Source organism: Parabacteroides distasonis (genome assembly GCF_004793765.1).
Taxonomy (GTDB): domain Bacteria; phylum Bacteroidota; class Bacteroidia; order Bacteroidales; family Tannerellaceae; genus Parabacteroides; species Parabacteroides distasonis_A.
Window position 1 is genome coordinate 1 of the sequence record NZ_SRYM01000013.1, and the last position, 57,671, is coordinate 57,671.

Genomic DNA, 57,671 nt, shown 5'->3' on the forward strand with positions numbered 1-57,671 from the left:
TGTATCTTGTACGTTTGCTTGGTGAGGATGTGGAATATCGAAATGCTGTGATAGAGCGGATGGCTGAATGTGGGATCGCTTGTAACGTACATTATAAACCTTTACCGATGATGACGGCCTATAAAAATTTAGGTTTTGATATCGTAGATTATCCGAATGCTTACAACCAATACCATAACGAGATTACTCTTCCTTTGCATACCAGTCTTACGGATGAGGACGTAGAGTATGTGATCTCTAATTTTGTTGATATTATTTCCAAATAAAATAATTAACCATTACGGTGGGAGGACGTGACCCACGGATTATACGGTCTGGTTATTATATCCGTAGGTGTTCGTAATTTGAAAGAGGTGGGAGAGTTGGTGTAAGAACCGGCTCTCCCTTTTTTTATTTCTATCGAACGCTTGCGCTTAGAAGGCGATCGCCACCTCCGCACCGATTTGGAAGGGTTTACCCAGTTGGATAAACGGATTCCCGAACGACTCGAAATAGAATGCCGAGTAATGGGTGTTCGTTATATTACGGCTCCATAGGTTTACGTTGACGATACCTTTGCGTACGCCTACCTTTGCGTTCACCGTTCCGTAGAATTTCTGGTAGATGTCGTTTCGCTCGGTCCAGAAGATCTTTCCGACACCGCTGAATTGGGCGGAGGAGGAGAATTGGTCTATCCATTCGTTACGGAACAGGCGGGTGTATTGCAGTCCTACGTTGAAGGTATGACGTGGGGTATATGGGATGAAGTTGTTCTTGAAATCCTCTTTCCCATTGTTGTAATCCCGGAATGTAGCATGTGTGAAACCGTAATTAACGTCGGCGGTTAGCCCATCGATGATGCGGGCACGCAAGGAGGCCTCAATACCGTAGCTTTTGGCTTTCCCTGCGTTGGTGAGGATACGGCCGTTGCCGCTATTTACGAATTTGGTCAGTTGCACGTCTTGAATGTCCATATAGAAACCTGTTAATTCTGCGCTTAGGCGTTGGAATAGTAACTCGCTACGGATACCGATCTCGTAGTTCCAGCTTTTTTCCGGTTTGTAGGAGGCTACTTCCTCGATGGGGGTGGGTTCTTTGACCTCGATCGGCATCATGTCCTTGAAAGCGTTCATCATATCGTATTGCATCTGGCTTTGCATCACGTCTGCCGACATTTGTACGTTGTAGCCCCCGGTCTTATAACCTTTCGCTACCGACACATAGGTGAACGTGTTTGACGAGCATTCGTACTTTAAAGAGACTTTCGGAAGTACTTGCCAGAAGTCTTGGGAGACACTGGCGTCCATCACGGTGGTTGGGATCGGGAAAAGTTTCTCGATGTCGATAACCGGTCCGTTTTCTACGAAGCCGAAACCCATTCTCATCTTAGCCTCAGAATTGTAATCCATCTTTTGCTTCTCGTAATCCAAGCGGATACCGGCGGTAATTGACAGGCCTTCCGTGAACAGGTTGTTATAAGTGGATTGGTGATACAATGCAAGGCCGTAAGAAGGGGTGTCGAAAGAACCCGGAATATAAAGATGATCGTCCAGTATTTTTAGATATGGCATTTTAGGGTGATCTTTCTTCAATTGATCGAATACGGGCTGGAGGACGGTCTTGATCCCGTCTTCCTTGAAATCGACCGGGCCGTCTGTATGTAGATCATCGTAGAAACCGTAGAGTCCGAAGGACCATTGGTAATTATTTCTCGTGTTGCTCTTGATCGCCAATTCCTCGCTGAAAGCGTTTTGCTTTTGCTTTTGGTTGAGGGTGAAGATCGAGAGAGGGGAGAAGTCTTGATCCATCTTCATGTCATCCTTGAAATATTGATGACCGGTGATGCTGCTCAGTATCACGTGCTCATTCCGGTATTCGAGGGACAGATTATTGGCGATGACCGTCCGTTTATAAGAGCTGGGATCGTTGATATTGATAGGATTTACATACTTGTGATCGGTATTTCCGGTTCCGATGAACATACCATATGGAAACGCTCCTTGATCCGTATAATCTACGGAAAGGGAGTAGGAGGCACGGAAGTTCGGATTGAAGCGACCTTCTAACTTGAATCGGCCGCCTACATTGTCTTCCTTATCGATCTTTTTCCCATCGTAGGCATTGGTGTAGAAGCCGTCGCTATGGTCATAGTAAGCGGCGGCGGTGAATCCGATGGTCTCGCTCAACTTAGCATAATGGGAGGCCTTGACTTTATATTGCCCGTAGCTTCCGGCCGATAGGGAGAGTTTCTTTCCTTGGTAATCGAACGGGGAGATGGTATAGATATTTACGATGCCCCCCATAGCGTTACGACCATACAAGGTTCCTTGCGGCCCTCGTAATACCTCGATGCGTTGGATATCGGTCAGCTCGAAATCGAAGGTGCTTTTATCCAGATAAGGCACGTTGTCTACGTATAAGCCCACGGATTGTCCACTACTTCTCGCTCCGATACCGCGGATATAGATGGCCGAGGTTAGTTTTGCCCCATAATCCGGCATGTATAGGTTCGGGACGAAAGAACTTATATCCTTTAGTGCGTCGATCTGTCTGCCGGAGATCATTTGTGGCGAAAGGATCGATACGGAACCGGGTAACGTACGGAGGTTATTTGTCTCTTTCGTAGATGAGGTCACGATTACCTCACCCATGTTGTAGGTTTTTATCGTGTCGTTCTCGTTTGCCTTGATATTCTCGGCGTATACATTTTGCAGCCCCAACGCACCTAGGGCGATGATACCTAAGTAGTGTCTCTTCATCGAATTTCTTTTGTTAGTATATTTTTTCAATCGCAAAGAAACGGTAAAGAAACTAGATGGTCAATCACTAGATGTAGTGATTTTGAAAGCCGGTTTGTTCGTTTCGCTATAGTTCGATATCGTCGCCGGAGATGATCCCGTTCATGATGGCGTAGAAGGTGAGGCCGGATACGGTCTTGATGCCTAGCTTGGCGGTGATGTTCTTACGATGGGTAAGGACGGTGTTCAAGCTGATGTTCAGCTTATCGGCGATCTCTTTATTCGTGATGCCTTTTACGATCAGTTGAAGTACGTCTACCTCACGGCTGGATAGATCCTTGTTGTTTTCGGTAGTGGTGCTGTTGGAACTGTCGCTCGTAAATAATTGTTGCAATTGCTCGATAATGGTCTCTTGGGAGGAACGTAACGTGATACGGTTCGTAGACGAGAGTGCCCCGTGTTCTTCGGTGCTGTCGATGAGGAGGGCGGTCTTGTTTCTTCTCGGGAGGAAGAAATCCGCGTTGAGCACAAGGGTATCTGAATCGGTGAAATAGTAATCGTAGGTGTCGCTTCCTGTGGAGGAAAGCATCTCGAAATTTGGAAAATAGCAAACCTCTACCGGGGGGAAGTAGTCGGTCAGCAAACTTTGCAGCCCGATACTTCTTAGGGTATCAGACAGTATGATCGCTATTTGTTTGTTTCGATACATTTCAGATCGTTAGATACATAATTTTTCCATGGCCGAGACCATGGGGGTAAGGATTCGATACCGGATCCGGTTGTGTTGCTTGATATCTTTCTCCAGACTACAGATGGAGAAGAGGACGGCATAACATAAATTCTCGTCATAATCTCCCGAAAGATGCTTGACCATGATACTTTTTAAGTCGGCTAAAAGGGCTTCGATGGTATCTTCCATACGTTGCTCGGAGGTGATTTGCAATCCATCGATCGTTCCCGCTGGTTCTTTTCCCAGCTTTTTACTTAACGACATGCAGTAGGGAAACCAAGTCTCATCATCTTTCTCAATGCGTGCGATAAGTTCTTCCTTGAACGAGGAGAAGAAGCGTCCTATCAATCCAAGAGTAGGATTGCCGGGCGTACTCATCAAGATGAAGGAACCTAGATGGCGTTCTATATTGGGAAGCTGATAACGTAAATAGTATTGGTTCGTTTTTGTCAGGTAATCGATGATCTGTGATGTATGGAAAGTTTGTAACTTTTTCTCTGGAAAATACTCCTCGTTGAGAAAGGTATTGATTACCGTCAATAAGAAGTCCGTATCCAGCGAATGTTCTTCACAGAGCATCTTCACCGATTTGTCTCCAAGCCCTAAGCGAATCCCAAACCGGTTGATAACGGGAATGAGTGAGGGGTGTTCTTCCACCACCTCACTCAATTGCATATTTGGGTATACTAAAGGCATCTTATCAAGCTTGTTCCCATTGTTCACGTAATAACTTGACGGCGGCGGGGACTACCACGTTACGGTCTCCCTGACATCCGCACTCGAAGCTTACGTAGTTGTTATAACCAATCATTTTCAATCCCTTGAAACCATTGATATAGTTATCGGCATCTCCATCCTCACCCGGCATGCTGCGACGTTTGCGGCTGGCCACGTGTACGTGTTGGAGATACTCTCCACCGGAGATAAAGGCTCCCATATCAGAGGTCTCTTCCCATGTCATATGCCAGAAGTCGCCCATGCAACGTACACCCGGATTATTGATATCCCGGCATAAAGAGGCGGCGTCGGCTACTTGACGTAGATAAAAACACTCTTTTCGGTTCAAAGGTTCAAAGATGACGCTAGTCCCATGCTGGGCGGCGAAAGTTCCCATCTCGTTGAATTGCTCGCAAAGAAAATCCCGTGTCTCCATCGTATGAGGCAAGGCGGGGACTTGACCATTAAAGGCAGGAACGATAATCACGCCCGTAGAACCTAATTCACCGGCTGCGGCGATGATCTCTTTCATCGTATCCATGCATTCCTTGCGGATGGCTGGATCGGTAGAAAGAATAAAGCCTTTGAAGCCGGCGCAAATGGCACTCACTTTGATATTACGTCCGTTTAAGGCCTGCTTGATCTCGTTTACCCGGCTGGCTAATCCTCCGCCACCCGGCTCAAAACCTACAACGCCCAACTTCTCCATAAAATCAAGTTTCTCGTTCAAACTTTCACCCGGGGCGATTCCCTCTTGGAAAGAAAGCTTTAATTCAAGGTCCTTGCCGGGCTTGTCGCTCCCTTTTTCTCCTTTGGCAGTGTTTGCCGGCTTGGAAGAGCAGGAGGCCAAGGCCGTACTTCCTACCGCTAAAGCAGCACCGGATAAGGAGGTTCTTAAAAAGTTTCTTCTATTTAATGTCATAAACAGTCCGGATTATTTCTTGTCGATTAGTTTGCCCGGAACAGGAACGACGAAGCCGCTCATATCCATCTTTCCTAAGTTCAAATCTTTCGGAGTGTAATCCAATGCAGAGGCAGTCATGGCATCCCAAGTGGTCTCGGCACCCGTGTAAGCGGACTCACGACCCATGATTGCGGCCATATTGGAGATAGCAGTCTCAGAAGCTTGCTCGATTTGCTTACCGCCACGGATGCAGTTGATCCAGTTTACATGTTCTAATGTATACGGGTCAGTTTGCTTGAAGTTCGCTTTTTCGGCCTCGCTATCATATTTCCAGATAACGTTTCCTGCCAAATCCTTGATCTCCATCGTGTCACTGCTCCATGATCCCTTGGTTCCTTGGATGAATTCGCTTACATTATTTGCACAACCATCTATCTGGCGGCACATACTATGCATATGGATACCATTTTCCATTGTGAAATCAACGCTGAAGTTATCATATTGGTCGCCAGTGATACGACGGTGGCGAGAACCGAAACCTACAGCCTTGACTGGTTTTAAGCCGCTGAACCAAGTGAATACATCTATATTATGTACGTGTTGCTCTACGATATGGTCGCCGGAAAGCCATTTCCAGTTTACCCAGTCCTTGATCATATATTCGCAATCGTTCCATCCCGGTTGACGGTCGCGATACCAAAGCATATTTTGGTTCCAGTAAACCGTACCGCCCGTGATCTCACCGATCAATCCTTCCATGATCTTCTTGTAAGACTCAACATAACTACGTTGGTGATGGCGTTGAGTACCAGTTACGACACATAAGTTCTTTGCCGCAGCTTGTTTTGCGGTAGCCATAATGGTACGGTAACCAACCGGATCAACACAGATAGGTTTCTCTAAGAAGGAATGTTTGCCCTTTTCTGTGGCGTATTGGAAATGAACTGGACGGAATACGGGAGGAGTGGCGACGATCACTACATCTACGCCGCTATCGATCACTTGCTTGTACGCATCTAAGCCAACGAAACGTTTGTCAGCTGGTACATCAATACCTTTCTCGTCTTTTAATTTCTTTGCCAAATCGTCAACACGTTCTTGGAACGTATCGCCTAAAGCCACGATCGTAACGCCGTTCGCAGCGTTCAAGAAGTTAAAAGCAGCTCCGGAACCACGTCCGCCACAACCGATTACACCTGCTTTTAGTTCTTTTCCATCAGTTGCCAGATCTGGTAATTCGGGTACGTAATAAGTACCAGGCTCTTTCAAAGGCTTTGTTGCGTTTGCGCTTTCACCTCCACCACAAGAAGTTAATACACCAACTGTACTACCTGTTCCAATTGCTCCAAGCGCACCCGCTAGGGCTGAACTTTTCAGAAATGATCTTCTGCTAATGCTGTTCTCTTTTTTCATGATATTATTTTTTTAGACACTATTTATTAGGTTCACATACAACACGGAAACCGATTCCTCTGATATCGGAGTACCACCAGATACTCTTCGGCTGTTGCGGATCGGTTTTTAACCAAGCTTCATGTTTGGTATAATCACGGGAAGCGCAGCGAAGATCTGCCGCATCGGAAGTGTAATTACCGCCTCTCACTACCCATTCTGTACCTTCAGTAACCAATGGATCTGTGGCGCTACTTCCGCTTTTAGCGTAAGCTTCAGGATCATACTTGTCGGCACAATATTCCATTACATTACCCAACATATTCTTTAACCCAAAAGGGTTGGCTTTTACCAAATCCGGTTCTTGCGTCTTATTTTTGCTGTTCTTGCTATAAATCACATAAGAACCTATACTATCAGTCTTTGCGTCGAAAAATTTACGCCAGAAGCCTTGATCGGAGAAGTCTTTTGGATTACCCGTAAAAAAATAAGGTGTTTCCGTGCCGCCACGTGCCGCATATTCCCATTCCGCCTCGGTCGGTAAACGATAAGTCTTTCCTGTTTTCTTGGATAACCATTGGCAGAAAGTCTCGGCCGCATAATGAGTCATTGTAATAGCCGGGCGATCTCCGCCACCCCAGCCTTGATCCGGGAAACCGAACGGAGGCGTCGGACCGGAGATGGCATCGACATTCGGATTACTGTTATTTGCGTACACGGTCTCTGGAGGGGTACGGCCTTCACTCATCGTATTCCCATAGAAAGCCCAGTATTGATCCCAAGTCACCTCGACCTCAGCCATGAAGAATGGACTAACGGTTACGTTGTGTACAGGCGACTCATCTGCTTTATGAAACGCTTCTTTTTCCTCACTACCCATTTTGAATGAACCTCCGGGAATGGCAATCATCTTGAATGAGACCATTGTTCCGGGAATTTGTTCTACATAATCGGTGAAAGAGGTTACCGTAGTTGGTTCCTTAAAAAACAGGCTTGTATCTATCGAGGTTGCCCCGGATGTGTTTTGTCCCGGTATGCCAACCATCTTGGAGTGATTGTAGTTCGGATTGTAATGTCCTGCATCCAAATGGCAACTAATACATTGTAGATCTAGCTTTTTCTCATTCTCGTCATAATATAAATGCGCTGTTACACCATCATCGGTAATTCCTTCGGGAAATAAGTTCTGATGGCACTCCTTACAAGATTCATTGGGGATATATTTAACGGCGTGTTCCAACTCGGACTTAGTTTCCCAATTGAAATCCGCATTGTCTTTAGTCAAGTATGACCAAACATCTTTCATACCCAATTTAGCCTTTGCGCTATAATGTTTCCAAGTATTTGTTTGAGGTGGGAGGTGACAAGCTACGCAATGTGTCTTAACACCACTTCCATTATTTACATGCTTGGAAAGTTTCCAACTGTTTTCTACGTGAGGATGCACGTGGCACATCATACAAGATTCATCTGTTGAGAAATATACAGATGTCTTATAAAGGGCGACCATAATCCCTGCTCCCAAAAATAATCCGAGGAACAGGATAAACGCCTTACTTTTGAAAAAATACTTTTTCCTCTCAGACGAGTATCGGTTTGAAAATTTGTTAGTTGTCATATGTTTCTATGGTATACTATTTACACTAAGTCACAATTAGATTTAAAATCGGCAATAAAAGTAGTATATTCCTTTATATATTGAAAGAAAAAATAGTCTCTTTAACGAAAAATGTTGTCTTATTTACGCTTTTTTATCGCAATGGGAAGAGGGGAAGAATAATAAGAAAGCGGCAATACAAATTCATTGTGTTGCCACTCACGCACGGAAGGAGAGGCTCGAACTCCCGACACCTGGTTTTGGAGACCAGTGCTCTACCGACTGAGCTACTTCCGTATTGCGGGTGCAAAAGTAGTTTAATAATTTGAATATGCAAGTGAAATATGAGAAAAAATAGTCGCATAGACAAAAAAAAGAGCAACGACTATTTTTAATTAAATTAAAAAAGGAGATGTGCCTTGGCACACCCCCTCATGTGAAATCATAAAAAGAATTATCAGCCACAGTGGAAATAAGTATTGACTAGTTTCAACATCTCTTCCGGATTATTCTCCAGATCCTTGCGCAAAGAAACGTCATCATAAGATTCCAGTTTGCGGATGATACCGTCTATCATACTCGAACTAAAAACGTTATATTTTTCAAAAACAGCACGTTGTTGTTTTAGGCAAGCAGCTGAGGCTATACAACTGTCAGGGAGTTGATCCAATGCCTTTAGGCGATCTTGATTTTCTTCCTTATGAATATTCACGTTTACATAAGTCTTCTCAGCGATCTCCAAAGCATCATCGATTTCAAAACCATGGCGGCACGCAACTGCCAATCCAGCCAATAATTGGTATAAATCAGCGGAGCCATCCGGCGAGCGCATCTCGACCGTCTGCTTTTGGCTCGTATCATAATGGCTGGCAGGTTCCAATGGGTTCGCTAAAGCACACATGTCCGTTTTTGCGGCCCAACCTAGCGGAACACGAACTAAAACTGAACGATTCCGGTCTCCCCAACAAATATTCGTAGGTGCTTCCTGGTGTGGAACCAAGCGGAAATATGAGGTGGGGTTCGTATTTCCGAAAGCCGTAATAGAGGGAGCTAAACACATCATTCCAGCGATAGCCTTACGGGCAGTTTCGGATAAGGTACCATTCGCTAACATCTGATTTTTGCCATCTTTCATGATACGCATATGAACATGCAGACCGGAGCCGGCTTTCCCCACCGTGATTTTCGGAGCGAAGGTGATGTTATAACCGTATTCATGAGCTAGATTGCGGATCGCCCATTTTGCGATCATCAATTGATCCGCTGCATTTTCCGCAGGACATGGTAAGAACTCGATCTCATTTTGCTCGTAGATCAAACCATTTAACGTAAAGTTTCCAACTTCCGAATGACCATATTTAATTTGTCCTCCGGCTTGCGCTATGCAGTGCATGCACTCCGTCCGGAACTCATTGAACTTAGCGTAAGGAGCGGATTCATGATAACCTTTTTGGTCGGTAGCAGGGAAAACGCCTTCATCCGGTGCGATTACGTAATATTCTAATTCACCCATTGCCTCAAATTCCATTCCCGTCACCTCATGAAAAGCCTTACAAGCTTTATGCAAGGTATATTCCGGGGAACTTTCTAAGGGTTTTCCATCCTTGTTGAAGAATGAGCAAAGCATGGTAAGCGTAGGTAATTCCGCGAATGGATCCTCGAAAGCCGTACGGAAACGGGGCACCACATACAGGTCACTACTTCCCGCCTCGATAAACGAGAAAAGACTAGAGCCATCTACACGCTCACCGCAAGTCAAGATCGCATCCAGATAAGCGGCATTATTGATTACGAAGTTTAGTGTTTTCAAACGTCCGTCGCCTGCAGGATACATGAAATTAACCATCTGGATATCTTTCTCATAGATATAACGGATAATGTCCTCTTTCGTAAACTCGGACGCTGGCTTTTGCAAAAACTCCACTAATACGTTGGGAGTCATTTCTAGTTCTTTGTTCATGTCTTATATTAATTATGTTTATAGTGTAGAGAAAAAGCAGGTGTATAAGAGAGGGTATTCAAGCCCCTCCTTTGGCGTGTTCAATACGCAAGAACCGCAAAGTAGGGCCAGCATTAAAAATCTGGCGGATAAATTGAGTTTCATTTTACAATCGTATTTTAGGTGAATGATTCTTTCTATCCGCCAAACTTACACAAAATAAATGATTTTACAGAGTTCGCTCCTTAATATTCGTCAACTTTCTGGTCTACACGGAACTTATTCAAACGTGCTTGCAGGCGAGTTTGGATATCGGCATATTCCGGATTATCGTATAAATTATTCAACTCATTCGGATCACTTTGCAAATCGTAAAGCTCATTACAATTAATTGCGTCATTATGTTCATTCTTCTCTCCATAGAAATGGATCAATTTATAACGACTGTCACGTACGCCATCGTGACGGCGTACCATATGGATCGCAGGATAATCATAATAATGATAATACAGATACGCGCGCCAATCTTTTGGTGTCTCGCCTCCAAACAAGGGAACTAAAGAAGTTCCTACCATATAATCAGGTTTCTCGATACCGGCTATATCCAGATAAGTCGGGGCATAGTCGATGTTCTGTACTAAGGCTGTACATTCACTTCCCGCCTTGATTTTAGCAGGGTAACGGATAATCAACGGCGTACGGAAAGATTCCTCATACATGAAACGTTTGTCGAACCAGCCATGCTCACCCATGTAAAAACCTTGATCCGAGGTATAAACGATCACCGTATTATCCATAAGTCCTTCTTTTTCCAGATAGGCGATCAAACGCCCTACCTCATCGTCAATCGATTTGATGCAACGTACGTAATCCTTGATATAACGTTGATATTTCCATTTGACCAAATCCTCACCTTTCAGGTTCTCGTTAATGAATTTTTCGTTACGTGGCTTATAAGAAGCGATCCAAGCCTCCCGTTGTTCCGGGGTCATACGATCCAAAGAGGCCTCCCAACCACCAATATTCCATTCCTTTTTATAAGCCTCCTTATCTTTAAGCTCATCCACCTTCAAGTCATAAACCAAAGTCATATTTTTGTCTATACTCATCTCTTGTGTACGCGCGGCATCGCAACGAGTGGCATAATTATCATTGAAAGTATCTGGATATGGGAACTCTACATCCTCATATAAATCCATATATTTCGTATCCGGCATCCAGTTACGGTGGGGAGCCTTATGATGGACCAGCAGGCAGAAAGGCTTATCCTTGTCCCTCTGTTCCAAAAAATCGATAGCGTGATCGGTCGTAAGGGTCGTCGCATATCCCTCTTCTTTTACATATTTGCCATTCGATTCTTTGCTTTTGAACTCCGGATTATAATAATCTCCTTGATCCCATAACACATGATAATAGTCAAAACCTTTCGGCTCGCATTGCATATGCCATTTACCGACAACACCTGTTTGATAACCGTGCTGTTGCAAGATTTCAGAGAAGAATACTTTTGTCGTATCAATACCTTTTCCTAACTGTCTTTGCCCGTTTTGATGGCTATAAAGGCCGGTCATCAAACAAGCACGGCTAGGAGTAGACAGCGAATTCTCTACGAAAGCTTGCCGGAACAACATTCCTTCTGCGGCCAAACGATCTAAATTTGGCGTTGGAGCCGATTTGCCCAGCGCATGTCCATAAGCGCTAATAGTCTGATACGAATGATCATCCGTCATGATATGGATGATATTGAGCGGCTTCTCTGCCACTTCTTTTTGCCCGGTTCCGCATGCAGAGAATAAAAGGGCAGGGAGCAAGAAGGCCCCATGGTTAATCGCTTTCTTCATATGGTTGATATAATCGTTGGACATACATCAAATCTCATCGGGCGACTCGGAATCGCTGCCGTCCGGAGCGGGTTGCTCTTCCTCGCCCTCACCATCGCCGGATGTCGTTGACGGGGCTTTCTGGCCCAGCACCTCACGTTTGTAATGCGTGATCTCCGTGTTCACATAGTCGATAAATGCGGCGTAATTGGTCTCGCCCTCCACCAAGGCTAAGGCGTTGACCATCTTCACCAGCATGCGGTAAGCGTTGTCCGATGCCTTGCGCGATGCCTTCAGCGCACCTACCGTGATGCTTGTCCGTTCGTCAGTTCGGCTGGCGGTCAGCGTGCGGACACGTTCGTTTGCCGACTTCAGGCTGGTTACAAAGGGGGTCAATGCCAATTTTTCGACTTCCGCTTGATATTTTTCTTCCAGGTCGGCAATGAAATTTATCAGTAAGCCTGTCTCGCGGTCGAGTTGCATTTTGGGATCGATCGCGTAATCCTTGATATGCTGGTTGAGCACCTTGGCGGCTTGTGCGATATCCTCGGCGGGGAAGTTTAGGTAACCTTGCGCCACTTTTTTGTAACTTGCATAAAGCGAGTCGCGTTCGGTATCTGCCCGGGCGATGTCATCGGTCAGTAGGCTTTTCTGCGAAATTTTCAAATTTGCGTCTTCCTGTTTCACGGCATTGCTCAAGTTGGCAACCAGTGTGGCGGCTTTCTCCTTCACCTTTGCGTCGGATTCGGCACGTTGGGAAATATTGCTCATAAAAAGGAAATGTGCGCCGTTGTTCATGCGCCCCAAATAGATTTCACCGATTTCTTTCATAACTCATATTTTTTAGGTTGATAATATTTGTTTTACCTGCAAAATTCCTTGTAGACGATGTGAATGTAGGTATTTTTCGTGAAATATTCCTTGTTCCTGTCCGGAAAGTTCCCGGATCGCGGAGAAAAACCTCCAAGCAGGTTTGCGCGGCCCCGGATTGCCGCCATATTGTCCCAATCGGTGTAGCGGGAAGCAAGATTGCTGCAATCCGGGGCTATCCCATCAGGAATCTATGCTCATACACTTTCGGCTTCATCTTCCGGGCGAGCCGCTTCAAGCTTAAATCGCTCTTAAAAACGTGCGGCGATGGAGGCGGATTCCCGCAAGATCCGTATCTTTGTACGAAACAATCCCGCAAAATATGGACGAGAAAGTGCTCGAGAAATTGAAAATCTTGGCCGAGTCGGCAAAATATGACGTATCCTGCGCCTCCAGCGGAACCTCCCGTTCGCATAAGAGCGGGTCTATAGGAAGTGCCGCTGGATGGGGTATTTGCCATAGTTTCGCTGAGGACGGACGGTGTATCTCACTTTTAAAGATCATGCTGACGAATTATTGTATGTACGATTGCGCCTACTGCATCAACCGCCGGAGTAATGATTTACCGAGAGCTACGCTTTCCGTTACCGAGTTGGTGAACCTCACGATCGAGTTTTACCGGCGTAATTACATTGAAGGATTGTTTTTAAGCTCCGGCGTAGTTCGAAACCCGGATTACACGATGGAACGGTTGGTGAGAGCCATCAAGGATTTGCGCCTCGTGCATCACTTCAATGGATACATACATATGAAGAGTATCCCCGGAGCCAGCCAAGAATTGGTAAATGAGGCTGGGCTTTACGCCGATCGTTTAAGTGTGAATATAGAGATCCCGAATGAGGCGAGCTTGCGGACTCTAGCTCCGGAAAAGGATTTTAAAAGCGTATTTGCCCCTATGCGTTATATCCAACAAGGTGTATTACAAAGCGTCGAGGAACGCAAGCGTTTCCGGTATGCCCCGCGATTCGCTCCCGCCGGGCAAAGCACGCAGATGATCGTTGGTGCTACGGCGGATACCGACAAGGATATACTTCGTCTATCATCCGCCTTATATCAGCGGCCTACGATGAAGCGTGTTTACTATTCGGGATTCATTCCGGTAAATGCGTATGATAACCGTCTTCCGGCACTTACCACGCCTCCGCTGGTCCGTGAGAATCGTTTATATCAAGCGGATTGGCTGTTGCGTTTTTATCAATTCAAGGTAGACGAGATTGTCAATGACGCATATCCGGATCTGGATCTAGACGTGGACCCGAAGTTGGCTTGGGCCTTGCGGCACCCGGAAGTCTTCCCGGTAGATATCAATAAAGCGGATTACGAGATGCTTCTTCGGGTTCCGGGAATTGGCGTGAAATCGGCAAAGATCATAATCGTTTCCCGGCGTTACGCTAATCTCGGTTCAGAGCAGTTGAAGAAAATAGGAGTGGTCATGAAAAAGGCTAGCTATTTTATTACTTGCCGGGAACTCCCGACGCAGACCGTGAATGAGGTCAGCCCTGAAACCGTCCGGCAACTATTGACGAGAAGGAGCGGAAAGAAAGTAGACGACCGGCAGCTTATACTGCCTTTTATAGATTAACGCCTGTTTTATAAGAAGGATTGATAATGATTATATTTGTTTACGACAAGACTTTTGAGGGATTGCTTACCGCTGTATTCGATGCTTATTCCCGTCGAACTTTTCCGGATTTGTTATTAGCCGAGGGCGAGCCATTTCCATTGTTCTATGACGAGGCGATCCGGATTTATACGGACGACCGGAAAGCAGGACGGGTATGGAAAGGTCTTGAGAAGAAGATCTCCCAGTCTTCTCTTTCCGGGCTGACGGTAACTTGGTTGTCGGAATTACCGGAAGTAGGCCTGTTGTTATTCAGATATATCCGTAAAGCGATCGACGCTCCAGCCACGATCGAGTTCAATCTAGGTGATCCGGACATATTGGAAACTGCCAAGATCTGGAAGAAAGTGAACAATGAACGCTTGCGAGTGATGCAATTCTTTCGTTTCCAAAAAGCGGCGGATGGAACTTACTTTGCTGCCATCAAGCCTATATATAATGTATTGCCTTTGGTATTACCTTATGCGCAAGACCGTTTCGCTGATCAGCAATGGCTCATTTACGACTTAAAAAGAGAGTATGGATATTATTATGATCTTAATGATACGATAGAAGTCCGTTTCGAAGAGAAAGATTCACACCTATTGACCGGATTGCTCAGTGAGGATATCATGGATAAGGACGAGAAACTTTTTCAAAGTATGTGGAAGGAGTATTTTAAGTCTATCGCTATTAAAGAACGTTTAAACCCACGGCTTCATCGCCAACATATGCCGGCTCGTTTCTGGAAATATATGCCAGAGAAGAGATAATAGTATAATTGCTGTAAATAAAACAATTATAGTTCTTTAACTCCTATAAAGAAACAACTGTTTCCGTATTCGCCTCTTTCTTGTCACTTTTTGTAGTCCCTTTTTTATCCTTCCATCTCGACGGCCCGGTCTATGGCCTGCCGCAACGCCTCGAGTGTGGTTGAGGCACGCAAACATCCTATATCAGCATAAGATGCGCTGTTTAATGAAAAAGGGATGAACTTAAGATCAAGTCCATCTCCTTTTTATTACGATCAACACGTTTCTCTTATAGCTCGCGAATCCAGATATTGCGGAAGCTGATCGGCTCGCTAGGATCGCCATGGCTCTGCAAGATGATAGGGCCTGCGCCATGTTTCTTCACTTGCGGGAAACCGATCCACTCTGTCGTACCTAATATCGTCGTATGGTTCTGCAAAACCACACCGTTCTGGATAACCGTTACGGTTGGATGCGTACGATAGGAACCATCTTCCTTGAAAGTGGGGGCGGTATAAATGATATCGTATACGTTCCATTCGCCCGGTTTACGCATGGCGTTGGCCAAAGGAATGGATTGCTTGTAGATACTACCAGCTTGGCCATTCACGTAAGTGGGGTTATTATAGCAATCTAACACTTGAACCTCATACATCCCTTGCAGGAAAATACCGCTGTTACCTCTCGACTGGCTCTCTCCTGTGATATTCGTTGGGACTTGCCACTCGATGTGCATCTGGAAATCGTTGAATTTCTGTTTGGTCTGGATATCACCCTTCTTTTTGTTTACAGTAAATACGCCATCATGCACATCCCATTCGGCAGCACCGCCCTTTACGCTCTCCCAAGCAGAAAGATCCTTGCCGTCAAATAAAACGATAGCGTCGGAAGGAGCCGTGAAACCTCCACCTTTTAAGTCTGTGCCCGGAGTGACTACCGGTGGGACAGGTTCGTAAAACTCAGACATCTCATGCGTGATACCTGCATAACCTGTAGGCATCTTAAACTCTTTTTTCTTGTTTTGAGCGACAACAGTAACGCAGCCCGCTAAAGTGAAAGCTGCAATTGTAAGCAATGTTTTGTTCATGGTCTAAAATGATTTATTAGTTAGTTAACATTTATTGCTGCAAATATACCGTTTTTTGCCGAAACAGATAACGATTTGTCAGAAATCTTATTGATTATGATCAAATAGTCTTTTCTCAGCCAACAGCTCAAACTTGGTATTCGGACGACCGTAATTGCAATACGGATAAATACTTATACCGCCTCTCGGAGTGAATATACCGGTAACTTCGATATATTTCGGATCCATTAATCTTATCAAGTCCTTCATGATAATATTCACGCAATCCTCATGAAATGCCCCATGATTGCGGAAGCTGAATAAGTAAAGCTTCAAGCTCTTGCTCTCTACCATTTTCACGTCGGGGATATAATCGATATGAATCGTAGCGAAATCCGGTTGTCCGGTAATTGGACAGAGGCTGGTGAATTCTGGGCAATTAAACCGTACCCAATAATCATTTTCTTGATGCTTGTTCGTAAATGCCTCCAATACCTCCGGAGCGTAATCCTGTTTATATACGGTAGAGCCACCTAATAAGTGCAACTCTCCTTCTTGTTTTCTTTCGTCCATTTCTTTAATTTACTTTTGATTCATCTCTTTCCTTTTTAAATATGTCTCCAATCCGTCCTTGCGAAGTTTGCAAGCGGGGCAATGCCCACATCCCTCAGCCATAACACCGTTATAGCAAGTCAGCGTCTGCGTACGTACCAGATCAAATACACCCAGCTCGTCGGACAATTCCCAGACTTCGCTCTTATTCCGGTCCATAAGCGGGGTATGAATTGTGAATTTCTCATCCATCGCTAGGTTTAACGTTATGTTAAGAGAACGCACGAACGTATCCCGGCAATCCGGATAACCACTATAATCGGCCTCGGAGACACCCGTTACCAAATGATAAATCCCTTTACTGCGAGCTAATATTGCCGCTAAAGTTAGGAATACCATATTACGGCCAGGAACAAATGTGTTCGGATAACTATCCTCCGGCTTCTCTTGATCCATCTCTATGCTCGCATTCGTAAGTGAACAGTTGGGATCTAACTGGCTGATAAGCGATACATCCAATAACTGAAAAGGTACGTCTGCGTCTGCGGCGATCTTTTGGGCGACCTTTATTTCCAAGGAATGTTTCTGTCCGTAAGTGAAGCATACGGCCTCTACATGTGAAAAATGCTTCTTCGCCCAAAAAAGGCAAGTCGTGGAATCTTGTCCACCCGAGAAGCATACCAAAGCGGCATCTTGTTGTTTCATTATCTTTCTTGTTTTTAATACGTGGTTTGGCAAACACACGGAAAAGACTTCTTTTCACTTGCAAAGGTACTACAAAAAAATGAGAATAGGAGAAAAAAGGTGAATGAACGTTGAAATAAAGCGTTTTAGCGATTCCATGAGGACTTTACCAAAGCCACTGAATGCCGCAAAAAGCTGTTTGAAGCAAGAGTCACGTTACTATTCCGTTACTCTTTCTCGCAAAAGAACGGCTTGCTGAGGACACCGGCATATCCGCTGATTCATATGCCTGGAAATTTTAAAGTCGATTGCCCCACTATTATACTCCCCCCATTGACCCTTCAAAAACATTGGATTTATATGGATAAAAAGCATTTTAACCCGGGTTGATTTTAATTAAAATAAGTCAGAATAAAACTACTTCCTTAAATCCGCAACTATAAAATCCGATTTGTTTTAATGTGTTAAAATAGAAACAGTTGGGATGTTTTTATGAAAGAAAAGTATTCACTCATGTGGGGGATTCCATTTTTGACAACCGCTTTTTAGGAAGAAGAAGGCAAAATTGGCCTATACACGGAAAATTATGCATATCTTTGTTCTTGCAAACAAGGGTTCTTTGAGATGGCAGAGGCGAAATCAGGTGGTTTCACGTTTCTTTTTCGATGTCGTTCGACCTAAAAAGCAACGGATAGGTAGCAAAATTACCTCATAACTCCTCGATATCCCGCTTTTTTGGAAAAAAGGAAGAATACAGTCATTCAACACCCAATTCCTTTAGTCTCCAACCACTTACTTTATTCCGCCAAAATCTGCCAAAATCTCACGAATTCTTTATATTTTTGTCGCATAGAGAATATGATGGCATTATATAGGTAGGTTAAAACGATATTAAAGATGAAGAGAACTATCTTTCTATTAACATTTGTAGTCACGGTGAGTTGTGTGCACGCTCAGCGAATGTTGACATTGGAAGAGTGCCGGAATTTGGCGATCCAGAACAATAAGGAGCTACAAATCTCTGGCGAAAAGATTAAGATGGCGGATAATGAGAAAAAAGCCGCTTTTACCAAGTATTTTCCTCAATTATCGGCAAACGGAGCCTATATGTGGAATCAGAAGGATGTAAACTTACTGGACATGGGTGCTTTATCCTCATCCTTGAGTTCTTCTTTAGGTGGCTTGGCTCAATTACCGATAATCCAACATTTGATGAGTGGGGTGAACGATATGCAACATTTGGATGTGCAGAATCTCTGGGTAGGTAATGTATCGTTGGTGCAGCCTGTATTCATGGGTGGGAAGATCGTTAATTATAACCAGATCACTAAGTTTGCCAAGCAATTAGCGGAGTCAATGAATAATTCGCAGTTGCAGGACTTGATTTATAAGACTGATGAGATCTATTGGCAAGTCATATCTTTGGTGAATAAGAAGAAATTGGCAGTTGCTTATGTGGATTTGCTCCGTAAGATGGACGGTGATGTGACCGCTATGATCCATGAGGGAATAGCTACTGAGGCTGATGGCCTTTCTGTTAAGGTGAAACTGAATGAGGCTGAGATGACTCAGACGAAGGTTGAGAATGGTCTGGCTTTAACCCGAATGCTTTTAGCCCAAATTTGTGGTTTGTCTTTAGAGGAGGATTTATCGCTTGCGGACGAGAAGCTGGATAATTTTCCAGTAGAGACTACACAAGCTTCGGCCGATCTGAATGAGGCTTTCATGAATCGTAATGAACTGAGAAGTCTGGATTTGGCAATGAAAATCTATAAGCGAAAAGAACGTATCGCTTTGGCGGAAATGTTGCCTAATGTCGCTTTAGCTGCGAATTATTTCGTCACGAATCCGAATGTCTTTAATGGTTTTAAAAATGATTTCGCAGGTATGTTTAATGTGGGAGTTATGGTAAAAGTCCCCTTATCCGGTTGGTGGGAAGGTACTTATAAGCGTAACTCGGCGAAGGCGGAAACCCGCATAAAAGCATTGGAATGGCAGGATGCCCGTGAGAAGATTGAGTTGCAGGTAAATCAATCTGTTTATAAAGTGAATGAGGCGGGTAAAAAATTGATCGCTTCTTCTCGTAATATGGAAAATGCGGAAGAGAACTTGCGGCGTGCGAATTTAGGTTTTGAGGAAGGGGTTATTCCGGCTTTGAACTTGATGGAGGCACAAACTGCGTGGGTTTCTGCTCGCTCTAGTTTGATTGATGCTCAGATCGAAGTGAAACTAACAGAGGTTTACCTGAGTAAGGCTTTGGGTAAACTGTCCGTGAATGAAAAAGAGTAATAACAAAATAAAAATATACACAGAGATGAACGAGAATAAGAAGTTTTCTATCAGTAACATGATGTTAGCTTTTATCACGGTATTGGTCGTGATCGGATTGGTAGCCTTGGCGGGTTTCTTCCTGCTTACACTGCCTGATGATATTATAATGGGGCAGGCCGAGGCCACCCAAGTTCGTATCTCCGGCAAAGTTCCCGGACGTATCGCTTCTTATCGTTTTGGCGAAGGTGATCAGGTAAAAGCCGGAGATACTTTAGTCTTTTTAGATATGCCCGAGGTTATGGCGAAGCTGAAACAAGCGGAGGCGGCTCGTGCGGCAGCGGAAGCACAGAATGCCAAAGCGATTAAAGGTGCTCGTGAGCAGGAAATCACGGCCGCTTATGAGATGTGGCAAAAGGCGCAAGCCGGATTGACTATCGCTAAGAAATCTTTCGATCGTATTCAGAATTTATATGAGAAAGGGGTGATGTCCGCTCAAAAAAGAGACGAGGTGGAGGCTAACTATAACGCTATGGTAGCGACAGAGAAGGCTGCCCATTCTCAATATGAGATGGCGAAGGAAGGTGCCCGTAAGGAAGATAAGGCCGCCGCCGCCGCCATGGTTCAACGTGCGGAAGGTGCTATCGCTGAAGTGGAGTCGTATGTGGGTGAGAGCGCTTTGGTGGCTCCGATTGACGGGGAGGTTTCGGAACGATTCCCGGAAGTCGGCGAGTTGGTTGGCACAGGTGCTCCGATCATGAATATCTCTGATTTAAATGATGTATGGGTAACTTTCAGTATCCGTGAGGATCTGTTGAAAGACATCAAGATTGGCTCGGAAATAAATGCTTTCATTCCGGCGTTGGGGGATCAATCGGTGAAGTTGAAAGTCTATTATATGAAGGATATGGGCTCGTATGCCGCATGGAAAGCGACAAAGACGAATGGACAGTATGACTCGAAGACTTTCGAGGTGCGTGCCCGTCCGTTAGAGAAAGTCGCAGATCTTCGTCCGGGAATGTCCGTGATCTTAAAGAAAAAAGGAAAAGATATCGTATGACCTATAAAGAAAGTTTGCATAGAATCTGGCTTATCGCGAAGCGTGAGGTGCATCGGCTGATGGCTCAACCGATTTACTTCTTTTGTATGCTGATCGCTCCGGCAATCTGTGCCATTTTCTTTGTATCGTTGATGCATGAGGGATTGCCGACCGATCTGCCGATAGCGGTGGTAGATATGGATAACTCTGCTACCTCGCGCAATTTGATTCGCCAGTTGGATGCCTTTGAGCAGACGGAGGTATATATGAAAACCATGTCGTTTACCGAGGCTCGTCAAGAAATGCAGAAAGGGAATGTATATGGAATCTTTTACATTCCATCCGATTTCGCTGCAGACGCTACATCTGGAAAGCAGCCTCGGTTGTCTTTCTATACGAATGGTACCTATTTGATCGCCGCCTCCTTACTGTTCCGGGATATGAAAACGATGTCGGTATTAGCGGGGGCCGCTGTGGGTTTACAGACCGGACGAGCTAAAGGATATACCGAGGCGCAGATCATGGGACAGTTACAACCGATCGTGATCGATACGCATCCGATCGGCAACCCGTGGTTGAATTATTCGGTATATTTGAATAATACGGTTTTGCCGGGTATCATCCAGTTGATGGTATTTCTGGTGACAGTATTCAGTATCGGTACGGAAATTAAATATTCCACATCCCGTCAATGGTTGGATATGGGAGGGAACTCCATGGTTGTTAGTTTGTTGGGAAAGTTATTGCCGCAGACGGCTATTTTTACGGTCGTAGGCTTTATGTATTGTGCTGTGTTGTATGGAATTAATTCTTTCCCGTTAAATAGCGGTTGGTTTCCGATGCTTTTGGCGATGTTTTTGTTGATTATTTCCTCTCAGGCGGTAGGCGTATTTATGATTGGCGTATTACCGACTCTCCGTCTAGGGCTTAGCTTTGCCAGCCTGTTCGGAATGATCTCGTTTTCCATTGTAGGATTCTCGTTTCCGGTACAAGGTATGGACCCTACGTTGCAAGCGTTGGCTCGTTTGTTCCCTCTGCGGCATTATTTTTTGATTTATGTCGATCAAGCCTTGAATGGGCGAGCGCTATTCTATACGTTGGGCGAGTACGCTTGGTTGTTAGGATTTTTGATCTTGCCGTTCCTTATTGGGCGGAACTTGAAGAGGGCGTTGTTGGATTTCAAATATCTGCCGTAAAAACTGTATGTGATGAAAAGAGAACATCGTTTACGATATATCATAAAGGAAGGTCATCTGGATGTGTTTTATATTTGGAAGGATGAGTTGAGAAACGTGTTTAAAGATGTGGGGGTCATGATTTTCTTTTTCTTGGTGCCTTTTGTGTATCCGCTGCTTTATTCATTTATATATAATAATGAGGTAGTACATGAGGCGAAGATGGTGGTGGTAGACCAAAGTGATTCCTATTTGAGCCGTGAGTTTACCAGACGGGTTAACGCCACACCGGATGTGGAGGTAGTGGGTGTTTGTCCGGATATGGCAGAAGCCAAGAAGATGTTGGATGAGAAGAAGGCCTATGGAATTTTGCTCTTTCCCTCGGATTATAGTAAGGACTTGCATGAAGGGCGACAGACAACCGTCTCTTTGTATTGCGATATGAGTGCCTTATTGTTTTATAAGGCTTTCCTTTTGGCGGCGACAGAGGTATCGTTGGATATGGGTAAGGAACTTCGGATGCATAATGATCCGTCGTCCACGGATAAAATGGATCGGATCACGGTAGACCCGATCCCATATGAATCAGTAGCGTTGTTTAATTCCCAGAATGGCTTTGCCAGTTTCTTGGTACCGGCTATCTTGATCTTGGTATTGCAACAGACTTTGATCTTGGGTATCGGAATGTTGGGAGGAACGGCACGGGAAAAGAATCGTTTCCATAGTTTAGTACCTGTTTGCCGGCATTTTAATGGGACTTTGCGTATCGTGTTCGGCAAGTCATTGACTTATTTTTTGCTGTATGTGGTGGTTTGCATCTGGGTATTGGCGATTGTCCCTAAGTTATTCTCCTTGCCTCAGGTTGGTGAGCCACTGATAATTTTATTATTCTTACTGCCTTATCTGTTTGCCTGTATTTTTATGTCTATGACGCTATCGGGATTTATGACTAGTCGTGAATCGCCTATGTTGGTGTTCGTTTTCACGTCTGTCATCTTGCTGTTTATCTCGGGTGTATCTTGGCCGGAGGCGGCTATTCCTCCGTTTTGGAAAGCGGTGGGTTATTTGTTTCCTTCTACTCCGGGTATCCAAGGATTTATCCGTATCAACACGGCTGGCGCTTCCTTGCATGAGGTGGCGCGTGAATATCGGGTGTTATGGATTCAGGCGGGCGTATATTTCATCTTGGCTTGTATCATTTACCGTTACCAGATTATACGTAGCCGGAAGATGATCATTAAGCGATACCGGTATATGAAGATGCGACGGATATGGCGAGAAAAAGGGTGACCCCTGCTTCCGGGTGTCGGAACCCCTCGCTTCCGGGTGTCGGAACCTCTCGCTTCCGGGTGTCGGAAACGGGAGGTTCCGGAGAGGGCAAATGTGTGATTAGATTTTAACTTTCGGTTTATACATATCCTCAGCGGTCAGGCCACATTCTTTCATCATGCGGATACTGTAAGACAGATCGCTGACGTTTGGTGTCACGTTGTTACTTCCAAACGTGAATTTAACGCCGGCGGCTTTCGCCTTCATAATGATCGCTTTATTTGGGATGTTGTATAGCTCGTTGATCTCTAAAGCTTTTCCGCTTTTTGCCAATGCCTCGACGAAACGGTTCATGCGGGCCTCCGTCCAGAACTCGTCAAAACGCTTATCCATCGGAGATGGCAAGAAACAAGGATTTACGTAGATATCTACCGGCTCTTCCAATACGGAGCAGATACGATCTACGATCATGTCCATATATTGCTCCTCATTCTCGATCCAAGTCTCTTCCGGAATCCATAGGCGGGTACGGCGACCTTTATTGTCCTTGAACGTCAAAGCGTCCGTAAACACATAGTCGAACTCTTTAAGAGTCTCGGGAGAGAATGTACTTATCCATTCGCGTCCTTCTGCTTGCATGCCAAGAATGAAAGGCTGTGAGCGCATCTCATTTAGATAATCCATAACTTGTTGGTCGTTCGTGATCGGGAAACCGATGCCGCAGTTAGGTGCGATCGTATAATTGATACCGGTCTTGCGGGATTGCTTAGCGGCAACTTCCTTGGTTAACCCACCTTTTAAGTGCACGTGATAATCCAATACAGGGAAATCCGATTGGTGCAATTTAATGATCTCGTCATTTTGCTCATCGTTAGTTTCTGCCAATTGTGCGTTGATATCGATCGTGGATCCATCAATTACGTTCACGGCGATATTCTTGATTTGGATCTCACCACTACCATCACTCTCTATGCCAAATGTTCCTTCCGATAATAAGGTGTAGGCATTAGCGTCCGTACGATACGGTGCGGTCGGTTGGATGTACTCTACAACCGGTTCGCCATTTATATTTACATCGATCTCTCGTCCGGCTACCCGGATATCCATCTTGAACCATTGATCTTCTTTTACGAAGCTTTTGGTCAAATTCCGCACGGAAATAAGACTGCCTGTCATTTTCCACCAAATCTTATCAGATCGGTCATTATTGATAGCGATACGATATCCTTTCTTCAAAGTCGGGTCCGTATGGAACCAAACAGCACCTTTGCCTCCCGGAGTAGTACGTAGCTCAAGGGTCAGGTCGAAGTTTTTGTATTTACCGTTTTTCAGAACGGCCAGTGCATCTGTACCTTTCAAGGTCATTATGCCGTCTTGAACGGAGACATCGCCTGTCGTTTTCCATTTGTTACTATCTTTGCCATCGAATAAAGTGCCACTGCTGGAAACACTACAAGCTGTGGCCAGGACAAAGAGAAAGCCCATCGCTAGAATTGATAATTTTTTCATGATATAAATGATTTAAGTAATAATATCTTCCCCAAAGATAACGAAAATTAAAATACAATGTTATTTTTGAAGATTTTAACTTCCATAAAGATATAAACCTAAGAATATAGTCTTACTTTTGTAAAAATTCTCAATCAAACTTAATTAATAGTACTATGCAGAACAGACGTGATTTTTTGAAGCAAGCCTCTTTGATGCTTGCGGGTGGGTTGGTAGCCCCGCAGTTATTATCTTCTTGTGGCGGTAAATCAGGACAAGCTGCCGCAGGTACTGAAGCGGCTAAGAAACATATCGGACTTCAGTTATATTCCTTGCGCGATGATATCAATGATTTGGGTATCCAAAAGGTATTGGAGATTGTATCAAAGATGGGATATGTCAACTTGGAGACTGCGGGTTATAGTGATGACGGAAAGATTTACGGCGTTGATCCTTCTGAGTTCAAAAAGATGTGTAACGACTTGGGTATGAAACCGACAAGTGCTCACCTTTCTCATTTCATCAGCGATGATATGAACAAAGACTTGTCTTGGTGGAATACAGCCATAGAAGCTCATAAGAAAGCTGGTATGAAATATATGGTTATGCCGGTATCTCCGATTAACGAGAAAGCTTCCTTGGATGATTTGAAGAGATACTTTGGTGATTATTTCTATCAGATTGGCTTGGCGGCAGCTGGAGCTGGTATTAAGTTTGGTTATCATAACCATGACTATGAGTTCAAGCAAATTGAGGGACAGACTATTTATGACTTGATGTTGGAAAACTCCAGCCCGGATCATGTGATGTTCGAGATGGACGTATATTGGGTAATGCGTGGAGGTCAGAATCCTGTTGATTACTTGAAAAAATATCCGAACCGTTTCCCGATTCTTCATATCAAGGACGAGAAAGCCATCGGTGCAAGTGGCCAAATGGATTTCAAGCCTATCTTCGAGCAGGCTTATGCAAATGGAATGAAAGACTGGTACGTGGAGGTTGAGCGTTATGATGGCACTCCTCAGGAAGATGTCCAAAAGAGCTACGATTTCTTGAATAAAGCGGATTATGTAAAATAATTTTTTCAGAAAAAAGGATAGAAAGAAGGTGTCCGAAAAGGATGCCTTCTTTTTTAGTTATGCCGTGCGTTTATTGTCCATTTTTATTTTCAAACCATTTTTGTTCATCTCAATTCTCTTTCTTGGGAAAGTAATCCTACAGAAATAAGTAAAAAATAAAGGAGAACTGACTTTTTTAGCCAGTTTCCTTAGATTATGTGCAATAGCAATCAAGGTAAACTCTGTTTTTACCTTCTCCAACCCTCTTAATCTAAACCGGTTCCACGCTGAATTATGCTTTATCTGTGCAAAGACCGCTTTCGGTTCTATACATCCTCTGCCCCTATGATGAATCCCCTCCTCACTCAGGAGCTTTTCCCGTGCTTTTTGTTTGTATCTGTTAAGGTTATGGTTCACTTCTATGATCTGGTTGGTCTTTGATTTATGACATTTAGATTTTAGCGGGCAACCCTCACAGTTACGTGCCTGATAACGTTTCTGTATGGATACATATCCCAGATCGGATCTACTTTTCCTTTGACCTATGTATTCCATATGTTGTCCCATCGGACATACGTAATAATCCCGGTCCTGGTTGTAGTAAAGATTATGTACGGCAAAAGCATCCTTTTTCCAGGCACGCTTCTGCTCTTTGTGGAAATAATTGTACTTGACAAAAGCCTCTATACCCGCATTCCTCATAAACTCATAGTTTTATTCACTTCCATAACCGGCATCAGCCACTACTATAGAAGACTGCCTGTGATAAGTTTCCCGAAAATCTTTCAAAAAAGGAATTAAAGTTCACGAATCTTCGGCCTGCCTGTAAATCCCCTGATTGATAACAAACTGATTCTTTGTGGCAACCTGTATGTTATAGACGGGTTTCAATTGGCGGTTTTTCATATGGTCCTCTTTCATGCGCATGAAGGTCACATCCCCATCTGCCTTACTGAAAGAATTACGATCCTCTAATGTTTCTAATTGCGATTCGTATTTGGCAAGGCAGGGCAGATATTCGTCCTGTAGCTTTTTGACTTGCTTTTGCTCGGCTTTGTTCATCTCGGAGAGCCGTTTGTTTAAAGCACTCACTTTTTCCCGCAAACCACAGGAATCCATATCCGGTAAAACGTCCGGCGTCCTTTCCCGTTTGTCCTGTTCGATATGCTTGTCTGCCTCACTAAAGATTGACTGTATTTTCGACTCCAGTTTTGCCTTGTTTTTTTCCACGCTGCCACGCCAGACAAAAGTGTAGCGGTTGGATGCCGATTCCACTTTGGTGCCATCGATATACTGTACATCCAAACTGGCATAGCCGAATTCCTGTAACAGCAGAACAATGGCTGAAAACAACGATTTTATGTGTTCTTTTAAACGTTTGCCACGGAAATCATTGATCGTGCGGAAATCGAGAGTACTATTACCGGACAACCACATGAAATGAATATTCTCCTGCAAGGCCTTTTCTATTTTGCGACAGGAATAGAGATTGTTCAGGTAGGCATAAAATAAGACCTTGAGCATCATACGGGGATGGTAGCTGCTGGTACCTCCTCCTTTATATGCCGAGAGCAGACAACTAATATCCAAAGCCTCTACAACACTGTTTACTATACGTACGGGATGACTGGAAGCTATCTTTTTCCGATAAACAGACCGAAAAAAGTATATTTTGGTTGGATGTCAACTCTTTAAATACTATCTTAGCCATTGTTATAATGTTTGTTTTTTGCAGCGGTAAGATAATAATTTTTACCGAAATAAACAATAGCAAAAGAGGCTGTCACACTTTTTGGACAGCCTCCTTCTTTATTATTTGTTTTGCTTGTTGCCGATTATAATTGAATCCAACGTACATAAGCGAAGTCCATGCGGTGAGGCAATTCCTTGTTTACAGGGTATACACGGAAGCCCATTTTTTGGTTGCCCGCCTCGGAAGGAGTAGTTGTCAGCTTGAAGTATAGCTTAGATCCCTCTTCTTTCATCAGCTCGAACTGAGCTGTACTAACCAAGTTCAAGACATGTTTCTCTGGATCTTCTTTCGTGAGAACCATCTCGGCACCTAACATACCTTGCAACTCATGACGGTCGATCACCAAATTGAAGTTGTATTCTTTTCCTACTACCGGTCCGTTCAAGGTGAATTCTTGGTCGCACGTGAAAGATTCAACCTGGAAGCTATCCCAATGTTGAGCCACTTCCTCTTTCCATGCGGCGATTTCCTTAGCCACCTTATAGTTGTCCGCACCGATATGAGCGGAACGGGTAGCCAACTTGTGGTAGAAACGATCCTCGTAATCGTCCAACATACGCTTCATCGTATAGTCCGGAGCGATCTTGGCAATAGAGTTCTTGATATATTGGATCCAGTCAGGAGAGTATCCCTTGCTGTTCTTAGCGTAATAAGTCGGGATGATCTCTGTTTCCAACATGTGATAGATCGTAGCGGCGTCTAATTGATCTTGATATTGTTGGTTCTCGTACGTACGTTTGTCAGTCAATGCCCAACCTGCGCCTTCTACGTAACCTTCATACCACCAACCGTCAAGAACGGAGAAGTTCAATACACCATTCATCTCGGCTTTCTCGCCGGAAGTACCGGAAGCCTCTAAAGGACGAGTCGGGGTGTTCAACCATACGTCTACACCAGAGATCAAACGGCGAGCCAAACGCATATCGTAGTTCTCCAAGAAGATAATCTTTCCTAAGAACTCCGGACGGCGAGAGATCTCGACGATGTGCTTGATCAAACCTTGACCACCACCATCAGCCGGGTGAGCCTTTCCGGTGAATACGAACTGGATCGGGAACTTCTCATTGTTAACGATCTTAGCCAAACGGTCTAAGTCCGTGAACAACAGATGCGCACGCTTGTAAGTAGCGAAACGACGACCGAAACCGATCAACAAGGCATTCGGGTTGATCTTTTCAAGTATAGAAACTACCTTAGAAGGATCACCTTGGTTTTTCAACCAGCTATCTTTATATTGAACACGGATATAATCGATCAATTTATTCTTTAAGGTCATACGGAGATTCCAGATTTCCTCGTCGGAGACATTCTGGATTCCTTCCCAACATTTGCGATTTGATTGATCCTCGAAAAGCTTCGTGCCTAATTTATCCGCATAGAATTTCTTCATCTCCGTAGCGGCCCAAGTCGGCATGTGTACACCGTTCGTTACATAACCAACGTGCAGTTCATCCGGGAAGTAACCTTTCCAAACCGGGGCGAACATGCGCTGAGAAACCTTACCGTGCAACCAGCTTACGCCGTTAGCCTCTTGGCAAGTGTTCAAGGCGAATACGCTCATGGAGAATTTCTCGTTAGAACCTGGGTTCTCACGTCCCATGTCGATGAAATCTTGCCAGCTAATACCTAACTTGCCGGGGAACTCACCCATGTAACGTCCGAACAAACCCTCGTCAAAGTAATCGTGACCTGCAGGAACCGGAGTGTGTACCGTATAGAGAGCGGAAGCACGAACTACCTCCAACGCTTGGTTGAATGAAAGACCATCGTTCTGGATATAATCAACCAGACGCTGAGCGTTGATCAAAGCGGCGTGTCCCTCGTTGCAGTGATAAATTTGTTTCTTGATACCCAATTTGTTCAGCATCATGATACCACCGATACCCAACAAATACTCTTGTTTCATACGGTTTTCCCAATCGCCACCATATAATTGGTGCGTGATGGAACGATCCCATTCGCTGTTCTGAGGAATATCCGTATCCATTAAATACAAAGGTACACGACCTACGCTAACTTTCCAGATATGAGCGTAAACGGTTCTGCCCGGATAAGGAACTTCCAATACCATTGGCTCTCCGTTCGACTGCAATACCTGAGTCAACGGCAGGGCGTTGAAATTTTGCGGCTCGTAATTGGCGATCTGCTGACCGTCCATGGACAAAGTCTGTGTGAAATATCCGTAACGATACAAGAAACCTACGGCACATAAATCGATATTGCTATCGCTGGCCTCTTTCAGGTAGTCTCCGGCTAATACTCCCAGACCTCCAGAGTAAATCTTTAATACATTGGTCAAACCGTACTCCATGCTGAAGTAAGCTACAGAAGGTTGTGTCTTGTCGGGTTTTACATTGATATAAGCTTTGAAATCAGCGTATACCTTTTGGATCTCAGCCATTAACTCCTTGTCTGCTAAGATCTCTTCCATACGTTTGTGTGAAAGGCTTTGCAATAGCTGTACAGGGTTACCTTCTGTGGATTTCCAAAGTTGTTTGTCGATCTTGCCAAATAGTTTAGCGCCTTCATGATTCCATACCCACCAAAGATTCGTAGCGATCTCATTAAGTGGTTCCAACTGTTGTGGAAGCTTGGAATGTGAGTAGACGTCCTTCCAAATAGGACTGTTTGCGTTATTCGCCTTAATTTTCATTATCGTGAAGTTTAAAGTGTTTGTCTAAAAACGAGTGCAAAGATAGCATTATCTTATTAATTATGAGCAATATTTAACTATTTCTTTCCTCGGCATGCCTCATGGCGATATCGAATGCGGTCAGATAATAATCGATAAACTTGTTCCATTCTGCTTTTCGAGCGAGATCGAAACAACGCTGTTTGATTTCCTCGACGTCCGTAGCATCCTTTTGGCTGAGAGCCAGGATGGAGTTCATGATAGCGTCCGCTACCTCAAAATAATTGAAATCCGTACGATTAATAACCTCTACGCCTTCGCTAAGGTTATCTCCGGATACCGTTTTCTTCGCCCACATACCGAAACCAGCTAAATTGGTCGTGATCGTCGGTATACCGAAAGCGATACTTTCCAGCGGGGTATATCCCCACGGCTCGTAGTAGGATGGATATACGGTAGCGTCCATTCCTATCAGCATATCATAGTAGGTCTTATTGAAAATACCTCCTTTTCCGTCTAAATAACAAGGAACGAATATGATCTTTAGTTTTTCGGATGCCGCATTCGTGAAACCGGCGTGGTTGATATAATTCAAGACCTTATCTTCTGGCATATTATGCAACCAGTGCGTAATGAATGGGATTTGAAGCAGGGAGGTCGTCTTTATGTCCTGTTTGATCGCTTCTTTTAAATCTGCACGAGGGGCACGTACCCAAGCTGGTACCATGATGAAAGCGACTACTTCACGTTGCAAGCGTCCGGACGTTCGTACACGGTTCATCGCCTCGATGAAGACATCGATACCTTTATTCCTGTATTCATAACGGCCACTGGTGGAGACCAGCAAAGCGCTCGGGTCGATGGGGTAACCTAATAATTTCTCCGCTACATTAATTAATGTGCGACGTGCCTCCTTTCGCTTCTTGTCGTATTCCTTGCCCTCGGGCACGAAGTTGGGCTCGAAGCCGTTCGGGGTAACGATATCCGGTGCCTTATCCAATAACTGTTTACATTCCCGGGCGGTGATATCGCTTACGGTCGTGAAGCAATCCACGTAATGGGCGGCCTGCTTCTCTACGGAATGCTTGGCCTCCATGTTGAGCTCCTTGGCCATTTGGTCGCCGTTGTAACCGTCCATATAAGCGTACAGCGCTTTGTTGTTGCCGGCGATGGAACGTCCGATCGATGTGGCGTGTGTCGTGAAAAGTGTTGCTATGGCAGGGATTTGCTTTTGGATATAAAGCGCTCCCATCGCCAACATCCATTCGTTAAATAGGGCAGCTACCTTCTTATTTCCCAGTTTGTAGAAGTGATAGAAACTTTCTATCACCTTGCCTACCGCATACGCAAAGATGCAAGACTCATCGTAATCGCCATAGGCATGGATGGAATCCACTCGGAAATTTTCCCACATAGAATAGAAAAAGGCGTCTCGTTCACTGAAGTAGGATTTGAAATCTACCAGTATAACAGGGGGAGTACCCGGTACGTTCCAACGGCCCACCTTAACTTTCAAATGATCCGATGCCTCGGCGTGCATTTTCCAATCTTCAAACAAAGATGCGTCTTCCGTAAAATCAGGAGCGGTTGTATTTGCCCACACATCCGGACCAATGAATATTACTTTGTCGTTAAAAATTTGTTGAAGCGTATGGGCTTTTGTTGATAATACGGTATAAATACCTCCCACCTTATTACAGACCTCCCAGCTGCTTTCAAAGAGAAACTCTGGCGTCTTTATCATTTCGTTCATATTTGATTTGTTTATAATCAATGATTTCACGCCGCGAAGATAATTCTTTTTGTGCTTTTTTTCAGCCTTTCCTCGGTATTTAATAACATATGTTTTATATTTGTGGATAATTAAATATGAAATAATTATGGCTAAAAGAAGAATTTTAAAGAAAGAGATCAGTTACGTGGCAGGTGAATTGTTCACGGAAGCGCTGGTTTGCAAATTGTATATACCCGGAGTAAATCAAGAGAAAGCGGATGCTTTGATGACTCGTATCCTAGATATGCAAGATGGTTATACCCTCCGTGCCGGACATCCGGATGGCAAGGATAACAAGGCCTTAGTACGGAATTATTATCGCAAATTAAGAGCGGACTTGCAAAATGAGGTTAACGCTATCGCCGATGAGATAGGAGAGTTGAGCAAGGACAAGTAGGCATGAAGAAAGCGATTAGTAAGGCGATACTTCGTATGGCGGGGTGGAAGCTGGGCTCGGTAGATGGCGTAGATTTGCCGAAATGTATCGTATGTGTGGCGCCGCATACCAGTAACTGGGATTTTATCGTAGGGAAACTTTTTTATACCTCGATCGGGTGTAACGCCGGTTTCCTGATTAAGAAAGAGTGGTTTTTCTTCCCTTTCAATTTGTTGTTTAACTGGCTGGGAGGTGTTCCGGTGGATCGTGGCAAACGTACGTCGGTGACCGATCTGATGGTGGAACGTTTCAAGGCCAGCGAGCGGTTTCAATTGGCCGTAACACCGGAAGGTACCCGGAAGCGGGCCAAGGAATGGAAAAAAGGATTTTATTTTATCGCTTTGAAAGCGAACGTACCGATCGTGGTGGCTTATTTTGATTATGGAAAGAAAGAGGTGGGTACGAAAGGTATTTTTTATCCGACGGGTGATGTGGATAAAGATATCTATACGATACGGGAAATGTATCGAGGAGTTACTGCTTGCCATCCTGAGAATTTCGTACAGGTATAGGAGTTTTATGGTGAAGAAATAAGAGTTTTGCTATAGGAAAACAAAAGTTTTCTCTTACAGAAACAAAAGTTTCTTCACCATGAAACTATTTCCTTGTCACAATTTTATTACCTTAATATCTTTATTCTATGACTGAAGACTTGCGTATCAGCATGATACAATCCCATATTATTTGGGAAGACCGTGAAGAGAACTTGGGTTATTATGGCGAACTGTTGCGCCGTGTTAGTAGAAGAACCGATTTAGCTGTATTGCCAGAGACGTTTACCACAGGATTTTCCATGGACGTAGAGAAACAAGCCGATACGATGGAGGGCCAGACCGTACCGACTATAAAAGAATGGGCTGAAAAATATGAACTGGCCGTGGCTGGAAGTTTTATCGCGAAAGATAACGGAAAGTTCTACAACCGGGCTTTTTTCATTACTCCGGAAGGAGAGGAGTATTATTACGATAAACGTCATTTGTTCCGTATGGCAGGGGAGGACAAGCATTTCTCGGCGGGCGACAAACGGCTGATCGTGCCCTATAAAGGCTGGAATATTTGTTTGCAGGTTTGTTATGACTTGCGTTTCCCGGTTTGGAGCCGAAACGTGAATAACGAATATGATCTTTTGATTTATGTAGCCAATTGGCCCGAGGCCCGGAAGAAGGCGTGGAAGGCATTGCTGCATGCCCGTGCGATCGAGAACATGGCTTATGTCTGTGGTGTGAACCGTGTGGGGGTAGATGGGAAAGGCTTTCTTTTCAGAGGGGATTCCATGATTTATAACGCTAAAGGAAAGAAATTGGCTGATGCCGGGAAACGAGAGGAAATCACCCGGACATGTACCTTGAGGAAGAGCGAGCTGGATGAGTTCCGGGCTAAATTCCCGGCGTGGAAGGATGCGGATGGATTTAGTATTGGCTTCTAATCATCTAATTCCTGCTGATTATGGAAAAACGTAATCCTTGGGCTTGGATCCCGTCTCTTTATTTTGCTGAAGGCTTGCCCTACGTGGTGGTCATGACGCTTTCTGTGATCATGTATAAACGTTTGGGCGTCTCGAATACGGATATCGCCTTGTTTACCAGTTGGCTTTATTTTCCTTGGGTGATCAAGCCCTTCTGGAGTCCGTTCGTAGACTTGATAAAAACGAAGCGTTGGTGGATTTATAGCATGCAGTTATTGATTGGCGGGGGAATGGCTGGTGTGGCGTTTGTCCTTCCCGGGGATTTCTTTCTGCGGTTTACCTTGGCTTTCTTTTGGTTGATGGCGTTTAGTTCCGCTACGCACGATATTGCTGCGGATGGGTTCTATATGTTGGGATTGACGGAGGAGCAACAGGCATTCTTCATCGGTATCCGAAATATGTTCTACAGGGTGGCGATGCTAACCGGACAAGGTCTGCTGGTCATGCTGGCGGGGCTTTTGGAGGAGAGTACCGGACGGATTTCCTTTGCTTGGAGCCTGGTGTTTTTCGTATTGGCCGGTACCTTTATCGCCTTGGCTTTGTGGCATAAGTATGTTTTACCCCGTCCGGCGAGTGACGCGCAACGTACGAATATTACCCCTCATACCATCTTCGTGGAGTTTGGCAATACTTTCGTGAGTTTTTTCAGCAAGAAAGGGATTGTCCCGGCTTTGCTTTTTATGTTGACATATCGTTTGGGGGAATCCCAATTGGTAAAGTTGGCTTCTCCTTTCTTGCTGGATGGGAGGGAAGTCGGCGGGTTGGCGCTCAGCACTGGTGAGGTCGGGTTTGCTTATGGTACGGTGGGAGTGGTCTCCTTATTACTAGGAGGGATTTTAGGAGGTCTGGCTATATCCCGGCGTGGCTTGAAGACTTGGTTATGGCCTATGGCATTGGCTATCTCCTTGCCGAATCTGGTTTATTTATATATGGCTTATACGATGCCGGAGAGTATTGTTGTCGTAAACGCTTGTGTCGCTGTCGAGCAATTCGGCTACGGGTTTGGCTTTACGGCTTATACGATGTATCTGATGCTTTTCGCCGAGGGGGAATATAAGACTTCGCATTATGCGATCAGTACCGGTTTCATGGCATTAGGTATGATGCTGCCGGGAATGATATCGGGATGGATACAGGAGCAAATCGGTTACCAACATTTCTTTATCTGGGTAATGATCTGTTGCATACCTTTATTTATTGTATTGCCGTTCTTACGTTTCAAGAAAGAATAATCTTATACCGATAATCCGGGTGTGTAGGGGAAGGGCACGATGAATGTACCATCTTCCCCTTCTTTGGTTTCTAGGGTGATATATTGGCTTTCTCCAAAGCTTCCGCTAATGATTCCTTTTCATGTAATAGGGTTTTTTGCGCTTGTCGTTTTGCCTTGGGCTCTTGAGTTTACATGATATTATTATCGACCCGAATGTCTGCTTGGGCACATTACTCATGTAACTCTGCCTTAATGTGTCTATCTATATACTAGCGTGTAACATATAAATCGTAGACTTACCCAACTGTTCTATCAACCGGATATTTGTGACATGGCCGGGATCGTCCCAGAATCCGGAAATATTCGGATATTGCGCTAATAGTACTCCGAATCAAATGATTGTCTTTATAAGCTACATAGTCGCTTTCATAGAAATGCACTACTAGTATACGATATTTATTTCCCGACTGTTGACAAGAGAACTGTAGAATGGCTAGCGGAAAAAGTAGAGTAAATATGCAATATTTCTGTATGGATCTTGCTTGTATAAGTCGAAAATTAGTATGTTACCTTTAATCGTATTTTAAAATTAGTGTTTTTTATGCGAGTGCAAACTCGTTAATAATTATTGGATATAATGGATTTTTTTGTTGGATATGTAGAGCTGAAATAAAAAACGGCTATCGGATCCCGAAGGACCTGATAACCGTTTTTCTATCTTATGTGGAGCAAAAAAGCGGTTAAAATCGCTTCTTATTATTTTACTTCCTCAAAGTCAACAATATCTCTGTATGAGCAACTTGCGTACACGTGTTGCAATTATATCGCAAATCCGAAAATAAGCATCCATAAGCAACCACAACTCTTGACTGCAAAAGTACGATTTTTATTCATAAATAAAGAGATGTAAACGCATAAAAAATCAAAAGTCTGTGTCAATTTTAACAGAATCTCCACTTTTATCCTTACCTTTGTACATGATATTGGGGAGTTGTACCCTAACAATTATAAGGAAACGATGCAAATTCAAAACAATACATTGATAGCGGAATGCTCAGCTTACGATTTCAAGGAAATGTTGGAACGTAAGAAAGTGAAGTCATGGCTCAAATCCGTGTCGGCTTTTGCCAATACAGAAGGTGGAAGTCTGTTCTATGGAGTAAATGATGACGGAGTGATTGTGGGTTTGGAGAACCCACAATCTGATGCTGACTTTATCAGTGAAACGATAAAGGCAAGACTTGACCCTGTTCCGGAAGTACAACTCATCCCGATAGAACACGAAGGACATACACTGCTTGAAGTAAAAGTAAAGGCTGGAACGCTTACACCTTATTACTATTATCAGGACGGAACACGTACCGCATATATACGGGTTGGTAATGAAAGCGTGGAGTGTAATTCACAACAACTTCTTTCGTTGGTATTGAAAGGTACACACATGACATGGGATTCTCTTCCTACACAAATGGATGCCAGCAAGCACTCTTTTATTATTCTCGCCAATACTTTCCGTGAGCAAACCCATCAGGAATGGAATGACAAGTATCTGGAATCATTCGGTCTGGTTACTCCTGACGGTAAACTGACCAATGCCGGATTATTGTTCGTGGATAATTGCACAGTATTCCAATCGCGTATCTTCTGCACCCGTTGGACCGGACTTTATAAAGATGATGCCATCAGTTCCGTAGAGCACCGGGCCAACCTTGTATTGCTATTGAAATATGGCATGGACTTCATCAAGAACTACACCATGAGTGGATGGGTGAAGATGCCAAACTATCGACTTAACCTCCCTGACTATTCCGACCGTGCCATCTTTGAAGGGTTAGTAAACCATCTTATCCATAGAGATTATACTATAATGGGCGGTGAAGTGCATATTGACATTTACGATGACCGAGTGGAACTGGTATCACCCGGTGCTATGCTTGACGGTACACAGATTCAAGACCGTGACATATTCAAAGTGCCATCCATGCGCCGTAATCCTGTCATTGCGGATGTGTTCACCCAGTTGGACTATATGGAGAAACGTGGTTCCGGCTTACGCAAAATGCGGGAACTTACGGAGAAGCTACCCAATTTCCTGCAAGGAAAAGAACCTCAATATCAAACGGAAGCAACTTCTTTCTACACGACTTTCTATAATTTGAACTGGAGTGAGAACGGCAGAATACCAGTTGAGGAAGTGGCTAACAGAGTAAATAGTACCCTCGAAAAGTACCCTGTAAACGAAGAAAGTTCGGATGGAAAGTACCCTGTAAACGAAAATAGTACCCTCGAAAAGTACCCTGTAAAACGAAATGTCAACAAACCTGTTGGTAGAACGGCTCAACGTATTATAGATATGGTTATATCTAACCCAATGATAACTCGTGAGAAAATGGCAAATGAATTGGGTATCTCTTTGGATGGTGTCAAGAAACAGATAAAGAACCTTCGAGATAGAGGCATTCTCATCCATGAAGGTTCTGACAAGGCTGGTTATTGGCGTATAATTGTTAAACCATAAGCCGAGCAATAAACCTATGGGAACATCTTTCATTCCACTTTGTGCAATAATTGCCGTCTTGATTATCGCCTTTTTGTTTGCTTCCTTACCGCAGATAAACCATAAAACGCGATACAGAGTACTTTATGCAATAGCCATCATCATGCTATTTGCCGTTATTCCTATCAGTGAGTATATGTCTGAGAATACCAAAAATCCAAACAGCAATTATCTGCTTGTACTAATATTCGATATTGCAGTAGGTTATTTCTGTATGTACATTGCCGCATTGCTGAAATTCAATGTCCTTAAACGAAAGAATCAAGCATTGGAAAATGCCTTGACCGAAAAGCAACAAGAAAATGTAGCAATTCTATTGGAACATCAGAATGAAAAGCAGCAAGCACTTCAGCAAAGAGAACTTGAATGGTTAGCAGATAAAATCACGATGTTCACTGAGGAAGAGCAGAAAGCTATTCTTGCCAGTGCTTGCGCATTTGCAGAACACGGTTTGATAATCACTCCCTCAATAACCATTCAGCTAAAAGATACATGTAGTCAGCAAGATCTTATGTATTTTGTTTGTTCTACTTTTTTCAACATGGGCAAGAAGCGTAGTGATATTGTAAGTTTTTTATCCCAGACCTTTCCGCTTTACTTTCCTGCCGGAGAAAGTGTATTGGCTAAAAAGATGCCAGGAGTTGAAAAGCTAAAGGAAATGAGAGAGAAGGAAAATAAATCTAAGTAGGGATATTCAGTAAATGTCCCTAAAAATAAAATGGTATATGAATATGATAGATTCTAATCATCCCATATGCTATTTTTGTAGGGATATTCCTGAAATAGGAAAACTTAAGGTAACTAATTCATTACGAGTTAGTTGCCTTTTTTGTATGCTTTAAGCATTCCCCCCCAAAAAACGGTTTGACGGCCAAAACGGGGATAATCTAAAATATATGAAAAAAAATGATATGCCAACTGTCTATATAGGGAAGAGTCGGAAGGATTACAGTAGCGGAAGTTCCTCTATCAATGCGCCAGGGGGTAATGCCACGACGACTTTATATGCTTACACAAAGACAGGAACTCCGACCTCGTATAGCTGGAACGCTGAATTCTATGGAGAATGCGATAGATGGTACACTTATCCTTCCGGTAATCGATTAGATGTTAGTGTCTATCTAAACTCCCAACATAATGGTGGATCTCTCCGCATCACCTGCGCAATGTATAATGGAAGTTCTTTAATAGGTACAGCAACCTATTATTTGAACGTAAATCCGTAACAATTATACAAGAACAAGGATCTCGTCGAAACAAGACCCTTGTTCTTCATTCAATATACTTAAATCGGTTTCGCTCAAAACCTTTCCTATAGTCCTGTTGTTCTATACCCAAAACTTATAAACGCAAAATGTATGAACACAAGACTTATCCTATTCACATGTATAGCCGGTCTGACTCTCTTTTTCTCTGGCTGTAGCAAAAATGATGATGATCATCAAGGTATTATCCCTCTCCCCCCGGTAGAGAACGCTTTTCAAGAGAAATATCCCGATGCCAAGAACCCTGTTTTTGAGATCGAAGGTAACTATTATGTGGTAGATTTCAACAACGGCGGCTCCGAGACAACAGCTTGGTTCACGGATCAAGGCGTATGGATGATGGAAAAGATAGACATCTCTTTCGCCCAATTACCAGCAGCGGTATCCACCGCCTTCAAACAAGGCTTTTACTCAAATTGGATCGTGGATGACACGTACGCCATCAATCGCCTAAATATGGGAATCGTTTACAAGATCGAGGCGGAGCAGTCCAATAGCGAAGTAGACCTGTATTATTCACAGTATGGAAACCTGATCAAAGCCGTGGACGATGAGATCAATAATGACGCGCCGATCGTTATCCCGAAAGAGGTCAGCAACCTGATGGAGAGCACTTTCGCCAACGCCGAGTTGCTGGATATCCAACAGAACAGCCTAGGTTACGAACTGGATATGATCGATAACCAGATTTATAAAGTGGCGCAATTGAATAAGGATTACAGGTGGCAAAGTACCACATGGGCCATGTCCGAGCAAGAGGTTCCGCAGATCGTGATGCAAGGCTTCGAATCCTCCGCTTACGCTAGCGACAAGGTACAGTCCATATATACGTTATTGAATGCCAATGACACCTTCTACCTATTCAAGGTTTCACATAACGGGCAGGACGAGACGATTACCTTTGATGTATTCGGGAATATCGTATAAAAAAGCCGCGCGATTCACAGCCGTCTCCGGACTTGAATCGCGCGGTTTGCGTTATATGATAATCAAGCTTATTTACTGATCAATTCAAGGGTCGCCCCTTTTACTCCTGGTGCGGAAGCCTCGAAATAGATCGTCCCCGGTTCCTCGGCCGTCTGCACGATAGCGGTAAGTTGCCCGCTAAACAATTTCATTTCCGGAAGATGGAAGAGTTCCAGACTGGCACTATTTCCATTTGCCGCCGCACGGTAGGCTCCGGCACCACGTACCTTAAACTGAACCTGTCGAGTGTCCTCCGGACAAAGGTTACCGTTCTTGTCTACGACCCTGACATGAATGAAGGAAAGGTCTTTTCCGTCAGCCGTCAATTGGCTACGATCGGCGGATAACTCAATATGATGCGGCTTCCCTGCGGTATGAACCTCCTCCTCGGCCACAGCGTTACCCTCCTTATCATAAGCGACCACCTTCAAAGTTCCCGGCTCGTATTTGGTATCCATCCACATCAAGCGATACCGTTTCTGGCGCTCGAAACTCTTTTGAGCCGCTTCGGTATAACTACTATCGATACCGATGCTTAGATCTTTCGTACGTTTCCCTTGGCTCTTTCCGTTGATAAACAATTCGGCGGAAGGATAATTGGTATAAACGAATACGGGTGTCACCTCGCCCTCACGTCCCGGCCATGTCCAATGCGGCAGGATATGCAATGTCTTGGCGCTTTTGTTCCAATGACTACGGTATAAATAGTAACGATCCTTGGGGATACCCGCCAAATCGATAATACCGAACAAGGAGCTATGGCTTGGCCAATTCGTATAATAAGGAGTAGGCTCGCCCAGATAATCAAATCCTGTCCATACGAATTCCCCGATACAATACGGAAGGTCTTCATGCTGGATAAAATCGTCTTCCGGCAGATTAGACCAGCTGCAATGCTCCACGTCGTACGAGGAACTTTGGTGATCCTCATAGACAGCCATCGCCTTACGCTCTACCGGGAATTTATACACCCCTCGTGAGCTAACCGTGGAAGCCGTCTCGCTTCCTAAAATTATTTGCTGAGGTAGTTTCTTATAATTCAATTGATAACGGAACGGGCGATAATTAAATCCCGCTACATCCATGATCGCTGCCATATTATTATTCACGACGGCATCCGGAGCATCCATACCTTGTGTCACCGGACGAGTCGGGTCTTCCCGATGGCAAATGTCCTGTAAGAATTTGGAGATCTTACAACCGCTCTCATCCCATTGGTTAGGCACCTCGTTACCAATGCACCACATCACGACACTCGGGTTATTCCGGTAATGATGTACTAGATTCACTAGGTCTTTTTCCACCCATTCGTCAAAAATCAAGTTATAGCCGTTGGCGCATTTCGCCTTGTTCCATTCATCGAAGCTCTCTGCCATCAACATCATCCCCATCTCATCGCAAGCCTTTACCAACTCGGGAGCCGGCATATTATGGGACGTACGGATCGCATTGCATCCCATATCCTTCAAGATCCGGATCTGACGGCGGATGGCGGCATCATTGACAGCGGCACCCAGCGGGCCTAGGTCATGGTGATTACAAACGCCTTTGAATACCGTCTTCTCACCATTCAAGAAAAAGCCTTTATTTGGAATGATCTCGATCGAACGGATGCCGAACGGGGTCGTATAGATATCTTTCAGTTTATCGCCCTCATATAAACGTGTCTCTGCGGAATACAGGGCGGGCATATCTAGCGACCATAAAGTCGGGGTCTGGATGATAAACTCTTGAGAGAGACTATTATCATTGTACTTAATCTGAGAGAGAGGTGTAGTCTGCTCCGTCAACTTCTGCCCGTTCGAGTTCCATACACTGGTTTTCACGCTATACTTACCGGCGTTGGCACCTTCCGGCAGTACGATTTTCGTCTGTACATCGACTTTAGCGAATTTCTTCGTGACGGTCGGGGTCGTAACGTAAGTTCCCCAGACCGGGATATAGGCGTTTTCCGTCACGATTATATGTACATTCCGATATAGTCCCGCTCCCGGATACCAACGGGAGGATTCCGGCAAGTTCTCGAGGCGAACAGCCAAGGTGTTCTTTTTCCCCGGCATGAGTTGTTTCGTGATATCAAAATAGAAAGAATTATAGCCATACGGCCAATATCCAACCTCTTGCCCATTCACGTAGACCTTGGCATGGCTCATCGCACCGTCAAACAGGATCGTGGCACGTTTCCCATCCGTAAATTGAGGAACCTCAAACTCAGTTCGGTACCAGCCGACTCCCACGAAAGGCAAACCTCCGGTTCGGCCGGCATGTTCCATGGCTTCCGTTTGTCCGTCTTGGGCAATAGCGACCTCTTGCTTATCATTCTGTGCGCTGAAAGGACCGTAAATCGCCCAATCATGCGGAACGGTCACGGATTGCCATTTGCTATCGTTAAAACTAGGATTGATAAACTCCGGGCTGTCTTCCCGGGTGAACTTCCAATTCTTTTCCAGCAGGAACTCACTGCGTACTTGAGAAAACAACGCAGGGAAAAGGCAAAACAAACCGATTAAAATAGCGAAACTTGTTCTTTTCATTCGTTTTTTGTGTTTTTGTTATTCATAGCGGAACAAAAATAAGTATTTTTGTCTCCAATACAAACTAAATCAAAAGAATTGCACAACATGTTGTTACAATTAGCGTTCGTTTTAATAGCCATCATTATAGGTGCTCGTATCGGGGGTATCGGATTAGGCGTGTTAGGAGGCCTCGGACTCGGTATACTCACCTTTGGATTCGGGCTCCAGCCCACTTCTCCTCCTATCGATGTCATGCTTATGATCGTTGCCGTAATAGCGGCGGCTAGTTGTATGCAAGCCGCTGGTGGACTTGATCTGATGGTTAAGTGGGCAGAAAAACTGCTTCGCAAGAATCCTCAACGAATCACGATATTAAGCCCGTTCGTCACTTATTTATTTACTTTCATAGCCGGAACGGGGCATGTGGCCTATTCAGTCCTTCCAGTTATCGCCGAGGTAGCTACGGAAACGAAAATCCGTCCCGAACGTCCGATGGCGATCGCCGTGATCGCTTCCCAGCAAGCTATTACGGCTAGCCCGATATCGGCGGCTACGGTAGCGATGCTCAGCATGTTATCCGGATATCATATTTCCTTGATGGATATCCTTATGATATCTGTTCCTTGTACCTTATTGGGGGTATTGGCGGGAGCGATCTATTCTTTAAGGGTTGGTAAAGAATTGGATCAAGATCCGGAATACTTAAAGCGGGTAGCGAACCATGAGTTCAGTACGAAACATTACGAGGCGAAAGGCGTGGAAAACCAAATGAAAGCGGCTTTATCGGTCGCTATATTTGTTCTCGCTACGATAGCGATCGTTATTTTGGGTTCAATGGAGTCGCTACGTCCGGTCTTTACCGTCGGCACGGAAAAGGTTTCGATGCAAATGTCACATATTATTGAGGTATTGATGTTAACAGCCTCTGCTTTCATCTTATTATTTACAAAAACGGATGGAATCAAGGCCGCACAGGGTTCTGTTTTCTCCGCAGGCATGCAAGCGGTGGTAGCGATTTTCGGTATCGCTTGGATGGGAGATACTTTTATCGCCGGTAATATGACAGAGTTAAAAGGATCTATTGAGCATGTGGTTATGCAGATGCCTTGGTTATTCGGGTTGGCCCTTTTCGTAATGTCCATTTTATTATTTAGCCAAGCGGCTACTATTCGTGCGTTATTGCCGCTAGGGATCGCATTGGGTATCTCACCCTATATGTTGATCGCTTTATTCCCCACCGTAAACGGTTATTTCTTCATCCCAAACTACCCGACAGTCGTAGCCGCCATCAACTTCGATCGTACAGGAACGACCCGCATCGGTAAATATATCTTGAATCATTCTTTCATGATGCCGGGATTGATAGCGACCGGGGTTGCTGTTGGATTGGGGTTACTATTTATTCAATTCCTATAAATATTCAGTGTGTTGATAGGTTCATGCGCCAATACAAATTAACAGGTGTATTTAAATTGGCGCATGAACCTATCTGTACATTATTTCCTATTTTAACAGCTTCTCTTGAATCAACTGTTTCAACTCCTGCTTTCCCATCGTTCCGATCATCATCTCACGGGGGCCGTCTAATGGGCAAAACATCAAAGTAGGAATCGTTCGGATATTAAAGGCTGTCTCAAGTGCCTCCTCTTGATCGACATCCACCTTATAAATATAAATCTTCCCATCAAATTCTTTGGCAAACTCATCCAATATTGGGCTTAAACGTTTGCAATAACCACACCAAGGAGCGTGAAAATCAATGAGGCAAGGACGACTCCCTATATATTTCCAGTCTTTGGCATTCGCCTCAAAATCACCAACATTGGCGATAAAACCATCTTTCGTTAAATCGATTACTACCATACTTCTCTATATTTTGATTTATAATATAACAAAGATAAGCATGAATAGGTTACGGTATTTTTTATACTTTTGCGGCATCGTTTTAACAACAGACAAAATGCTCACACTTGATAAAATTTATCAGGCATCATATGCCTTGAAGACAGTCATCAGACGTACTGATTTAATCAGTGCTCCCAATATCAATCCGGAATCCCATATTTTTCTAAAACCGGAGAACTTACAAGTGACCGGATCGTTTAAAGTGCGCGGCGCTTGTTTCAAGATCGCCCAGCTTACGGAAGAAGAGAAATCGAATGGCGTAGTGGCTTGCTCGGCGGGGAATCATGCCCAGGGTGTGGCATTAGCGGCTACTGCCCATGGCATCAAGTCATTAATCTGTTTGCCCGATAATGCTCCTATCTCTAAAGTCGAGGCTACTAAATCTTATGGGGCGGATGTGTGCCTTGTCGAAGGTGTTTATGATGATGCTTATAACAAGGCTTTACAATTGAAGGATGAGAAAGGATACACATTTATCCACCCGTTTGATGATGAGGATGTGATCGCCGGACAAGGGACCATTGGTTTGGAGTTATTGGAACAACTTCCGGAAGTAGATGCTGTAATCATTCCGATCGGAGGGGGTGGGCTGATCTCCGGAGTCGCCTATGCCATCAAGAACTTGAACCCGAATATCAAAGTTTACGGAGTGCAAGCCAAAGGAGCGCCTAGCATGTTAAACTCTATCGAGCATGGGAAAATCGAACGCCTCAAAGGTGTCCGTACCATAGCTGACGGTATCGCCGTAAAAGAACCGGGAATACATACTTTCGATCTTTGCCAGCAATATGTGGACGAGATCGTATCCGTGACAGACGATGAGATTTCCACCGCTATCCTCGCATTGATCGAGCAACATAAATTAATCGCCGAAGGAGCGGGTGCCGTAGCTGTGGCTGCCGCCATGTTTGATAAAGTACCCATCAAAGGGAAAAAAGTAATCTGTTTGATTTCCGGTGGAAATATTGACGTGAATATCCTCTCCCGGGTGATCGGACGTGGTTTGCAGAAATCTGGCCGTTCTTGCTCCATGACGATCGAATTGGTAGACAAACCCGGACAATTACAGCATGTATCAGAAATCATCGCCTCTACCGGTGCGAACGTAGTATCCGTATATCACGAACGGGTCAGCCATACAGCTGATATCAATGGTTGTTACCTACGGTTGGAGATGGAAACAAGGAATCAACAACAGATTAATGAGATCCGGCAATTACTCACCGTCTCGGGATATAAGATAGTGGAAGGATAATACGAATATAACCCAAGCATATTTAAGATCTTTTAAGGTCTCATATGCTTGGGTATCCAACCTCTACACCTGTCGTAAATGAATATATTCTCTCAATGCATCCACATACTCCTCCATCGCCAAGCGTCCCTTGTCTGTGATCCGGCAAACCGTTCGGGGCTTCTTCCCAGCAAATCCCTTCTCGATATCAATATAACCAGCCTCGCTAAGTTTGTCCAATTGGACGCTAAGATTTCCCGCCGTAGCGTTCGTCTTCTCTTTGATATAGACAAACTCCGCCTCTTCTATCGACAACAAGATAGACATCACCGCCAACCGGAGTTGGGAATGCAATAAAGGATCTAGTTCTTTAAACATTGTTTTTTCATTTGATAGTTCAACAGATGCCCAGGAATCACCATCATAGCAACAAATATAACGGAAAAAACCAACAACCGGTCTATACCATGTATCCACAATATCAAGAATGAAGAAATGACACCTACCATCCCTAATACGGCCATCGGCTTAAAGCGGGAAACACTACCAGAAAGTGTCACCCCCATACCCATCAGAAGCGGAATCAGGAAATAAATATCCACCTTCCCTACCCAAGAGGCCACGGAGAGGAAAAATCCCACCATACCGAATACCATCCATATCTGTCCGATAATCCGGTCTATATAATTACGAGTCCCTCTATGAGCACTATCCTTCCGACTATAATACAAGGTTAGGGGGAAAGCCACAACCGGCAATAAAAACCACAAGAACTGTATCTGGTAATAGTCGCCCACAAAAGAGAGGACATACCAAATCACCAAGGCAATAGCCAACGTAATGTATCCCCAAATCAAAAGCGGATAAGCCGCATAGCGGGCTGTATTTTCTTGTGTCTCCTTGATCATCCGAGTGATGAGTTCCAAACTCTCTCTCTCGGTTAAAATTCTATCTTCCATATCATCTGCTATTAATTAATACAAATAAGTTTATTTTATAAACTATCCATGGATAAAAAATGCGAAGAAGCTGCGCATCATTCTTCGCACACCGCAAATGTAGACAAGTTTATTTTATAAACCAAACGATATTACCAAATATTTCGATAAAAGTTCAACACCACACGATTCTTTCATTTAGACCTTGATCCAAATTATTTTTCAAGCCCTTTGCGAGGAGGGTATCACATACATTAGAAGATATGCGATTTGATATTTTGACAAATTGTAAATCAAAGTCCCGGAGAATCGATTTTTCCGAGACAATGTGCGACTCATTGTCAAATGCGCAAGAAAAAAACAGCAATTCGCTTATTGATAGCATTATACCGAAAAACAGCCTTTCATTCTAGCGAAAATAATTCATCCCAATTCATATTCACAGCTTTCCGAGAGCAATTTTGTAGGGTTACGATGGGGGTCTGACAGGGTTACAATGCCCATTTGCGACTATCGACGATCCAGTCTGCGACTGCTTACGATGCCCAACGGCAGTATCGGCGTTACCCAACGACACTATATACGTAGGCTTTCGCCGCCTTTCGCACATGAAAATAGGGATATTTTCACCCCAAAGAGCGTTTTATCATCCCTCTCGCCTTCTAGTTAGAGTGACCCTAGAAAAGATACTGTCATGATTAATACTCTAAAAGAATCAGAAAGAAAGACAGAAAGCGATTCCGGTATCACATCGCTATATGCGGATAAAAGTTTTTTGCCCCGATCACAAACAATATATGATCCTTTTAGAAGAAAAAACCGTGCCTGCATCACGACTCACGAGCCGTAATATGGAAACACCCTTGTTTGCGTTCGTGCTTGATATAGCAGCGATCCGCACGGCGTAAATTGCGAAGCACGGTGGCAAGCACCATTTTCAAGCGATCCTTATCAATATTCAAGGTATCCTTCTCGTCGACCTTGGTATAACGTACCCACGATACGTCAAATGTCGTGCCATATTGGTGAGCGGAGTTCAACGACGAGTTCGAGTTTCTTTTCTTTAGTTTCTTGACATCCTCGACCGTACGGGTTACACTCGTCACTTTTAGCCTATAGATGGAAGCGTTCAGGTTGCGCAAAGAATCTTGGAAATTCTTTCCGATATCGCTCAACAAAGTGGCGGCCTCTGGTACCAGATACGGGATGGAGTGTGTCAACTCCTCTACCTCATAATAGCCATTCGTCTTGATCTCTACCATATCCCGGGAGGCGTGCTCCGCTCCTTCCCTCGAAGAGACAGGCTCTATACCGATCTTCTTCGCGACAGACAAATGAACATCGTTCAAATCATTAAAGTCGCGATTATAGCTTCCATTGTACCAGATCTTCTTCAATTCACCCCTTTTCTCCTTACAGGAAGAAAAAGTTGTCGCCAACATGATCGTGGCTAGTAACAACATCACATTAAACACTGTCTTCATTTTCTCGCTTTTCCAAAATAATAAAAGGAGTGTGCCAACTCCGCCATGTCGTACACTGCAAGCTCAGCGAATTGGCACACCTCTTTATAATAGTGATTATTTAAATAATTTCGGGGCAAACTCAGTCAGGTAGATACGCCAGTTCTTCCAGATATGACCCTCGGGAGACTCCAGGTACTCATACTTATAACCCTTTTCATCTAACAACTTACGATACGCCGTCACACCCTCATATACAAAGTCTGTATTGCCACAAGCGATAAAATAGAGAGACGGTTTCTTATCAAACTGGATCTTTAACTTTCCCTCGAAGTCCGTATAAACCGGGCAAGTTGATTGGTCATTCCCGCGGCTGGCACCTGAGAAAAGCCCAACATAGTCAAACATATCGGGGTAATAACGAGAAATATTCCCTGAATGGAAGCTGCCCATAGAAAGACCAGCGATCGCCCGGTTCTTCTTGTTGGCGATCGTCCGGAAATTCTTCTCCACAAATTTCACGATCTCGGGAAAAGATAACTCGAACGCACCCTCTTCCGTCTTCACGGTCGGACGCATAGAAGGAACTACATAACCTAAGTCCGATTCGCCAACTGCCGCAGATTGCCAAGCATTGCCATTGGTCATTACGACAATCATCGGTTTCGCTTTTCCTTCCGCAATCAGGTTGTCAAGGATTTGCGAAGTACGCCCCAATTCCATCCAAGCATTCTCATCTCCGCCGGCACCATGCAACAAATAAAATACCGGATAGCGCTTTCCGCTTGTCTCATAACCTGCAGGTGTATAAATGGTCAATCGGCGATCCATTCCCAGCTGCGGACTATTATACCACATACGATGTATCGAACCATGAGGAACCTTATTCACACTATACAAGTCCGCACGGCCACCCTTTATGATGAACACGTTGGTCACGCTCGCCACATCACGAATCATATGCACATTACTAGGATCATTGATCTTCAATCCATCCACTAAAAGCGTATAACTGTAAAGTTCAGGCTTCAGGGGCTCAGGTGTCGTATATTCCCAAATCCCCTCCTCGTTCTCTTTCAGATCAGCCACACCAGCTACAGCCATTTCTCCTCGCTGAGTACTGACCATACGTGGAGGCAAAAAATCTCCGCACACCTGTACACTCACAGCTTTTGGTGCTTTCAAACGGAATGTCACCGTATTATCGTCGTGGATTTCTGGAGAAACCACGGCCGCACTGCCAAACAAGGCTTGCTGCGCAAAACTTACTACTGATATCAACAAGAGTGATAATACAAAGGATAATTTTTTCATCATTCCAAATTTAATTTACATTGATAATATTGATTAAAAACATTTTCCAAAGCAACGAGAGACAAACGGCAGACAAATATAAAGAGCCGAATGCCAATATTCATTGGTATGGCCTCCATCACGCACACGGAACTGGCAAGGAACATCTGCTTTTTTCATGGCCTGGATAAATTCGATATTACGATCTAACAGGAAATCATCATCCCCACAATCCACAAACCATCGCACACTACGAAGTTTCTCCTTTCGAGCCTCATCCGCCTCAGCCACATATCGAATACAACTATGCGCTTGCACAGAACGAGTCAAGACGGCTACTTTATTCTCCGGATCAGTATCTTTACCGGCTTTCTCCCCAATAACAGGAATATCCATCAAGGCACTCATCGCATAAGCTGCGCAGTAAAGATCCGGATAGCGTTGCGCATAACTGGTCGTTCCTCCTCCTCCCATCGACAAGCCGGCTATAGCTCTATATTGCTTATCAGCTCGAACCCTATAGGAACTTTCTATATAAGGCATAAACTCCCGATAAAAAAAGTCCTCATAAGACCAACTTGGCATATTGAAATAACCATTCCAACAAGTAGCAGGATCACCTCCCGCATCAGGACTTACAATGATCATCTCACATGCCTCGCCGGAGGCTACCAGCTGATCCATCACATCCTTCGCACGCTGATCTTCAAACCAACTCGTGTTAACACCAGACATACCATGTAGCAAATAAAGAATCGGGTATTTTCTATCCGGACACAGCTCATAGCTCTCCGGCAAGTAGATCGTGAAAGCTCTATATGCCTTTAGCTCTTTGCTATAAATACTGTCCGTCAAGACCCTGCTAATAGGTCTCTTGGTAGATCTTTGGGCACTTAAGTTCCCCAACAGACAAAGAGCAATGAATACAAATAAGATTTTTCTCATGGTTTTGTTATTTTTGTTTGTCAACAAAAATAAACAAATATTTCGCATTCACGCAAAAAAAGAACAATTAAATCAGAATTTTCAGTTTGTTCTCCAAATACAAACAGTAATTTCACCTCGCAAGATAAACTTCCATTTGCGGTATAGGCCATAAATAAACTTCCTATTTTACTTCTACAGATTAAAGAATATTATTAATTTTGTGACTTGATTCAAAACAAACAGACAGCATATTTTTTAAGCGTATAAAAACAGGAATAGCGGATGATTGAAAGAATTTATATTCTTGAAAGCGTAGACCCGGTGATTTTCTACGGTGTGAATAACTCCAATATGCAATTGATCAAGACATTGTTTCCGAAATTGCGTATCGTTGCCCGTGGGAATGTGATGAAAGTGATTGGAGATGAGGATGAGTCCGAGCTTTTTCTCAAGAAAATCCGTGAGGTGGAAAAATACTGTGAGGAGTTTAACTCGCTCTCCGAAGACGTGATTCTGGATATTATCAAAGGGAAAGGTCCCACGGTCGTGAAGCAGGAGAATCTGATCATCCACGGTATGAACGGCAAGCCTATTACCGCACGTACCGAGAATCAACAGTTATTGGTAAAGGCTTTCGAAAACAACGATCTGGTCTTCGCCACAGGCCCTGCCGGTTCGGGCAAAACATTCATCGCTATCGCTTTAGCCGTAAAAGCATTAAAAAACAAGGAAGTACGGAAGATCATCTTAAGCCGTCCCGCCGTAGAAGCCGGAGAAAAACTGGGTTTCTTGCCGGGTGAGATGAAAGATAAGCTAGACCCTTATTTGCAACCGCTTTACGATGCCTTGCAGGATATGATTCCGGCGGCCAAACTGAAAGAATATATGGAGAATAACGTGATACAGATCGCCCCGCTGGCGTTTATGCGCGGTCGTACCTTGAACGATGCCGTCATTATATTAGACGAGGCGCAGAACACGACGACGCATCAAATCAAGATGTTCTTGACCCGCTTGGGTATGAATGCCAAGATGATCGTCACCGGAGATGTTACGCAGATAGATCTTCCGCCTTCTTCCACGTCCGGATTGATACAGGCCATGCAAATATTGAAGGGCGTGGGCGGGATCGGTAAGATTGAGTTCACCAAGAAAGATATTGTCCGGCATAAACTAGTCCAACGAATCGTAGAGGCCTATGATAAGTTCGACGATAAACGGAAGAAAGAGATCAAAGAGGCAAAAGAGAAGAAAACGAATATAGACAACAACTAAAAGTAAGAGTCATGAAGAAGGCATTAGTTAAAACAGACTTCAATTTCCCGCGACAAAAGAGTGTATACCATGGGAAAGTACGCGACGTGTACAACATCAATGACGAAGTATTGGTAATGGTCGCTACAGACCGTATTTCCGCTTTCGACGTTATCTTGCCGGAAGGTATTCCTTACAAGGGGCAAATGTTAAACCAGATCGCCGCCAAGTTCCTTGACGCTACGACTGATATTTGCCCGAACTGGAAACTGGCTACTCCGGACCCGATGGTAACGGTTGGCGTTCAATGCCAAGGTTTCCCGGTCGAGATGATCGTACGCGGTTATCTGTGCGGAAGCGCATGGCGTGCTTATAAGAGCGGCGTACGTGAGATCTGCGGCGTGAAACTACCGGAAGGTATGCGCGAGAACCAACGTTTCCCCGAACCCATCATCACCCCGACTACAAAGGCTGAGATCGGAGAGCATGATCAAGACATCTCTAAAGAGGAGATTCTCGCTAAGGGTTTGGTCTCTAAAGAGGACTACGAGGTTCTTGAGAAATATACGATGGCTTTGTTTAAACGCGGTACCGAGATCGCCAAGGAACGTGGCTTGATCTTAGTTGACACGAAATACGAGTTCGGCCATCGTGACGGCAAGATCTATTTGATCGACGAGATCCATACTCCGGATTCCTCCCGTTACTTCTATTCAGAAGGATACGAGGATCGTTTTGCTAAGGGTGAACCGCAGAAACAACTTTCCAAGGAGTTCGTTCGCGAATGGTTAATGGAGAATGGCTTCCAAGGTAAGTCCGGACAGGAAGTTCCTGAGATGACACCGGAGATCGTAGAAGGAATCAGCAACCGATATATCGAATTGTTCGAGCATATCACAGGCGAGACATTCGTAAAGGGCGAGACAGACAACTTGCTGAACCGCATCGAGAAAAACGTTACCGAATATTTACAGAACAAATAAGATACCGCACATGACACAGTATGGTTCAGAGACAATACTTCCTTATAACAAAGAGGAGCAAAAGGGCACGCAAGTCAAACGTATGTTCGACTCGATAGCCGAAACGTATGATCAACTCAACCATACTCTCTCATTTGGTATCGACAAGATATGGCGCAGGAAAGGGATCGCTTTCCTGTGTCCTTTCTCTCCTAAAAAGATACTGGATATCGCTACCGGTACCGGAGACTTGGCTATCTCCATGTACGAAAAGCTGCGACCCGACCATATTGTCGGTGCCGACATCTCGTTAGGCATGATGGAAGTGGGACGGAAAAAAGTAGCTGCCGCCGGTTATTCGGAGCATATATCCTTCGAGCAACAAGACTGTACGGCCTTGACCTACGAGGAAAACTCGTTCGATGCCGTAACCGCCGCTTTCGGGGTTCGTAATTTTGAGAACATAGAGCAAGGTATCTCAGAGATGTACCGGGTACTGAAACCCGGTGGACATATCATGATCTTGGAACTTTCCACACCGGAACATTTTCCCATGAGACAACTCTACCAGATCTACTCGAAGACCGTCATCCCCTTTATCGGACGTCTACTCTCTAAAGAAAAAGCCGCGTATAATTATTTGCCGGCTTCCATCAAGGTAGTTCCTCAGGGAAAGGTCATGACGGATTTACTTACCCGTCAAGGCTTCAAGCAAGCTCGTGTACGGACCTTTACCTTCGGGATCTGTTCATTGTATACAGGATCTAAAGAATAAACAATAAAAAGGTTATGCAGAAATATGGCTTACTGGGATATCCCCTCGGACATTCGTTTTCTAAAACGTATTTCAACCAGAAGTTTGAGGCGGAGAAGATCGACGCGGAGTACTTGAATTTCGAGATTCCCACGATCAAGGAGATTAAGAACGTAATCAAAGAGAACCCTGAACTGAACGGTTTAAACGTGACCATTCCTTATAAGGAACAAGTAATCCCATATTTAGACGACTTGGATGACGACGCCCGTCAGATAGGAGCGGTAAATGTCATCAAATTCACGAAAGGTCTTTTCGGCAAACTGAAACTGAAAGGATATAACTCGGATATTATCGGATTCAAACAATCGATTGATCCATTATTGAAAGAAACGCACCGGAAGGCGTTGATCCTTGGTACGGGAGGAGCGTCGAAAGCAGTCTTCCACGGACTGAAACAGCTGGGTGTCGGTGCCACGCTGGTTTCTCGCAAACCGAAAGAATTTTGTATCACGTACGACGAGATTACACCGAAAACCATGGAGCAATATACGGTGATCGTGAACACGACCCCCCTGGGCATGTTCCCGAATATCGAATCATGCCCGGATATCCCGTACGATTTACTTACGCCGGATCATCTATTATATGATTTACTTTACAATCCGGATGAGACCCTTTTCATGAAGAAAGGAAAGGAAAAAGGCGCCGTCGTGAAAAACGGCTTGGAAATGCTGCTATTACAGGCTTTCGCCGCCTGGGAGATCTGGCAGAAATAAAGGCATAATTTTCTGCATAAGCCTTGCGGGGGTACTGCACCAGCCTTGCAGTAGTACTGCATCCGTTTTGCAGTAGTACTGCACCGGCCCTTGCAGTAGTACTGCAACCCGGGTTGCAGTAAGTTTATCCCAGCCAAGTCAATACATATTCCGGCGTAACTTGATAGGCTAACTCATATTCCCGGCATGCCTCGGTCCGGGTTTCCCGTCCCGTAAACGTCCCGCTCGGTAAATAAGGAAAGGGATTCACGTGAAGATGCTTTTGAAAGTCCACCCCTTCCTGCCCGATGATCTTGAACAAGGTTTCCTTGGCGCACCAATGGATCAATAGATGCTCCACCTCATGCCCCGGATCGATACCCGCCTCTTCCTCCGGATTCATAAAGCGGCTCCGTATTTTCAAGATCCGGTCCGAACGATACTCGATGTCGATTCCCGTCGGACGCTCATCCAAAATTACCGCCACATAATCTTTCGTATGAGATATACTAATATATAAAGGTACGCACGCGAGGAACGGGGCGCCCGTAGAATGATAGTCAACCCTTACCTCCTCTCCCAAAAGCTCTTTTAGAAGCACCCGGCTGGCGAAACGTTCCTGCCTCCGTTTCTCTGCCGATACCCGCTCCAAAAAAGAAGAATAATCCGCTTTATGCGCAAGCATACCCAAAAGCTCATCAGAGCTTTCTTCCATTTTCCAGATTCCATGCAACGGTGAGGATTGTTTATATAGCAAGGCCATATTATTCTTTCCAACTAAAGGTTTGTATAAGTTCAATGATATCTTCCCGGATATATTGGATAGCGGGAGCTAATGAATCCGCATTGGGCTTGCAGTCAAAATACAAGGCTCCCCGGAAGAAATTCGATACGCTATCTGTCAACAGGAATTGTATAGGGGAGGCCGAGTCTCCATCCAAAAGAAACAACGAGCCATAGACGTTTGCGGCAGGGTTGGAATACGCTTTCTCCGATATCCGATTCTCCGACTTTATTTGGCGGGCGACGAAAGAGCGACTTTCCGTCTCCACCGTCACCAAAGACGCAGGCGTAATTGGCAAATAGCTGCAATACAGCTTAGCCTCTAACTCCGGATACGAGATATTCAAGCCCATAACACCCGTCTTTTGATCCGGCACCTCTATGACCGCAACCAGAGAGACATCAAAATCAAATGGCAGGTAACAGAGATCAAGCGGTTTATATTGCGCCTTCGAAGGTTCGATACGAACATAGCCCCGTGGCTTCGGCGTATATTCCACACACGAAATACAGCATATCCCTAAAAACAGAGAACCTCCTATGACGGCAGCTATCCATTTCATAAACATTTACTTCGTATCTTTCCCTTTCTCATCATTCCCCGTACCTTCGGGAATACGATTAAATTTAACCTTTAATATCCTCCTGTTATCCACTTCCAGCACTTGGAAACGATATTCCCCATAATCTATAATCTCCCTACGGCGTGGGAAATCTCCCTTTATCTCCAACAAAAGACCGGCCAAAGTTTCCACTTCTTCCGTCAATCTACCAAAACCAGAGGGATCGGCATCGATAACCCGGAAGAAATCCGTCAATAAGATCTTGGCCTCAAAGATCAAGCTGCCATCGGCTAAGCGGATGAATTGTTGCTCATCCTCATCATATTCATCGGAGATCTCTCCGACAATTTCCTCTAGGATATCTTCCATCGTCACGATACCGGAGGTACCGCCGAACTCATCGACCACGATCGCCATATGAATTTTATTAGTACGGAACTCTTCCAGCAAATCATCAATCTTCTTGGTTTCCGGCACAAAATAAGCCGGTCGGATCAAACTCTGCCAACGGAATGTGTCGGGCTTGTCAATATAGGGCAATAAGTCCTTGATATATAAGATACCCTTTATATTATCCTCAGTCTCGGAATATACAGGAATACGCGAATAGCCGGATTTGATAATAAAATCAACCACCTCGCGGAAACTGATCTTAATCCCGATATCTTCCATATCCAGACGAGGAGTCATGATCTCATCCGCGGTCTTATTATAAAACTTGATAATTTCCGCCAACATTTCTTTCTCCTCCGGAATCTCGGTAGAGGTTAGCTCTAACGCTTTAGAAAGCTCATCTACAGAAATATCATATTTCTTTTTCGCTAATGCTTTATTGATAACCGATGTGGAATTAACCAAGATTTTCGAGAATGGGCGGCAGAAACGTTCCACACCACTTAATATGGAGGCTGAGGAACGAACAAAGCGCAAAGAATTCTTCTGTGCGTAAATCTTAGGCATGATCTCTCCAAAAAGTAAAAGTAAGAAAGTCAAGAGAATCGTCTCAAACACAAAGCCTAGAAGAGGTGCGGTCGAGAAATTAATCCAAGCGTTGATCGCATAGGTACAAAGCATAACGACCGCCACATTTACGAAATTATTAGCGATCAATATAGATGCCAACAGATACTCCGAACGTTCGAGGAGACGTTTGATGACAGGATCTGCCGGACGATCCTCTTCCCCGATCTCATTCAGATCGCTCGGGGTTAGAGAAAAGAATGCCACTTCGGAGGCTGACACGAAGCCGGAAACAAACAGCAGTAAAAAAGCGAGGCTTAATGCGATTACAGGACCCGCTGTCAGTGCCTGTACCGTTACGTTTTCAAATAAGCCCGATAAATAATAGTCCGAGTCCAAGGGAAACAATATTAGTTAAACAATATCAGAACGGGAGATCATCCGCGTCACTGGATTCTGAGAATGCGCTAGGCTGCGAGGCAGCCGGCTGTTGATAAGCGGTATTAGGTGCCGTGGTCGGCTGAACAGGTTGTCCTTGTCCCATAGTAGGCCGTATACTACCGCCTTGCGCAGTAGTATTGCCACCATCAGCCGGGCGGGAACCCGTGCTGTAAAACTCGACACGATCCGCATGGATCTCCGTAACATATCGTTTCACGCCACTTTGATCATCATAATTACGCGTACGGATCTTACCTTCCACATATACACCGGAACCTTTACGTACCCATTTCTCCACAAAAGTAACCAAATCCCGGCGAACTACGATATTATGCCACTCCGTACGTTCCGGAACCACTGTTCCATTTGCCAACGTATACCCACGTTCCGAGGTTGCCAATGGGAAATTAGCGACAGCGGCACCACTGTCAAAATAGCGAACGTCAGGATCTTTGCCTACGTTGCCGATCAATATAACTTTATTCAATGACATAGCTCAAATTCTTAATAAGAATACAAAGAAACACAAATTCAATCATTCTCACAAGTTTCCGTTTAATTTCTCTAAATAAATATGTATCAGCCGAGGAACGGCATACTTCTCAATATCCCGGCAAGACAAAGAGAGGTAATTCCCCAAGGATTCCGGAATCCGCTCTATCTCTATTTGATAGAAAGAAGCGTATAAAATTTGATGCGAGAGCGTATGCTTGACATTCGATAGCCCTTGGGTGATACTCAATGTTCCTGCATCCCCCAATAGATCACGGAAGGATTGCGTCTCACACAAACCAGAAAAATCCATCGCATGATCCGTCTCAATCAAAGGAAATTCATACAAGCCGGTCCAGATATCCTTACCCGCCCGTCTGTTCATCCAAGTTTGTCCCTTATATATAATGTATAGATAGTGGAAATAACGATCCCTTGTCTTTGTCTTATTTTGTTTCACCGGATAAGCTTGCGCATCGCCGGAAGCGAATGCCATGCATTTATCTTTTAGGGGACACACCTTACAATCCGGATTTTTGGGAACACATCGCAAAGCACCCAATTCCATGATCGCTTGATTATGTGCCCCTGCGTTCTTACGGTCCAAGATCATCCCGGCCAGTTCCGCAAATTGCTTTTTACCCTTAGCGGTATCGATCGGCGTATCTGCGGCAAACAAGCGGGAAAGTACCCGGTACACATTTCCATCCACGACCGGATAAGGTTGGTT

Annotated in this window: 49 protein-coding genes, 1 tRNA gene and 1 pseudogene (1 of these 51 running past the window's edge); 22 read left to right on the forward strand and 29 right to left on the reverse strand. The window is 44.4% G+C overall.

Translation table 11 applies throughout. From position 1 onward, the window contains the following. Positions 1-266 (forward strand): DegT/DnrJ/EryC1/StrS family aminotransferase (locus tag E5342_RS06325; protein WP_210434961.1); only part of this gene is annotated, 266 nt, incomplete at its 5' end. A gap of 147 nt (positions 267-413) precedes the next feature. Here the strand turns inward: E5342_RS06325 and E5342_RS06330 are convergent. The 10 genes from E5342_RS06330 to E5342_RS06375 form a co-directional block, all read right to left on the reverse strand. After that, entirely contained in the window at positions 414-2,738 is a 2,325-nt protein-coding gene (locus E5342_RS06330; RefSeq protein WP_135959066.1) for a TonB-dependent receptor, read from the reverse strand. Between the two features lie 106 nt (positions 2,739-2,844). Next, on the reverse strand, positions 2,845-3,426 hold the full coding sequence (locus E5342_RS06335; protein WP_135959067.1) for a response regulator transcription factor: 582 nt from the start codon (positions 3,424-3,426) through the stop codon (positions 2,845-2,847). A gap of 9 nt (positions 3,427-3,435) precedes the next feature. Next, complete coding sequence (locus E5342_RS06340) at positions 3,436-4,122, reverse strand: helix-turn-helix transcriptional regulator (RefSeq protein WP_121736437.1); 687 nt, start codon at positions 4,120-4,122, stop codon at positions 3,436-3,438. A 25-nt stretch (positions 4,123-4,147) separates the two neighbouring features. Then, complete coding sequence (locus tag E5342_RS06345) at positions 4,148-5,086, reverse strand: sugar phosphate isomerase/epimerase family protein (RefSeq protein ID WP_022193172.1); 939 nt, start codon at positions 5,084-5,086, stop codon at positions 4,148-4,150. A gap of 12 nt (positions 5,087-5,098) precedes the next feature. Beyond that, on the reverse strand, positions 5,099-6,481 hold the full coding sequence (locus E5342_RS06350; protein ID WP_135959068.1) for a Gfo/Idh/MocA family oxidoreductase: 1,383 nt from the start codon (positions 6,479-6,481) through the stop codon (positions 5,099-5,101). A 19-nt stretch (positions 6,482-6,500) separates the two neighbouring features. Beyond that, the gene (locus E5342_RS06355; protein WP_135959069.1) at positions 6,501-8,078 is read right to left on the reverse strand and encodes an SUMF1/EgtB/PvdO family nonheme iron enzyme; all 1,578 of its coding nucleotides are present in this window, start codon (positions 8,076-8,078) and stop codon (positions 6,501-6,503) included. Between the two features lie 203 nt (positions 8,079-8,281). Next, positions 8,282-8,354 (reverse strand) — tRNA-Trp (locus E5342_RS06360). Between the two features lie 160 nt (positions 8,355-8,514). Continuing rightward, positions 8,515-10,017, reverse strand: a complete 1,503-nt coding sequence (locus tag E5342_RS06365; protein WP_135959070.1) for a glutamine synthetase family protein — start codon at positions 10,015-10,017, stop codon at positions 8,515-8,517. 224 nt (positions 10,018-10,241) lie between these two features. Beyond that, positions 10,242-11,837, reverse strand: a complete 1,596-nt coding sequence (locus E5342_RS06370) for a sulfatase family protein (protein ID WP_135959071.1) — start codon at positions 11,835-11,837, stop codon at positions 10,242-10,244. A gap of 27 nt (positions 11,838-11,864) precedes the next feature. Next, on the reverse strand, positions 11,865-12,647 hold the full coding sequence (locus E5342_RS06375) for a DUF6261 family protein (RefSeq protein ID WP_210434962.1): 783 nt from the start codon (positions 12,645-12,647) through the stop codon (positions 11,865-11,867). A gap of 361 nt (positions 12,648-13,008) precedes the next feature. On the opposite strand from E5342_RS06375, the gene E5342_RS06380 reads away from it, so the two are divergent. Further along, positions 13,009-14,268 (forward strand): putative DNA modification/repair radical SAM protein, encoded by a 1,260-nt coding sequence (locus tag E5342_RS06380; RefSeq protein ID WP_121736389.1) that lies wholly within the window; start codon positions 13,009-13,011, stop codon positions 14,266-14,268. Positions 14,269-14,294: 26 nt separating this feature from the next. After that, positions 14,295-15,059: a TIGR03915 family putative DNA repair protein gene (locus tag E5342_RS06385; RefSeq protein WP_121736390.1), complete on the forward strand. Its 765-nt coding sequence runs from the start codon at positions 14,295-14,297 to the stop codon at positions 15,057-15,059. Between the two features lie 268 nt (positions 15,060-15,327). Here the strand turns inward: E5342_RS06385 and E5342_RS06390 are convergent, their stop codons facing one another. The 3 genes from E5342_RS06390 to queC all read right to left on the reverse strand — a co-directional run bounded on the left by E5342_RS06390 (position 15,328) and on the right by queC (position 17,361). Continuing rightward, the gene (locus E5342_RS06390) at positions 15,328-16,125 is read right to left on the reverse strand and encodes a 3-keto-disaccharide hydrolase (RefSeq protein WP_121736391.1); all 798 of its coding nucleotides are present in this window, start codon (positions 16,123-16,125) and stop codon (positions 15,328-15,330) included. Between the two features lie 87 nt (positions 16,126-16,212). After that, positions 16,213-16,677: a preQ(1) synthase gene (queF, locus tag E5342_RS06395; RefSeq protein WP_135959072.1), complete on the reverse strand. Its 465-nt coding sequence runs from the start codon at positions 16,675-16,677 to the stop codon at positions 16,213-16,215. Positions 16,678-16,686: 9 nt separating this feature from the next. Next, the gene (gene queC, locus E5342_RS06400) at positions 16,687-17,361 is read right to left on the reverse strand and encodes a 7-cyano-7-deazaguanine synthase QueC (RefSeq protein ID WP_135959073.1); all 675 of its coding nucleotides are present in this window, start codon (positions 17,359-17,361) and stop codon (positions 16,687-16,689) included. Positions 17,362-18,237: 876 nt separating this feature from the next. On the opposite strand from queC, the gene E5342_RS06405 reads away from it, so the two are divergent. From E5342_RS06405 to E5342_RS06420, 4 genes are read left to right on the forward strand one after another with little or no spacing between them, the layout of a single operon-like run. Further along, positions 18,238-19,629, forward strand: a complete 1,392-nt coding sequence (locus E5342_RS06405; protein ID WP_121736394.1) for a TolC family protein — start codon at positions 18,238-18,240, stop codon at positions 19,627-19,629. A 25-nt stretch (positions 19,630-19,654) separates the two neighbouring features. Then, entirely contained in the window at positions 19,655-20,668 is a 1,014-nt protein-coding gene (locus E5342_RS06410; RefSeq protein WP_121736395.1) for an HlyD family secretion protein, read from the forward strand. Beyond that, the gene (locus E5342_RS06415; RefSeq protein WP_121736396.1) at positions 20,665-21,843 is read left to right on the forward strand and encodes an ABC transporter permease; all 1,179 of its coding nucleotides are present in this window, start codon (positions 20,665-20,667) and stop codon (positions 21,841-21,843) included. Before E5342_RS06410 ends, E5342_RS06415 begins: the two co-directional genes overlap by 4 nt. 12 nt (positions 21,844-21,855) lie before the next feature. Next, complete coding sequence (locus E5342_RS06420) at positions 21,856-23,112, forward strand: ABC transporter permease (protein WP_135959074.1); 1,257 nt, start codon at positions 21,856-21,858, stop codon at positions 23,110-23,112. Positions 23,113-23,211: 99 nt separating this feature from the next. On the opposite strand, the gene E5342_RS06425 is transcribed toward E5342_RS06420, so the two are convergent. Further along, positions 23,212-24,600 (reverse strand): DUF1080 domain-containing protein, encoded by a 1,389-nt coding sequence (locus tag E5342_RS06425; RefSeq protein WP_121736398.1) that lies wholly within the window; start codon positions 24,598-24,600, stop codon positions 23,212-23,214. A gap of 155 nt (positions 24,601-24,755) precedes the next feature. Here E5342_RS06425 and E5342_RS06430 point away from each other — a divergent pair, with 155 nt between their 5' ends. Then, positions 24,756-25,658 carry a sugar phosphate isomerase/epimerase family protein gene (locus tag E5342_RS06430; RefSeq protein WP_121736399.1) on the forward strand — a complete coding sequence of 301 codons (903 nt, stop codon included), beginning with the start codon at positions 24,756-24,758 and terminating at the stop codon, positions 25,656-25,658. 57 nt (positions 25,659-25,715) lie between these two features. On the opposite strand, the pseudogene E5342_RS06435 reads toward E5342_RS06430, so the two are convergent. The 3 genes and pseudogenes from E5342_RS06435 to E5342_RS06445 form a co-directional block, all read right to left on the reverse strand. Beyond that, positions 25,716-27,348 (reverse strand): annotated as a pseudogene (locus tag E5342_RS06435) (IS1182 family transposase). 124 nt (positions 27,349-27,472) lie between these two features. Beyond that, the gene (gene glgP, locus E5342_RS06440; protein WP_135959075.1) at positions 27,473-30,043 is read right to left on the reverse strand and encodes an alpha-glucan family phosphorylase; all 2,571 of its coding nucleotides are present in this window, start codon (positions 30,041-30,043) and stop codon (positions 27,473-27,475) included. 73 nt (positions 30,044-30,116) lie between these two features. Next, the gene (locus tag E5342_RS06445) at positions 30,117-31,775 is read right to left on the reverse strand and encodes a glycosyltransferase (protein ID WP_121736401.1); all 1,659 of its coding nucleotides are present in this window, start codon (positions 31,773-31,775) and stop codon (positions 30,117-30,119) included. A 127-nt stretch (positions 31,776-31,902) separates the two neighbouring features. Here E5342_RS06445 and E5342_RS06450 point away from each other — a divergent pair, with 127 nt between their 5' ends. The 8 genes from E5342_RS06450 to E5342_RS06490 all read left to right on the forward strand — a co-directional run bounded on the left by E5342_RS06450 (position 31,903) and on the right by E5342_RS06490 (position 39,659). Next, positions 31,903-32,193: a hypothetical protein gene (locus E5342_RS06450; RefSeq protein ID WP_121736402.1), complete on the forward strand. Its 291-nt coding sequence runs from the start codon at positions 31,903-31,905 to the stop codon at positions 32,191-32,193. A 2-nt stretch (positions 32,194-32,195) separates the two neighbouring features. Further along, positions 32,196-32,744, forward strand: coding sequence for a 1-acyl-sn-glycerol-3-phosphate acyltransferase (locus E5342_RS06455; protein ID WP_135959076.1), 549 nt, complete (start codon positions 32,196-32,198; stop codon positions 32,742-32,744). A gap of 128 nt (positions 32,745-32,872) precedes the next feature. Beyond that, positions 32,873-33,658 (forward strand): amidohydrolase, encoded by a 786-nt coding sequence (locus E5342_RS06460; protein WP_121736404.1) that lies wholly within the window; start codon positions 32,873-32,875, stop codon positions 33,656-33,658. 20 nt (positions 33,659-33,678) lie between these two features. Beyond that, positions 33,679-34,929: an MFS transporter gene (locus tag E5342_RS06465; protein ID WP_135959077.1), complete on the forward strand. Its 1,251-nt coding sequence runs from the start codon at positions 33,679-33,681 to the stop codon at positions 34,927-34,929. 999 nt (positions 34,930-35,928) lie between these two features. After that, positions 35,929-37,428, forward strand: a complete 1,500-nt coding sequence (locus E5342_RS06475; RefSeq protein ID WP_121736406.1) for an ATP-binding protein — start codon at positions 35,929-35,931, stop codon at positions 37,426-37,428. A gap of 16 nt (positions 37,429-37,444) precedes the next feature. After that, positions 37,445-38,155: a hypothetical protein gene (locus E5342_RS06480; protein ID WP_135959078.1), complete on the forward strand. Its 711-nt coding sequence runs from the start codon at positions 37,445-37,447 to the stop codon at positions 38,153-38,155. Positions 38,156-38,363: 208 nt separating this feature from the next. After that, positions 38,364-38,693, forward strand: a complete 330-nt coding sequence (locus E5342_RS06485) for a hypothetical protein (protein WP_236651368.1) — start codon at positions 38,364-38,366, stop codon at positions 38,691-38,693. 132 nt (positions 38,694-38,825) lie between these two features. Beyond that, complete coding sequence (locus E5342_RS06490) at positions 38,826-39,659, forward strand: PepSY-like domain-containing protein (RefSeq protein ID WP_135959079.1); 834 nt, start codon at positions 38,826-38,828, stop codon at positions 39,657-39,659. A gap of 68 nt (positions 39,660-39,727) precedes the next feature. Here E5342_RS06490 and galB read toward each other — a convergent pair whose 3' ends face one another. Further along, a complete protein-coding gene (galB, locus tag E5342_RS06495; protein WP_135959080.1) occupies positions 39,728-42,232 on the reverse strand; it encodes a beta-galactosidase GalB in 2,505 nt (834 codons plus the stop codon). An 87-nt stretch (positions 42,233-42,319) separates the two neighbouring features. Here galB and E5342_RS06500 point away from each other — a divergent pair, with 87 nt between their 5' ends. After that, positions 42,320-43,630 (forward strand): anaerobic C4-dicarboxylate transporter family protein, encoded by a 1,311-nt coding sequence (locus tag E5342_RS06500; protein ID WP_121736411.1) that lies wholly within the window; start codon positions 42,320-42,322, stop codon positions 43,628-43,630. 87 nt (positions 43,631-43,717) lie between these two features. Here the strand turns inward: E5342_RS06500 and E5342_RS06505 are convergent, their stop codons facing one another. Further along, entirely contained in the window at positions 43,718-44,077 is a 360-nt protein-coding gene (locus E5342_RS06505) for a thioredoxin family protein (protein ID WP_121736412.1), read from the reverse strand. A gap of 97 nt (positions 44,078-44,174) precedes the next feature. Here E5342_RS06505 and ilvA point away from each other — a divergent pair, with 97 nt between their 5' ends. After that, positions 44,175-45,374: a threonine ammonia-lyase gene (gene ilvA / locus E5342_RS06510; protein ID WP_135959081.1), complete on the forward strand. Its 1,200-nt coding sequence runs from the start codon at positions 44,175-44,177 to the stop codon at positions 45,372-45,374. 63 nt (positions 45,375-45,437) lie between these two features. Here the strand turns inward: ilvA and E5342_RS06515 are convergent, their stop codons facing one another. The 5 genes from E5342_RS06515 to E5342_RS06535 all read right to left on the reverse strand — a co-directional run bounded on the left by E5342_RS06515 (position 45,438) and on the right by E5342_RS06535 (position 49,992). Further along, on the reverse strand, positions 45,438-45,731 hold the full coding sequence (locus E5342_RS06515; protein WP_121736414.1) for a winged helix-turn-helix domain-containing protein: 294 nt from the start codon (positions 45,729-45,731) through the stop codon (positions 45,438-45,440). After that, positions 45,716-46,312 (reverse strand): hypothetical protein, encoded by a 597-nt coding sequence (locus E5342_RS06520; RefSeq protein WP_135959082.1) that lies wholly within the window; start codon positions 46,310-46,312, stop codon positions 45,716-45,718. The genes E5342_RS06515 and E5342_RS06520 overlap by 16 nt, the downstream gene beginning before the upstream one ends. 809 nt (positions 46,313-47,121) lie before the next feature. Then, on the reverse strand, positions 47,122-47,775 hold the full coding sequence (locus E5342_RS06525) for a DUF5715 family protein (protein ID WP_135959083.1): 654 nt from the start codon (positions 47,773-47,775) through the stop codon (positions 47,122-47,124). Between the two features lie 96 nt (positions 47,776-47,871). Continuing rightward, positions 47,872-49,068 (reverse strand): esterase, encoded by a 1,197-nt coding sequence (locus tag E5342_RS06530; protein ID WP_135959095.1) that lies wholly within the window; start codon positions 49,066-49,068, stop codon positions 47,872-47,874. Between the two features lie 33 nt (positions 49,069-49,101). Then, a complete protein-coding gene (locus tag E5342_RS06535; RefSeq protein ID WP_121736417.1) occupies positions 49,102-49,992 on the reverse strand; it encodes an alpha/beta hydrolase in 891 nt (296 codons plus the stop codon). Positions 49,993-50,256: 264 nt separating this feature from the next. Here E5342_RS06535 and E5342_RS06540 point away from each other — a divergent pair, with 264 nt between their 5' ends. From E5342_RS06540 to E5342_RS06555, 4 genes are read left to right on the forward strand one after another with little or no spacing between them, the layout of a single operon-like run. Next, positions 50,257-51,249 (forward strand): PhoH family protein, encoded by a 993-nt coding sequence (locus tag E5342_RS06540; protein ID WP_121736418.1) that lies wholly within the window; start codon positions 50,257-50,259, stop codon positions 51,247-51,249. An 11-nt stretch (positions 51,250-51,260) separates the two neighbouring features. Next, the gene (locus tag E5342_RS06545) at positions 51,261-52,211 is read left to right on the forward strand and encodes a phosphoribosylaminoimidazolesuccinocarboxamide synthase (protein ID WP_121736419.1); all 951 of its coding nucleotides are present in this window, start codon (positions 51,261-51,263) and stop codon (positions 52,209-52,211) included. Positions 52,212-52,221: 10 nt separating this feature from the next. After that, the gene (gene ubiE, locus E5342_RS06550; RefSeq protein ID WP_121736420.1) at positions 52,222-52,965 is read left to right on the forward strand and encodes a bifunctional demethylmenaquinone methyltransferase/2-methoxy-6-polyprenyl-1,4-benzoquinol methylase UbiE; all 744 of its coding nucleotides are present in this window, start codon (positions 52,222-52,224) and stop codon (positions 52,963-52,965) included. A gap of 14 nt (positions 52,966-52,979) precedes the next feature. Then, positions 52,980-53,723, forward strand: a complete 744-nt coding sequence (locus E5342_RS06555; RefSeq protein ID WP_121736421.1) for a shikimate dehydrogenase family protein — start codon at positions 52,980-52,982, stop codon at positions 53,721-53,723. A 124-nt stretch (positions 53,724-53,847) separates the two neighbouring features. On the opposite strand, the gene E5342_RS06560 is transcribed toward E5342_RS06555, so the two are convergent. The 5 genes in view from E5342_RS06560 to mutY are tightly spaced (at most 48 nt apart) and all read right to left on the reverse strand, a layout consistent with a single transcriptional unit that may run on beyond the window. Beyond that, positions 53,848-54,465, reverse strand: coding sequence for a 4'-phosphopantetheinyl transferase family protein (locus tag E5342_RS06560; RefSeq protein WP_135959084.1), 618 nt, complete (start codon positions 54,463-54,465; stop codon positions 53,848-53,850). A gap of 1 nt (position 54,466) precedes the next feature. After that, positions 54,467-55,048, reverse strand: a complete 582-nt coding sequence (locus E5342_RS06565; protein WP_121736440.1) for a gliding motility protein GldD — start codon at positions 55,046-55,048, stop codon at positions 54,467-54,469. A 6-nt stretch (positions 55,049-55,054) separates the two neighbouring features. Next, a complete protein-coding gene (gldE, locus tag E5342_RS06570) occupies positions 55,055-56,407 on the reverse strand; it encodes a gliding motility-associated protein GldE (protein ID WP_121736441.1) in 1,353 nt (450 codons plus the stop codon). 25 nt (positions 56,408-56,432) lie between these two features. Then, positions 56,433-56,942 carry a single-stranded DNA-binding protein gene (ssb, locus tag E5342_RS06575; RefSeq protein WP_121736423.1) on the reverse strand — a complete coding sequence of 170 codons (510 nt, stop codon included), beginning with the start codon at positions 56,940-56,942 and terminating at the stop codon, positions 56,433-56,435. Between the two features lie 48 nt (positions 56,943-56,990). Further along, on the reverse strand, positions 56,991-57,671 hold the 3' portion of the coding sequence (gene mutY, locus E5342_RS06580; RefSeq protein WP_135959085.1) for an A/G-specific adenine glycosylase. It continues 399 nt past the right edge of the window; 681 of the gene's 1,080 nt are visible here — the last part of the coding sequence; the start codon falls outside the window, past its right edge; its stop codon occupies positions 56,991-56,993.

Coding starts and splice junctions, on each gene's coding strand:
- E5342_RS06330 (WP_135959066.1), bottom strand. CDS start 2,738: ATGAAGAGACACTACTTAGGTATCATCGCCCTAGGTGCGTTGGGGCTG.
- E5342_RS06335 (WP_135959067.1), bottom strand. CDS start 3,426: ATGTATCGAAACAAACAAATAGCGATCATACTGTCTGATACCCTAAGA.
- E5342_RS06340 (WP_121736437.1), bottom strand. CDS start 4,122: ATGCAATTGAGTGAGGTGGTGGAAGAACACCCCTCACTCATTCCCGTT.
- E5342_RS06345 (WP_022193172.1), bottom strand. CDS start 5,086: ATGACATTAAATAGAAGAAACTTTTTAAGAACCTCCTTATCCGGTGCT.
- E5342_RS06350 (WP_135959068.1), bottom strand. CDS start 6,481: ATGAAAAAAGAGAACAGCATTAGCAGAAGATCATTTCTGAAAAGTTCA.
- E5342_RS06355 (WP_135959069.1), bottom strand. CDS start 8,078: ATGACAACTAACAAATTTTCAAACCGATACTCGTCTGAGAGGAAAAAG.
- E5342_RS06365 (WP_135959070.1), bottom strand. CDS start 10,017: ATGAACAAAGAACTAGAAATGACTCCCAACGTATTAGTGGAGTTTTTG.
- E5342_RS06370 (WP_135959071.1), bottom strand. CDS start 11,837: ATGAAGAAAGCGATTAACCATGGGGCCTTCTTGCTCCCTGCCCTTTTA.
- E5342_RS06375 (WP_210434962.1), bottom strand. CDS start 12,647: ATGAAAGAAATCGGTGAAATCTATTTGGGGCGCATGAACAACGGCGCA.
- E5342_RS06380 (WP_121736389.1), top strand. CDS start 13,009: ATGGACGAGAAAGTGCTCGAGAAATTGAAAATCTTGGCCGAGTCGGCA.
- E5342_RS06385 (WP_121736390.1), top strand. CDS start 14,295: ATGATTATATTTGTTTACGACAAGACTTTTGAGGGATTGCTTACCGCT.
- E5342_RS06390 (WP_121736391.1), bottom strand. CDS start 16,125: ATGAACAAAACATTGCTTACAATTGCAGCTTTCACTTTAGCGGGCTGC.
- queF (WP_135959072.1), bottom strand. CDS start 16,677: ATGGACGAAAGAAAACAAGAAGGAGAGTTGCACTTATTAGGTGGCTCT.
- queC (WP_135959073.1), bottom strand. CDS start 17,361: ATGAAACAACAAGATGCCGCTTTGGTATGCTTCTCGGGTGGACAAGAT.
- E5342_RS06405 (WP_121736394.1), top strand. CDS start 18,238: ATGAAGAGAACTATCTTTCTATTAACATTTGTAGTCACGGTGAGTTGT.
- E5342_RS06410 (WP_121736395.1), top strand. CDS start 19,655: ATGAACGAGAATAAGAAGTTTTCTATCAGTAACATGATGTTAGCTTTT.
- E5342_RS06415 (WP_121736396.1), top strand. CDS start 20,665: ATGACCTATAAAGAAAGTTTGCATAGAATCTGGCTTATCGCGAAGCGT.
- E5342_RS06420 (WP_135959074.1), top strand. CDS start 21,856: ATGAAAAGAGAACATCGTTTACGATATATCATAAAGGAAGGTCATCTG.
- E5342_RS06425 (WP_121736398.1), bottom strand. CDS start 24,600: ATGAAAAAATTATCAATTCTAGCGATGGGCTTTCTCTTTGTCCTGGCC.
- E5342_RS06430 (WP_121736399.1), top strand. CDS start 24,756: ATGCAGAACAGACGTGATTTTTTGAAGCAAGCCTCTTTGATGCTTGCG.
- glgP (WP_135959075.1), bottom strand. CDS start 30,043: ATGAAAATTAAGGCGAATAACGCAAACAGTCCTATTTGGAAGGACGTC.
- E5342_RS06445 (WP_121736401.1), bottom strand. CDS start 31,775: ATGAACGAAATGATAAAGACGCCAGAGTTTCTCTTTGAAAGCAGCTGG.
- E5342_RS06450 (WP_121736402.1), top strand. CDS start 31,903: ATGGCTAAAAGAAGAATTTTAAAGAAAGAGATCAGTTACGTGGCAGGT.
- E5342_RS06455 (WP_135959076.1), top strand. CDS start 32,196: ATGAAGAAAGCGATTAGTAAGGCGATACTTCGTATGGCGGGGTGGAAG.
- E5342_RS06460 (WP_121736404.1), top strand. CDS start 32,873: ATGACTGAAGACTTGCGTATCAGCATGATACAATCCCATATTATTTGG.
- E5342_RS06465 (WP_135959077.1), top strand. CDS start 33,679: ATGGAAAAACGTAATCCTTGGGCTTGGATCCCGTCTCTTTATTTTGCT.
- E5342_RS06475 (WP_121736406.1), top strand. CDS start 35,929: ATGCAAATTCAAAACAATACATTGATAGCGGAATGCTCAGCTTACGAT.
- E5342_RS06480 (WP_135959078.1), top strand. CDS start 37,445: ATGGGAACATCTTTCATTCCACTTTGTGCAATAATTGCCGTCTTGATT.
- E5342_RS06485 (WP_236651368.1), top strand. CDS start 38,364: ATGAAAAAAAATGATATGCCAACTGTCTATATAGGGAAGAGTCGGAAG.
- E5342_RS06490 (WP_135959079.1), top strand. CDS start 38,826: ATGAACACAAGACTTATCCTATTCACATGTATAGCCGGTCTGACTCTC.
- galB (WP_135959080.1), bottom strand. CDS start 42,232: ATGAAAAGAACAAGTTTCGCTATTTTAATCGGTTTGTTTTGCCTTTTC.
- E5342_RS06500 (WP_121736411.1), top strand. CDS start 42,320: ATGTTGTTACAATTAGCGTTCGTTTTAATAGCCATCATTATAGGTGCT.
- E5342_RS06505 (WP_121736412.1), bottom strand. CDS start 44,077: ATGGTAGTAATCGATTTAACGAAAGATGGTTTTATCGCCAATGTTGGT.
- ilvA (WP_135959081.1), top strand. CDS start 44,175: ATGCTCACACTTGATAAAATTTATCAGGCATCATATGCCTTGAAGACA.
- E5342_RS06515 (WP_121736414.1), bottom strand. CDS start 45,731: ATGTTTAAAGAACTAGATCCTTTATTGCATTCCCAACTCCGGTTGGCG.
- E5342_RS06520 (WP_135959082.1), bottom strand. CDS start 46,312: ATGGAAGATAGAATTTTAACCGAGAGAGAGAGTTTGGAACTCATCACT.
- E5342_RS06525 (WP_135959083.1), bottom strand. CDS start 47,775: ATGAAGACAGTGTTTAATGTGATGTTGTTACTAGCCACGATCATGTTG.
- E5342_RS06530 (WP_135959095.1), bottom strand. CDS start 49,068: ATGAAAAAATTATCCTTTGTATTATCACTCTTGTTGATATCAGTAGTA.
- E5342_RS06535 (WP_121736417.1), bottom strand. CDS start 49,992: ATGAGAAAAATCTTATTTGTATTCATTGCTCTTTGTCTGTTGGGGAAC.
- E5342_RS06540 (WP_121736418.1), top strand. CDS start 50,257: ATGATTGAAAGAATTTATATTCTTGAAAGCGTAGACCCGGTGATTTTC.
- E5342_RS06545 (WP_121736419.1), top strand. CDS start 51,261: ATGAAGAAGGCATTAGTTAAAACAGACTTCAATTTCCCGCGACAAAAG.
- ubiE (WP_121736420.1), top strand. CDS start 52,222: ATGACACAGTATGGTTCAGAGACAATACTTCCTTATAACAAAGAGGAG.
- E5342_RS06555 (WP_121736421.1), top strand. CDS start 52,980: ATGCAGAAATATGGCTTACTGGGATATCCCCTCGGACATTCGTTTTCT.
- E5342_RS06560 (WP_135959084.1), bottom strand. CDS start 54,465: ATGGCCTTGCTATATAAACAATCCTCACCGTTGCATGGAATCTGGAAA.
- E5342_RS06565 (WP_121736440.1), bottom strand. CDS start 55,048: ATGAAATGGATAGCTGCCGTCATAGGAGGTTCTCTGTTTTTAGGGATA.
- ssb (WP_121736423.1), bottom strand. CDS start 56,942: ATGTCATTGAATAAAGTTATATTGATCGGCAACGTAGGCAAAGATCCT.